At 65.5% G+C, this 48,381-nt stretch carries 42 protein-coding genes; 22 read left to right on the forward strand and 20 right to left on the reverse strand.

Annotated elements, in window-relative coordinates; translation table 11 throughout:
• Nucleotides 1-125: 125 nt before the first annotated feature.
• From V9L21_RS24925 to V9L21_RS24945, 5 genes are all read left to right on the forward strand, one after another.
• Nucleotides 126-1,841, forward strand: coding sequence for a putative 2-aminoethylphosphonate ABC transporter permease subunit (locus V9L21_RS24925; RefSeq protein ID WP_337315473.1), 1,716 nt, complete (start codon nt 126-128; stop codon nt 1,839-1,841).
• The gene (locus V9L21_RS24930; protein WP_337315474.1) at nt 1,841-2,983 is read left to right on the forward strand and encodes a TIGR03364 family FAD-dependent oxidoreductase; all 1,143 of its coding nucleotides are present in this window, start codon (nt 1,841-1,843) and stop codon (nt 2,981-2,983) included. The genes V9L21_RS24925 and V9L21_RS24930 overlap by 1 nt, the downstream gene beginning before the upstream one ends.
• Nucleotides 2,984-2,996: 13 nt before the next feature.
• Nucleotides 2,997-3,824: a phosphonoacetaldehyde hydrolase gene (gene phnX / locus V9L21_RS24935; RefSeq protein WP_337315475.1), complete on the forward strand. Its 828-nt coding sequence runs from the start codon at nt 2,997-2,999 to the stop codon at nt 3,822-3,824.
• A 74-nt stretch (nt 3,825-3,898) separates the two neighbouring features.
• The gene (locus V9L21_RS24940) at nt 3,899-4,033 is read left to right on the forward strand and encodes a hypothetical protein (protein WP_337315476.1); all 135 of its coding nucleotides are present in this window, start codon (nt 3,899-3,901) and stop codon (nt 4,031-4,033) included.
• 102 nt (nt 4,034-4,135) lie between these two features.
• On the forward strand, nt 4,136-5,392 hold the full coding sequence (locus V9L21_RS24945; RefSeq protein WP_337315477.1) for an MFS transporter: 1,257 nt from the start codon (nt 4,136-4,138) through the stop codon (nt 5,390-5,392).
• Nucleotides 5,393-5,426: 34 nt separating this feature from the next.
• Here the strand turns inward: V9L21_RS24945 and V9L21_RS24950 are convergent, their stop codons facing one another.
• From V9L21_RS24950 to gspG, 15 genes are all read right to left on the reverse strand, one after another.
• Nucleotides 5,427-7,670 (reverse strand): phosphocholine-specific phospholipase C, encoded by a 2,244-nt coding sequence (locus tag V9L21_RS24950; RefSeq protein ID WP_337315478.1) that lies wholly within the window; start codon nt 7,668-7,670, stop codon nt 5,427-5,429.
• 13 nt (nt 7,671-7,683) lie between these two features.
• Nucleotides 7,684-9,888, reverse strand: coding sequence for a phosphocholine-specific phospholipase C (locus V9L21_RS24955; RefSeq protein WP_337315479.1), 2,205 nt, complete (start codon nt 9,886-9,888; stop codon nt 7,684-7,686).
• Nucleotides 9,889-9,941: 53 nt separating this feature from the next.
• The gene (locus V9L21_RS24960) at nt 9,942-10,142 is read right to left on the reverse strand and encodes a hypothetical protein (protein ID WP_337315480.1); all 201 of its coding nucleotides are present in this window, start codon (nt 10,140-10,142) and stop codon (nt 9,942-9,944) included.
• A 195-nt stretch (nt 10,143-10,337) separates the two neighbouring features.
• Entirely contained in the window at nt 10,338-11,237 is a 900-nt protein-coding gene (locus V9L21_RS24965; RefSeq protein ID WP_337315481.1) for a 5'-nucleotidase, read from the reverse strand.
• 25 nt (nt 11,238-11,262) lie between these two features.
• Entirely contained in the window at nt 11,263-12,498 is a 1,236-nt protein-coding gene (gene gspF, locus V9L21_RS24970; RefSeq protein WP_337315482.1) for a type II secretion system inner membrane protein GspF, read from the reverse strand.
• 15 nt (nt 12,499-12,513) lie between these two features.
• Nucleotides 12,514-13,905, reverse strand: coding sequence for a GspE/PulE family protein (locus tag V9L21_RS24975; protein ID WP_337315483.1), 1,392 nt, complete (start codon nt 13,903-13,905; stop codon nt 12,514-12,516).
• Between the two features lie 522 nt (nt 13,906-14,427).
• Nucleotides 14,428-16,737, reverse strand: a complete 2,310-nt coding sequence (gene gspD, locus V9L21_RS24980; protein WP_337315484.1) for a type II secretion system secretin GspD — start codon at nt 16,735-16,737, stop codon at nt 14,428-14,430.
• Nucleotides 16,738-16,739: 2 nt separating this feature from the next.
• Nucleotides 16,740-17,540, reverse strand: coding sequence for a type II secretion system protein N (gspN, locus tag V9L21_RS24985; protein WP_337315485.1), 801 nt, complete (start codon nt 17,538-17,540; stop codon nt 16,740-16,742).
• A gap of 16 nt (nt 17,541-17,556) precedes the next feature.
• A complete protein-coding gene (gspM, locus tag V9L21_RS24990; protein ID WP_337315486.1) occupies nt 17,557-18,087 on the reverse strand; it encodes a type II secretion system protein GspM in 531 nt (176 codons plus the stop codon).
• Entirely contained in the window at nt 18,084-19,295 is a 1,212-nt protein-coding gene (gene gspL, locus V9L21_RS24995) for a type II secretion system protein GspL (protein WP_337315487.1), read from the reverse strand. The genes gspM and gspL overlap by 4 nt, the downstream gene beginning before the upstream one ends.
• Nucleotides 19,296-19,431: 136 nt before the next feature.
• Complete coding sequence (gspK, locus tag V9L21_RS25000) at nt 19,432-20,433, reverse strand: type II secretion system minor pseudopilin GspK (protein ID WP_337315488.1); 1,002 nt, start codon at nt 20,431-20,433, stop codon at nt 19,432-19,434.
• The gene (locus V9L21_RS25005) at nt 20,430-21,119 is read right to left on the reverse strand and encodes a PulJ/GspJ family protein (RefSeq protein ID WP_337315489.1); all 690 of its coding nucleotides are present in this window, start codon (nt 21,117-21,119) and stop codon (nt 20,430-20,432) included. The genes gspK and V9L21_RS25005 overlap by 4 nt, the downstream gene beginning before the upstream one ends.
• Complete coding sequence (gspI, locus tag V9L21_RS25010; protein WP_337315490.1) at nt 21,119-21,493, reverse strand: type II secretion system minor pseudopilin GspI; 375 nt, start codon at nt 21,491-21,493, stop codon at nt 21,119-21,121. Before gspI ends, V9L21_RS25005 begins: the two co-directional genes overlap by 1 nt.
• Nucleotides 21,490-21,957 carry a GspH/FimT family pseudopilin gene (locus V9L21_RS25015; protein ID WP_337315491.1) on the reverse strand — a complete coding sequence of 156 codons (468 nt, stop codon included), beginning with the start codon at nt 21,955-21,957 and terminating at the stop codon, nt 21,490-21,492. Before V9L21_RS25015 ends, gspI begins: the two co-directional genes overlap by 4 nt.
• Nucleotides 21,932-22,372 (reverse strand): type II secretion system major pseudopilin GspG, encoded by a 441-nt coding sequence (gspG, locus tag V9L21_RS25020; RefSeq protein WP_258504315.1) that lies wholly within the window; start codon nt 22,370-22,372, stop codon nt 21,932-21,934. Before gspG ends, V9L21_RS25015 begins: the two co-directional genes overlap by 26 nt.
• 49 nt (nt 22,373-22,421) lie before the next feature.
• On the opposite strand from gspG, the gene V9L21_RS25025 reads away from it, so the two are divergent.
• Nucleotides 22,422-23,066: a type II secretion system protein N gene (locus V9L21_RS25025; RefSeq protein ID WP_337315492.1), complete on the forward strand. Its 645-nt coding sequence runs from the start codon at nt 22,422-22,424 to the stop codon at nt 23,064-23,066.
• 12 nt (nt 23,067-23,078) lie between these two features.
• Here V9L21_RS25025 and ilvA read toward each other — a convergent pair whose 3' ends face one another.
• Nucleotides 23,079-24,692 carry a threonine ammonia-lyase, biosynthetic gene (gene ilvA, locus V9L21_RS25030; RefSeq protein ID WP_337315493.1) on the reverse strand — a complete coding sequence of 538 codons (1,614 nt, stop codon included), beginning with the start codon at nt 24,690-24,692 and terminating at the stop codon, nt 23,079-23,081.
• 49 nt (nt 24,693-24,741) lie between these two features.
• On the opposite strand from ilvA, the gene V9L21_RS25035 reads away from it, so the two are divergent.
• Nucleotides 24,742-25,872, forward strand: a complete 1,131-nt coding sequence (locus tag V9L21_RS25035; protein ID WP_337315494.1) for a hypothetical protein — start codon at nt 24,742-24,744, stop codon at nt 25,870-25,872.
• A 96-nt stretch (nt 25,873-25,968) separates the two neighbouring features.
• Here V9L21_RS25035 and V9L21_RS25040 read toward each other — a convergent pair whose 3' ends face one another.
• On the reverse strand, nt 25,969-27,243 hold the full coding sequence (locus V9L21_RS25040) for a porin (protein ID WP_337315509.1): 1,275 nt from the start codon (nt 27,241-27,243) through the stop codon (nt 25,969-25,971).
• Between the two features lie 280 nt (nt 27,244-27,523).
• Here V9L21_RS25040 and V9L21_RS25045 point away from each other — a divergent pair, with 280 nt between their 5' ends.
• Entirely contained in the window at nt 27,524-27,973 is a 450-nt protein-coding gene (locus V9L21_RS25045) for an OsmC family protein (RefSeq protein ID WP_157612369.1), read from the forward strand.
• 11 nt (nt 27,974-27,984) lie between these two features.
• Here the strand turns inward: V9L21_RS25045 and coq7 are convergent, their stop codons facing one another.
• Complete coding sequence (coq7, locus tag V9L21_RS25050; protein WP_337315495.1) at nt 27,985-28,614, reverse strand: 2-polyprenyl-3-methyl-6-methoxy-1,4-benzoquinone monooxygenase; 630 nt, start codon at nt 28,612-28,614, stop codon at nt 27,985-27,987.
• Nucleotides 28,615-28,895: 281 nt separating this feature from the next.
• Between coq7 and V9L21_RS25055 the strand changes: the two genes are divergently transcribed.
• The 8 genes from V9L21_RS25055 to ygiD all read left to right on the forward strand — a co-directional run bounded on the left by V9L21_RS25055 (nt 28,896) and on the right by ygiD (nt 38,231).
• Nucleotides 28,896-30,089 carry a porin gene (locus tag V9L21_RS25055; protein WP_337315496.1) on the forward strand — a complete coding sequence of 398 codons (1,194 nt, stop codon included), beginning with the start codon at nt 28,896-28,898 and terminating at the stop codon, nt 30,087-30,089.
• A gap of 190 nt (nt 30,090-30,279) precedes the next feature.
• On the forward strand, nt 30,280-31,260 hold the full coding sequence (locus V9L21_RS25060) for an ABC transporter permease (protein WP_337315497.1): 981 nt from the start codon (nt 30,280-30,282) through the stop codon (nt 31,258-31,260).
• Nucleotide 31,261: 1 nt separating this feature from the next.
• The gene (locus V9L21_RS25065; protein WP_337315498.1) at nt 31,262-32,527 is read left to right on the forward strand and encodes a M20 aminoacylase family protein; all 1,266 of its coding nucleotides are present in this window, start codon (nt 31,262-31,264) and stop codon (nt 32,525-32,527) included.
• Nucleotides 32,528-32,561: 34 nt separating this feature from the next.
• The gene (locus V9L21_RS25070) at nt 32,562-34,145 is read left to right on the forward strand and encodes an ABC transporter substrate-binding protein (protein WP_337315499.1); all 1,584 of its coding nucleotides are present in this window, start codon (nt 32,562-32,564) and stop codon (nt 34,143-34,145) included.
• A gap of 71 nt (nt 34,146-34,216) precedes the next feature.
• Complete coding sequence (locus V9L21_RS25075) at nt 34,217-35,128, forward strand: ABC transporter permease (RefSeq protein WP_258504323.1); 912 nt, start codon at nt 34,217-34,219, stop codon at nt 35,126-35,128.
• A gap of 20 nt (nt 35,129-35,148) precedes the next feature.
• Entirely contained in the window at nt 35,149-36,219 is a 1,071-nt protein-coding gene (locus V9L21_RS25080; protein ID WP_337315500.1) for an ABC transporter ATP-binding protein, read from the forward strand.
• A complete protein-coding gene (locus V9L21_RS25085; protein WP_337315501.1) occupies nt 36,216-37,241 on the forward strand; it encodes an ABC transporter ATP-binding protein in 1,026 nt (341 codons plus the stop codon). The genes V9L21_RS25080 and V9L21_RS25085 overlap by 4 nt, the downstream gene beginning before the upstream one ends.
• A 57-nt stretch (nt 37,242-37,298) precedes the next feature.
• On the forward strand, nt 37,299-38,231 hold the full coding sequence (gene ygiD, locus V9L21_RS25090) for a 4,5-DOPA dioxygenase extradiol (RefSeq protein WP_337315502.1): 933 nt from the start codon (nt 37,299-37,301) through the stop codon (nt 38,229-38,231).
• 10 nt (nt 38,232-38,241) lie between these two features.
• On the opposite strand, the gene zwf is transcribed toward ygiD, so the two are convergent.
• Complete coding sequence (zwf, locus tag V9L21_RS25095; RefSeq protein ID WP_309949602.1) at nt 38,242-39,708, reverse strand: glucose-6-phosphate dehydrogenase; 1,467 nt, start codon at nt 39,706-39,708, stop codon at nt 38,242-38,244.
• Nucleotides 39,709-39,848: 140 nt separating this feature from the next.
• Here zwf and V9L21_RS25100 point away from each other — a divergent pair, with 140 nt between their 5' ends.
• The 4 genes from V9L21_RS25100 to V9L21_RS25115 are packed head-to-tail and all read left to right on the forward strand — an operon-like array spanning nt 39,849 to nt 44,846.
• Nucleotides 39,849-40,862: an ABC transporter substrate-binding protein gene (locus V9L21_RS25100; protein ID WP_337315503.1), complete on the forward strand. Its 1,014-nt coding sequence runs from the start codon at nt 39,849-39,851 to the stop codon at nt 40,860-40,862.
• Entirely contained in the window at nt 40,863-43,124 is a 2,262-nt protein-coding gene (locus V9L21_RS25105) for an ABC transporter permease (protein ID WP_337315504.1), read from the forward strand.
• 15 nt (nt 43,125-43,139) lie between these two features.
• A complete protein-coding gene (locus V9L21_RS25110; protein WP_337315505.1) occupies nt 43,140-44,192 on the forward strand; it encodes an ABC transporter ATP-binding protein in 1,053 nt (350 codons plus the stop codon).
• Between the two features lie 12 nt (nt 44,193-44,204).
• A complete protein-coding gene (locus V9L21_RS25115) occupies nt 44,205-44,846 on the forward strand; it encodes an HAD family hydrolase (protein WP_337315506.1) in 642 nt (213 codons plus the stop codon).
• Here V9L21_RS25115 and V9L21_RS25120 read toward each other — a convergent pair.
• A complete protein-coding gene (locus V9L21_RS25120) occupies nt 44,833-45,510 on the reverse strand; it encodes a lipocalin family protein (RefSeq protein WP_337315507.1) in 678 nt (225 codons plus the stop codon). The two genes, V9L21_RS25115 and V9L21_RS25120, sit on opposite strands and share 14 nt — an antisense overlap.
• A 242-nt stretch (nt 45,511-45,752) precedes the next feature.
• Between V9L21_RS25120 and tal the strand changes: the two genes are divergently transcribed.
• Both tal and pgi read left to right on the forward strand, forming a co-directional pair.
• The gene (tal, locus tag V9L21_RS25125) at nt 45,753-46,712 is read left to right on the forward strand and encodes a transaldolase (protein WP_258504332.1); all 960 of its coding nucleotides are present in this window, start codon (nt 45,753-45,755) and stop codon (nt 46,710-46,712) included.
• Between the two features lie 2 nt (nt 46,713-46,714).
• Nucleotides 46,715-48,274 carry a glucose-6-phosphate isomerase gene (gene pgi / locus V9L21_RS25130; RefSeq protein WP_337315508.1) on the forward strand — a complete coding sequence of 520 codons (1,560 nt, stop codon included), beginning with the start codon at nt 46,715-46,717 and terminating at the stop codon, nt 48,272-48,274.
• Nucleotides 48,275-48,381: the final 107 nt, after the last annotated feature.

A 48,381-nucleotide genomic window follows, 5' to 3' on the forward strand; every position in this document is an offset into this window, starting at 1 on the left:
TGCTCCCCGCAGCGAAATAAAGGAGGAGCCGAAGGCGGGGGACATTCGCGGAGGGGAGTACCCGGTGGCCTTTGCACCCGCCCCGAACTCAACCACCGCCAATTCGCCAGCGGGGTTCTGCTGACATGAGCAGCTCTACCGAAGCCATCGCCACCATTCCGACGGTGACGCCACGCAGCAGCGCATTCGACCTCGAGCGCTGGCTCACAGGCACCGCCGTGTGGCTCGTCGTATTGCTGCTGGTGGTAATCGTCGCGCTGCCCGTCGGCGCACTGGTCGGCCAGAGCTTCTTCGATCGCACCGGTGTGTTCGTCGGCCTGGCCAACTTTGCGCGGTACCTAGAGAACCCCGCGCTGGTGCAGTCGGCTTTCAACAGCCTGGGGCTCGCGGCGATCAGTGCTGTGATCTGTACGGCCATTGCCTATGTGTACGCCTATGGCCTCACGCTCTCTTGCATGCCGGCCAAGGGCGTGCTGCGCGCCGTGGCGCTCATTCCGCTGCTTGCGCCTTCGCTGTTGCCGGCCATCAGCCTGGTCTATCTGTTCGGCAACCAAGGGATCTTCAAGGGGCTGCTGGGCGATGTGTCCATCTATGGCCCGCTGGGCATTGTGCTGGGGTCGGTGTTCTGGACGCTGCCGCATGCGCTGCTGATTCTGACCACCGCCATGGCCACTTCCGATGGCCGGCTTTACGAAGCGGCGCAAACGCTCGGCGCTTCTCGTTGGCGCATCTTCCGTACGGTAACGCTGCCGTCTTCCCGCTACGGCCTCATCGTGGCCGCAATGGTGGTGTTTGTGCTGGTCATCACCGACTTTGGTGTGCCCAAGGTGGTGGGCGGGCAGACTGGCGTGCTTGCTACCGACATCTACAAGCAGGTGGTCGGGCAGCAGAATTTTCAGATGGGTGCCGTGGTGGGGCTGGTGCTGCTGATTCCAGCGGTGCTCTCGTTTTTTGTCGAGCGTCACGTGCGCAGCAAGCAGGCCGCAGCGCTTTCGGCGCGCGCCACGCCTTACCGGCCAGAGCCCGTCAGGACGCGCGACCGCGCACTGCTCGTGTTCTGCACGATCACGGCCTGCGCCATCCTGGTGATGATCGGCATGGCGGTGTTCGCGTCGCTCGCCACTTATTGGCCCTACAAGCTCGCGCCGTCGCTCAAGAACTACGACTTCAGCAACATGGACGGCGGCGGCTGGGGCAGCTACTTCAACTCGCTGCGGCTTGCGATGTGTGCCGCGGTGGCGGGTGCGTTCGTCACCTTCATCTCGGCGTACCTGGTCGAGAAGCCGCGCCACTTCGGCCTGCCGCGCGAGCTGCTCAACCTGCTGGCCAACCTGCCGCTCGCAGTGCCGGGGCTTGTGCTGGGCGTGGGCTACATCTTCTTCTTCATCTCGCCCTCGAACCCGCTGCGCGCCATCTACGGCAGCATGACCATCCTCGTGGTGTGCACCGTGGCGCATTTCTTCTCGGTGGCGCATCTCACTTCGCTCACCGCGCTGCGGCAGCTCGACCGCGAATACGAGCTGGTGTCCGAGTCGATGGGCGTTCCTTTCTGGCGCACGCTCTGGCGCGTGCACCTGCCGGTGGCGCTGCCCACCGTGCTCAACGTGGGCGGCTATTTCTTCGTCAACGCGATGACGACCGTGTCAGCCGTCGTGTTCTTGTACTCGCCGCAGACCACGCTGGCCGCCATTGCCGTGCTCAACATGGACGATGCCGGCGACGTGGCGCCCGCCGCGGCCATGGCCTCGCTGATCATGCTCACGGCTGCCGTCGGCCGCGGCGTGTTCGCGCTGGCTGGGCACTGGGCGCTCGCGCGCACCCAAACATGGAGAAACCGGTAATGCCCGGAGCTCAAACCAACAACAGCAACGGCAGCTTCGACGTGATCGTCGTCGGTGCCGGCATCGTGGGCATGGCCCATGCGTATACGGCGGCGCTGCGGGGCCTCAAGGTGTGCGTGGTCGAGCGCGATGCGGCCTGCATCGGCGCGTCGATCCGCAACTTCGGCTTCATCACCATCACCGGCCAGGCGCCGGGCGACACCTGGCGCCGCGCGATGCACGCCCGCGAGGTCTGGCAGCACATTGCGCCGCAGGCCGGCATCGACATCGTGCACCGCAACCTCTGGCTCGCGGCCTACCGGAGCGAAGCGCACGACGTGCTCGAAGCCTTCATGCGAACCCCCATGGGCCAAGGCTGCGAACTGCTCGATGCAGCCGACGCGCAGGCCAAGGCGCCGGCACTGAGCCTGGCCGATGCGCGTTCGGTGCTGTTCAGCCCGCACGAGCTGCGCGTGGAATCACGCACCGCCATTGGCCTGCTTGCGAAATGGCTGGCCGAAGCGCACGGCGTGGTGTTCCGCTTCGGTGAAACCGTGCACGAGGTCGAAACGCCGCGCGTGCGCACGTCGCGCGGCACCTTGCGCGGCGAGCGCGTGGTGGTGTGCACCAACACCGACCTGCACGGCCTGTTCGCCGACCGCATTGCCGCGCACGAACTCACGCTGTGCCGCCTGCAGATGCTGCGCGTCAAGCCGGAGGCCGGCTTTCGGCTGCCGGGGTCGGTGATGATGGACCTGAGCCTGGTGCGCTACGAGGGCTACAGCACCTTGCCCGAAGCCGCCGCCTTGCGCGCGCGGCTGCAAGAGGAAGAGGCCGCTTCGCTCGCGCATGGCATTCACCTCATCGTGGTACAGAGCGCAGATGGCTCCCTGGTGGTCGGCGATTCACACCACTACGGCGATGCACCCGAGCCGTTTGCAATGGAAGAAGTCGACCAGCTCATCCTGCGCCACCTGCGCAGCACGCTCAATCTCGAAACAGCGCAGGTCACCGAGCGGTGGACCGGTGTCTATCCCTCGTCGAAAGCCGCGCCCTGCGTGATCGATGCGCCCGACGACGCGACGCGCGTGGTGCTGGTCACCAGCGGTACGGGCGCGAGCACCGGCTTCGGCATTGCGCACGACGTATTCGAGACATGGTGATCAACCCCTTTTTATGAACGCCCACAACCACTCCAAGCTCCAGGCTGTCGTCTTCGACTGGGCTGGCACCATCATCGACTTCGGTTCCTGCGCGCCCATGGGCGCTTTCGTGAAGCTGTTCGAACAGTTCGGCGTGAACATCACCATCGCCGAGGCTCGCGGCCCCATGGGCATGGCCAAGTGGGACCACATCAAGGCGCTGGGCACGCTGCCGCGCATTGCGGCGCAATGGCAAGCCAGTCAGGGCCACGCCTTCAGCGATGCCGATGTCGACCACCTCTACGAAGTATTCACGCCGATGAACGCGGCCAGCGTGCGCGACCATGCGGGCTTCATTCCCGGCGCGCTGGAGGCCGTCGACGCCGCGCGCGAGCGTGGCCTCAAGATAGGCTCGACCACGGGCTACAACCGACCGATCATGGAAGTGGTGGTGCCCATTGCCGCGGCTGGCGGCTACTCGCCCGATAACCTGGTGTGCGCCGGCGACCTTGCCGAAGGCCGCCCGTCGCCGCTCATGATGTACCGCTGCTTTGCCGACCTTGGCGTGTGGCCGCCGCACACGGTGGTCAAGGTCGACGACACCGGCGTGGGCCTGCAGGAAGGCCTCAACGCCGGTACCTGGGCCGTAGGCCTTGCGGTGAGTGGCAACGCGGTCGGACTCACGCTCGCCGAATGGCAGGCACTCGATGCTGCACAGCAGCAGGAACACCGTGAGCGCGCCACCGCACAGCTACAGGCTGCGGGCGCGCACTACGTGATCGACAGCGTGGCCGACCTGCCCAATGTGCTCGAAGATATCGAGCGCCGGCTGCACGGCGGCGAGCGGCCGGCTGCCGCCTGACGGCTTCTCGATGCCGCGCGGCACGGCGCCGCGTCCGACTTGACTTGCAGGGTGGCGGGCATAGCATCCGCCGCATGAGAAGCACAGCCTTCGTTCTTCTGTTCTGCATCGGCCTGTTGACGGCCGGCTGCAACGACAAGCCCAAGCCGGGTGGGCCGATGCCCAAGGCTTCGGCGATTGTCGTAGTGCCGGCACCGTCCGCGGGCTGATTCGCCGCATCGGGCGCCAGGTGGCAGCGCGCCGCCGGGCATTGCGCGCTCGCGTCCATGCGTCTTCGCATCCGGGGGTATTCTCGGTGCGGAGAAAAAACAATGAGAACACCAGAGACAACCACCCATCAAGCCGATTCGCGCTACGCCATGCTGCGGCTCGGCATCACCCTGCTGGTCATGACGGTCGGCAGCAGCGGCATGTACGTGGTGTCGGTGATGCTGCCTGCGGTGCAGGCCGAGTTCGGCGTTGCGCGTGCCGATGCCTCCTTGCCGTACACCCTGCTGATGCTCGGCTTCGGCGTGGGCGGCGTGCTGATGGGGCGGCTGGCCGATCGTTTCGGCGTGATGTGGCCCTTGCTGATTGGTGCGCTGAGCCTCGGTGTCGGCTATGTGGCATGCGGCATGGCCGACAGCATCTTCGCCTTCATCGCGACGCAGGCGGTGCTTGTCGGGCTGCTGGGCAGTGCCGCGGCTTTTGCGCCGCTGGTGGCGGACACGTCGCTGTGGTTCGTCAAGCGGCGCGGCATTGCGGTGGCAGTGTGCGCAAGCGGCAACTACGTGGCCGGCGCCATCTGGCCGCCCATTGCGCAGCACTTCATCGAGACGGTCGGCTGGCGTCAGACCTACATCGGCATGGGCATTTTCTGCGGCTTGGCGATGGCGGCGCTCGCGCTGTTCTTCCGTGCACGGCCGCCAGCATTGGCCGCTGCGCCGACGGGCGCGGCATCCAGCAGCGCTGGGCCGGTGCGCGACATGATGCGGCCCTTCGGCTTCAGCATGGGCACGGCCCAGGGCCTGCTGTGCGTGGCAGGCGTGGCTTGCTGCGTGGCCATGGCGATGCCGCAGGTCCACATCGTGGCCTATTGCGGCGACCTCGGCTACGGCGCCGCGCGGGGTGCGCAGATGCTGTCGCTGATGCTGGGCTTCGGCGTGGTGAGCCGGCTGGTGTCGGGTGCCATCTGCGATCGCATCGGCGGGCTGCGAACGCTGCTGCTGGGCGGCGTGCTGCAGTGCGTGGCGCTGCTGCTCTTCCTGCCGTTCGACGGGCTGGTGCCGCTGTATGTGATCTCGGCGCTGTTCGGCCTCTTCCAGGGCGGGCTCGTGCCGTCTTACGCAATCATCGTGCGCGAGCACTTTCCGCCCGCGGAAGCAGGCGCGCGCGTGGGCACGGTGCTGATGTTCACGCTCTTCGGCATGGCACTGGGCGGCTGGATGTCGGGCAAGATCTTCGACCTGACCGGCAGCTACCACGCGGCGTTCCTGAACGGCATTGGCTGGAACCTGCTGAACGTCAGCATCGCGGCGCTGCTGACGTTCAGGGTTCGCAAGCTGTGGCTTCGCACCGCGGCGGCGTAGCGCGCAACGCCGCGCCGCTGCGATGCAAGGCTCGTCAGAGGTCTGACAGGCCCATTGCCGGATCGCTCACCGTGTGCTTGCCGGTTTCCACGCGGCCTGCAAAGCGGCGCAGGTAGCCGGGGTCGGCATCGCAGGTGACCGCGAAGTCGTACCACTGGCCGCTGGTGGCAAGCTCCCAGTGCTGTTCGGCCGCGGCGCCGCCATCGACCGTTGCAATCCAGGGGCCATCGTTGCGGTAAGCCTTGGCGCTCACAGTGAACTTGCAGCTCTTTGTTCCGCCGTTGCGCATGTCGAGGTACACGTTGCCGTTGGCAATGTCGTAGCACACCCGTACTTCAGGGTTGGCGCCGCTCGTGCGCAGCGCCTCCAGGTTGCCCTTGAAGTGGCGGTGAAAGCCGTTGGGGCCAAGCACCCACAGGTCGTAGAAGCCGCTGTTGTCGACGGCCGCATTCCAGGTGTCGTCGAGCGTCTTGCCGGCTTCCACCGTGTAGCGCCGCGGCAGGCGGCCGAGGTTGAGCTTGTCGTACACGTGGAACACCGCGCCCGCCTTGCCCGTGTTCGAGAACAGCAATTGCACCGTACCGGCCGCTGCGTCGGCGCGTGCGCTGGCATGCAGCTCGTAAGGCAACGCGCGCGAGGGGCGGGTGCCCGTCGGTTGGCGCGGCAGTTGCGGGTCGATCGGCAGCGGCACCTGGCCCAGCGCCTCCTGGCTCAGCCGGAGCTGGTCGGCCTGGTCGCGGGTGCTGCGGCCTGCCAGCGTGGGCAGAGGCTCGTCGTTCGGGTTGGCAAAGTTGAAGGCGCTGGTGAGGTCGCCGCACACCGTGCGCCGGAACGCGCCGATGTGCGGCTCCTTCACGCCGAAGCGCGCTTCGATGAAGCGGATCACCGACGTGTGGTCGAAGGCCTGCGAATTCACCCAGCCGCCACGGCTCCATGGCGAGATCACATACATCGGCACGCGTGGGCCGGGGCCGTACACGCGGCCGTCCGGCGCAGGCTGCTTGGTGCTGCCGGGCGGCGCCGCCTGGGTGAAGTACTCAGGAGCCAGGTCCGCAGCGGGCAGCGTGGTCTTGCCGGCAAAGGTGCCGTCGCCGACCGGCGATGGTGCCGAAGGCGAGGGCACATGGTCGAAGTAGCCGTCGTTCTCGTCGAAGTTGACGAGCAGCACGGTCTTGCTCCACACCTCTGGCACGGCCGTGAGTGCGTCCAGCACCTCCTGCAGGAACCATGCGCCTTGCACCGGGCTCGACGGGCCCGGGTGCTCGCAGTAGATCGACGGCGCATTCATCCAGCACACCTGGGGCAGCTTGCCTTCGCGGATGTCGCGCCTGAACGCGTCGAGGTAGTCCTCGGGCCGGGTGCCCGGCAGCGTGTTGGCCACGCCCTTGTAGAGCGGGCTCTTCGCGTCGTCGGTGGCGCGGTCGTAGGCGCGGTAGGGCAGCGGCTGGCCGGTGTTGGCATAGGGCGTGTTCGGCTTGCCGCCGCTGGACACCGGAAAGCCCGAGTCGAGGTTCGCCTGGCGGAACTGCCGGAAGGCACCCAGCATGTTGTCGCCCCATTCGTCGGGCATGTTCTGGTAGCTGATCCAGCGCACGCCTGCTTCTTCCAGACGCTCGGCATAGGTCTTCCATGTGTAGCCGGTGTTCACCGATTCGGGGCGTCCGTCGATCCAGTCCCACTCGTTGGTGACGAAGGCTGTGCCGGCGGCGGTCGCACCGTTGGTGCCGGTGAGATGGAAGGCCCGGTTCGCATCGGTGCCGGTGTGCATGCTGCAGTGGTACGCGTCGCAGAGCGTGAAGGCGTTGGCCAGCGCAAACTGGAACGGGATCTCCGCCTCCTTGTGATAGCCCATGGCCTTGGTGGTCTTGTAGCGCGGCCACTGGTACATGCGGCCGCCGTCCCAGGCGTTCTGGCTGTCGGCCCAGTCGTGGGGCGTGCCGCCGTCGCGCTGTGCGTTGCCCTTGCGGCTGTCCAGGTGATAGGGCAGCACCAGTTTTCCGCTCGCGTCGGTCTGCTGCCACACGTTCAGGCCCTTGGGCAGCGGAATGGTGAACCGGTCGCCAAAGCCGCGCACGCCCATGAGCGTGCCGAAGTAGTGGTCGAACGAACGGTTCTCCTGCATCAGGATGACGATGTGCTCGACGTCCTGGATGGTGCCGGTCTTGTTGTTGGCGGGAATGGCCAGCGCGCGCCGGATGCTCGGCGGAAAGGCCGAGACCGCGAGCGCCGCAGCGCCCGTGGTGGCTGCGCCTGTGAGAAATCTGCGGCGTGAGTTCATTGCGTGCGCAGCCTCACAGGTCGGCCAGGCCCATGGCGGGGTCGCTCACCGAGTGCTTGCCGGTTTCGACGCGGCCTGCAAAGCGGCGCACGAAGCTCGTGTCGGCATCGCAGGTCACGGCAAAGTCGTACCACGCGCCGCTGCTTGCCAGGTCCCAATGCAGTTCGGCCTTGGCGCCACCCGCTACCGTTGCGGTCCACGGACCGTCGGTGCGGTAGGCCTTGGCGCGCACGGTGAACTTGCAGGCATTCTTGCCGCCGTTGAGCATTTCCAGGTACACGTTGCCGTTGGCAATGTCGTAGCACACGCGCACTTCAGGCGCGGCCGCGTCGCCGCTGCGAAGGGCGTTCAGGTCGCCCTTGAAGTGGCGATGAAAGCCATTCGGCCCGAGCACCCACAGGTCGTAGAAGCCGCTGTTGTCGCTCAGCGAGTCCCAGGCGTCGTCCAGCGTCTTGCCGGGCTCGACCATGTAGCGGCGCGGCAGGCGGTCGAGGTTGAGCTTGTCGTACACATGGAACACCGCGGCGGCCGTGCCGGTGTTGGCAAACAGCAGTTGGGCTTTTCCGCCGGTGGCGTCGATGCGGGCGCTCGTGTGCAGCTCGTAGGGCAGCGCGCGCGAGGGGCGCGTGCCTTTGGCTTGAAGCGGCAGTTGCGGCAGCGCCGGAAACGGCACCTGCGAAAGCGCCTGTTGATCTGTGCGCAGCTGGTCGGCCTGCGCTTTCGTCTTGCGGCCTGCGAGCGTGGGCAGTGCTTCGTTGTTGGGCGACACGAAGTTGAAGGCGCTGGTGAGATCGCCGCACACCGCGCGGCGGAAACCGCTGATGTTGGTTTCCTTCACACCGAAGCGCGCTTCGATGAAGCGGATCACCGAGGTGTGGTCGAAGGCCTGCGAGTTGACCCAGCCGCCACGGCTCCAGGGCGATACCACATACATCGGCACGCGCACGCCCGGGCCGTACACGCGGCCGTCCGGCGGGGGCTGGTCGGTGGTGCCGGGCGGGCTCGGGTGATTGAAGTACTCAGGCGAGAGCGCTTCGAGCGGCAGCGTGGTTTTTCCGGCAGGCGTTCCGTCGGCGTTGATCGACGGTGCGGCAGGTGAAGGCACATGGTCGAAGTAGCCGTCGTTCTCGTCGAAGTTGATGAAGAGCACCGTCTTGCTCCACACCTCGGGCGCCGCGGTGAGCGCGTCTAGCACTTCCTGGGTGTACCAGCCGCCCTGCACCGGGCTCGAAGGCCCGGGGTGCTCGGAATAGGCCGCGGGCGCGACGATCCAAGACACCTGGGGCAGCTTGCCGTTCTTGATGTCCTGGCGGAACTGCTCGAGAAAGCCGCCGTCGGGCATGGTGTTGGCAATGCCCTTGTAGAGCGGATTGCCGGCGTCGTCGCTGGCCGGGTCGTAGGCAGGCGAGATGGCGCTGCCGCTCACTGGCTTGCCGGAGGCTTCGTTGGCCAGCCGGTACTGCTTGAAGCCGGCCAGCGAGTTGTCGGTGAAGTTGTCGGGCATGTTCTGGTAGACGATCCAGCTGACCTTGGCTTCCTGCAGGCGCTCGGGGTAGGTCTTCCAGCTGTAGCCGTTGGCGGAGCTGTCGATGCCGTCCCATTCGTTGTTGACCGTGGCCACGTTCGCGCCGGTGGGCCCGTTGGTGCCGGTCCAGAGGAACATGCGGTTCGAATTGGTGCCGGTGTGCATGCTGCAGTGGTACGCGTCGCAGAGCGTGAACGCGTTGGCCAGCGCGAACTGAAAAGGCAGTTCAGCCTCTTGCAGGTAGCCCATCGATTGGGTGAAAGGCGCCGTCTTGGTTTTCTTGTATTTCACCCATTCATGCATGCGCCCGCCAGCCCATGCATCCTGCCCGTCGCTCCAGCTGTGCGGCGTGCCGGCTACGCGTTGCGCATTGCCCTTCGAGCCGTCGAGGTGGTAGGGCAGCACTTCCTTGCCGGTGTCGTCCAGTTGTTGCCACACGCTGCGCCCGTTGGGCAGCGGAATGGTGAAGCGGTCGCCGAAACCGCGCACGCCCATGAGCGTGCCGAAGTACTGGTCGAACGAACGGTTCTCCTGCATCAGGATGACGATGTGCTCGACGTCTTGAATGGTGCCGGCCTTGTTGTTGGCGGGAATGGCGAGTGCGCGGCGGATGCTGGGCGGAAAGGCGGCGAGTGCGAGCGCGGCGGCACCGGTGGTGGCCGTGCCCTGCAGGAATTTGCGGCGTGAGTTCATGGTCTTGTTGTGTTTGGTCATGAGGAGATGCGGTGGGCGTTGCGTGGATGCGCTCAAGGCGCGCAGCGCATCTCGGGCTTCACGCCCGTGTCGGGTGCGGGCGGGTTGGCCGGCGTTTCAGGCGTGGTGGGCGCGCCGGTGCCGGGCGGAAAACCGGAGAAGCCGCCGCCTCCATCGCCGCCGCCGCAGGCGGAAAGGGCGCAGGCCAGGGCCAGTGCGGAAAAGAGCCGCACGGAGGGGAAGGAGAGTCGCATGGTGGGTTCCTTGGTGTTGTCGTGTATGGACGGTCGGATGCGACAAAAAAAAGGTGCCATGGAGGCACCGCGCACCGGACAGACCGCAAGACTAGGGAAAACCCGTTACACCGCCATGAAGGAGCGATGACAAGGCTGAAGCGCTGGTCGCGCCGGGGGGCGGAGCGCCGCGAAGGCGCCCGCTCCGCGAGAGGCTCAGCCCTCGTTGCTGATGCCGCTGGAGACGTGGCCCGCGGGCACGTGGCGTGCCGCGGCGTCGACGTGGCCGGTCTGGTCGTCGAAGAAGAAGTCGGGCTCGAACTCGCGCAGGAATTCGCCCTTGGGCAGGCCGCCGAGGAACATGGCTTCGTCAACGCGGATGTTCCACTTCATCAGCGTGCGGATCGCGCGCTCGTGCGCGGGCGCACTGCGTGCGGTGACCAGCGCGGTGCGGATGCGCATCTGAGCATTGCCCGCCATCTGCAGGCGATGCAGCGCGGACAGCAGCGGCTTGAACGGGCCTTCGGGCAGCGGCAGGTCGGCCTTGCTGAGCTCGTGCGCCTGGAAAGCGTCCAGGCCCTCGGCCTGGAACACGCGCTCGGCTTCGTCGGAGAACAGCACCGCGTCGCCGTCGAAGGCAATGCGCACTTCGTTGGGCCAGGCATCGCTGGCCTTCACCGATTCGACCAGCACCCGCGCGGCCGGAAAGCCCGCGTTGAGCGCCTCGCGCACGTCTTGCGCGTTGACCGAAAGGAACAGGTGCGCGCGCAGCGGCCGCAGGTAGCCGAAAGGCGGTCGGCCTTGCGTGAACACGCCGCGCTGCAGCTTGATGTCGGCGGCCGCGCTGGAGCGGAAAATGCGCATGCCCGAGACCGGATCGTTGCGCGAAAGAATCACCACCTCGACGCGCTGCACGCCGTCGTCGTTGAAGCGCAGCAGCTTGCGGATCAGCGAGTACGCAATGCCGGGCGCGGCCGGCACGTCGATGCGGTCGAGCTGCAGCTGCATGTAGCCCTCGTTGTCGCCGGCCTCGAAGATCTTGTTTTCTTCTTCGAGGTTGAACAGCGCGCGCGACGATATCGCGACCACGAGCTTGTCTTCGAGCGTGACGGGCATGAGGTTTTAGGATTCCCTGGCGGGGTTACTTGACGAACTGGTTCAGCTGGATGATAGGCAGCATCACCGCCAGCACAATGAGCATCACCACGCCGCCCATGGCCACGATCAGCAGGGGTTCGAGGATGGTGGCCAGGTGCATCGCGCGGCGCTGCACTTCGGCGCCGAGCTGGTTGGCCGCGCGCTGCAGCATCAGCGGCAGCGTGCCGGTCTGCTCGCCCAGGCGGGCGAACATCGACACCAGCCCCGGAAAGCGCTTTTTCTGCGCCAGCGCAGAGGCGAGCGGCGCGCCTTCGCGCACCAGCACCAGCGCGTCGAGCGCGTCCGCGCGCATTGCGCGGTTGCCGAGCGTTTCGGAGGCGGCCTGCAGCGCGCGCAGGATGGGGACGCCCGCGGTTGCGAGCATGGCCAGCGTGCTTGCAAAGCGCGCCGCGTTGTAGCCGCGCGCGAGCTTGCCGACCAGCGGCAGCTTGAGCCATGCGGCGTCGAACTTCAGGCGAAACGCTTCTTGCGCCAACGCAAGGCGGACGGCGATGGCAGCGAACACCACACCGCCCAGCATCCACCAGCCGTAGTTGCGCACGGCCGCGCTCAGCGACAGCATCACCGTGGTGAGAAAAGGCAGCGAGCGCTTGGTGCCCGCGAACACCTGCGCCACCTGCGGCACCACATAGCTCACGAGAAAGATCACGATCACGATGGCCACCAGCGTGACGATGGCCGGATACAGCGCCGCGCCGACGAGCTTCTGCTGCAGCGCCTGCCGCTCCTCGAGGTCGTCGGCCAGGCGGTCGAGCACGAGCCCGAGGTTGCCGCTCTGCTCGCCCGCGCCGATCACGGCCGTGTAGATGGCCGAGAACTCGCGCGGATGGGCCGCGAGTGCACGCGCGAAGGGCGAGCCTGCGTTGACCTCGGCGCGCAGCGACGCGACGAGATTGCGCTGCGGCTCGGTTTCGGCTTCGTCGGTGAGTGCGGTCAGTGCGCGCTCGAGAGGCAGGCCCGACGACACCAGGCCCGCGAGCTGGCGCGTCCACACCGCGAGACCGGTGGAGCTGAAGATTCTTGCGCCGCCGCCCAGCCACCGACGCAGGCCGCCGCTGCCCGTGCCATTGATGTGGCTGCTGCCGACCGGCGTGACCGACAGCGGAATGAGCGCCTGCGCGCGCAGCAGGCTGCGGGCGCTGCGCGCAGTGTCGGCCTCGAGCACGCCTTCGCGCGACTGGCCGCTGGCATCGATGGCTTCGAAGGAATAGGCGGGCATGGCGGGGCGAAGAGATTATTCGCGCGTGACCCGCAACAGCTCGGCACGCGACGTGATGCCGGCCTGCACCAGCCGCTCGCCGTCCTCGCGCATGGACCGCAGGCCGCCGCGCGCGCCGGCCTCGAAGAGCTGGCTCTCCGCGGCCTTGCCGTGGATGAGCGCCTGTACTTCGTCGTCGGCCACCAGCAGCTCGAAGATGCCGGTGCGGCCCTGGTAGCCGGTCTGGCCGCAGACCTCGCAGCCGGCGCCACCGCATGCCGTGCACACCTTGCGCACCAGGCGCTGGGCCAGCACGCCCAGGAGTGACGAGCTCAAAAGGAACGGCTCAACCCCCATGTCGGTAAGGCGCGTGACGGCGCTGACCGAGTCGTTGGTGTGCAGCGTGGCGAGCACGAGGTGGCCGGTGAGCGAAGCCTGGATGGCGATCTGCGCGGTTTCAAAATCGCGGATTTCGCCGATCATGATCACGTCGGGGTCTTGCCGCAGGATGGCGCGCAGCGCCTTCGCGAACGTGAGCTCGATCTTGGCGTTGATCTGCGTCTGGCCCACGCCCGGCAGCTCGTATTCGATCGGGTCTTCCACCGTCATGATGTTGCTGCGGCTCGCGTCGAGCCGGGCCAGTGCGGCGTACAGCGTGGTGGTCTTGCCCGAGCCCGTGGGCCCGGTTACCAGGATGATGCCGTGCGGCTGCGCGATGAGTTTTTCAAAGCGCTCCAGCGTGTCGCCCTGCATGCCGACCGATTCGAGCGTGAGCTTCGATTCGGTCTTGTCCAGGAGGCGCAGCACGGCGCGCTCGCCATGGGCGCTTGGCAGCGTTGAAACGCGCACGTCGACCGCGCGCGTGCCGATGCGAAGGCTGATGCGGCCGTCCTGCGGCAACCGCTTCTCGGAGATGTCGAGGTCGGCCATGATCTTCAGTCGCGAAATCAGCGCGGCGTGCAGCGCACGGTTCGGTTGCACCACCTCGCGCAGCGTGCCGTCGATGCGAAAGCGCACGGACGAGGTGCGCTCGTAGGGCTCGATGTGAATATCGCTTGCGCCGTCGCGCGCGGCCTGCGTGAGCAGCGCGTTCAGCATGCGGATGATGGGCGCATCGCCCGCGCTTTCCAGCAGGTCTTCGACCGCAGGAAGCTCCTGCATCATGCGCGAGAGGTCGGCGTCGCTCTGCACCTCGCTCACCACTGCGGCAGCGCTCGATTCGCCTTGCGCATAGGCCGCGCTGATGCGCTGCGCGAGCGGGCCATCGGCCAGCACTTCGAAAGCCTGCACGCCGTACTTGCGCGTGACTTCGCCGAGCGCGCTGCGCGAGGGATGGCTCGACATCCACAGCGTGTAGCGGCCGTCGTCGGCTGCTTCGAGCAGCAGTTGCTGGCTGCGAGCGAACGCGTAGGGCAGGGGATGGCGCATTAATTTCTAAGCGCCATTGAGCGGCGTTCGGTTCGCCAGATATTGCGCGGCAATCTAATTTCCTCGGTATTCCACTATGTACCTGTATTGGCCGCCTTGGTAGCAAGGCGGGCCGCCACTGTTGTTGGCAATGTAGTGAATGGGCCACCAGTTAGGTAAGTTGTTCAAACTACAAACCTCTACCGTAGCTCCCCGCGACAACCCGTTGAGATTTTGCCAGGTATAGAGAATTCCATAGGGAGTGCCACAAGACCAATTGCCTTCAATTCGTACGAGCGCCCAGCCGACCGGAATTGATCCGTTTGGCCCATACGCCGAACATGATGACACTTGTTCACCAGTTGCGTGTGCTGAGAACGCACAAAAAAGCAACGCAGCTGCGCTGTATTTGAGAATTTTCATTCTTGCTTCCTTTGAGTCGTAGCAAATCTAACATTGATGAGGATCGAGTTATAAATGATGCATCTTTCGTGCTGCTCTCCCTTTGAGGCTGTTGATGGGTTGGTTAAGTAAAAATACCACTTAAGGAAGTTCTAGCTTGCTGGCCGGGTCTGCTGTAGGGGGCAAAGCGCCACGTAAAGAATTTGCATTTAATTCGGATTTGGCAGTAGGCGAGGGCGGAGGAATAAGCGTGGTGCCCTCCATTCGAAGGCTGCCAGATTGGTCGCGCGAGCGTTTGCGTGGATTTTCAGGTAATACAGGTGCGGCATCCACTTTGCGCAGCATTACATTGGCAGGGTCTGGTTGTAGTTGCCGTTGCAGGGTACGAATTTCATCATATCGATCATTGGCGAAAGCCTCTGTGGCCACTCCATCTCGCATCACCACAGGCCGCAAGAACATCATGAGATTCTTCTTGTCGCGCGAACGAACTTCATTCTTAAAAAGATTGCCAACTATCGGGATATCTCCGGCTAACGGGATTTTTTCGGTAGCATTCCCGTACGTATCTGATAACAGGCCGCCAAGCATCACGAGACCACCATCTTCTACTAAGACGCTAGATTCGATTGATCGCTTGTTTGTTGTCGGGCCGTTGGGATTTGAGAGGGTGTTGCGATCAACATCTGAGGTCTCCTGAAAAATGACCATCTTCACAGTGCCGTTTTCGTTGATTTGCGGACGGACTCGTAGCGTTAGACCCACATCTTTGCGTTCGACAGTAGTGAATGGATTAACACCAGGGACACCCGTCGTACTAGCATAGGAACCGGTAGGGAATGGCACATTTTGACCGATCACAATCTTAGCCTCCTCATTGTCAAGAGTGAGAAGATTGGGTGTAGAGAGAATGTTTGCATCGTTATCGCTGCTAAAGAAGTTTGCGATCGCGCCCAGCACATAGTTGCCACCGATCTTACCGGCGATGCCTAAATTTAATCCCGGGGATGGGAGCGAGTTTTGACCAATAACACCAGTGGCGAGTGCCTGGGTTAAGGCTAAAATATTAGTGCTGGCTAGACTGGAATTAGTACCAGCAATAGCATTGTTGCCAAGAGCACTTTGCCATTGAACACCAAAGTTCGCAGCTTTGACTGCGTTAACTTCGACGATCAAAGCTTCGATCATGACTTGCGCACGGCGGCCGTCAAGCCTGTCGATGACGGCTCGCAATTGTCGATATTGAGGCTCGGGTGCTGTGATGATGAGCGAATTAGTAGAGGGATCAGCCTGTATCTGACCCCCGACGGACGGTTGGTTGGCGTTGTTTAGCGGAGCGTTGGCCGCTGACGAACCTCCACCACCTTGTTGGCCAAAATTAGTCGGAAACGGGGACGGCATGCTGGCCTGCTGCTGTGACGGCGCGCCACCGCCTGCGGCGCCGGGCGACCCTGGCGTGCCCGGCAGCTGGTTGGCCGCCATGGCGGCGCGCAGCGTGGCCGCAAGGCGCACGGCATCGGCGTTCTTCAGGTAGACCACATAGATGTTGCCGGCTGCGCCGTTGCTGCTTTCAGCCGGCGCGCGGTCGAGCTTTTCGACCAGCGTGCGCACCAGCGCCGCGCGCGCCGGATTTGCCGCGCGCAGGATCAGCGCATTGCTGCGCGGGTCCGCCAGCAGGGTGGTGCGGAACGATGCGTCGGCCGTGCCCGGTGCGGCGGCGCCGGGAGCGCCCGAGCCGCTGCCGTCGACCAAGCGAGTGATCAGCGGCAGCATGTCGGTGGCAATGGAATGCTTGAGCGGGATCACCTCGATGTCCGACGCGTTGGGCACATCGAGCGCCGCAATGATGCGGCTCAGGCGGCGCATGTTGTCCGCGTAGTCGGTGATCACGAGCGAGTTGTTGCCCGGGTTCACGTTGATGGTGTTGTTGGGCGGAATGAGCGGGCGCAGCACCGGCAGCAGGCTGTTGGCGGACTCGTAGTTGAGCCTGAAGATCTGCGTGACGATCTGGTTGCCGGCCACCGCGCCGGCGCTGGGCGTGGCGGTATTGACCGTTTGTGTCTGCAGCTTGGCGTCGGCCTCGGGCACCACCTTGTAGAGCCCTTCGGACTCCACCACCGCAAAGCCCTGCAGGCGCAGCGCCGAAGCAAACTGGTTGAACGCGGCGGCCGGCGCAATGGCCCGGTCGGTGACGAGGTTCATCGTGCCCTTGACGCGCGGGTCGACCACCACGTCGCGGCCGGTCACCACCGCCATGGTGCGTGCCACAGCCTCGATGTCGGCGTTGGCGAAGTTGAGCGTGATGGGTTCTCCGCGGCGCGGCGCATCGGGGTTGGTGGCTTGCGCGAACGCGGGCGGCACGGCCTGCAGGAAGGTGGCGGCGATCAGCATCTGCGCTGCGAGTGCAACGATGCCGAGGCGGCTGCCGTGCGAAGTCAATGGCTTCATCATGATCAACCCAGGGTGATGATCGAACGCGTGTTGTCACGCCGTCCGATGATGTTCAACAAATTGGAAAGTGCGTCTTCGCGGCCGGGTGCGGCGCTGGCTTCGCCGTTGAAGCGAAAGGCCGTGCCGTTCCAGCTGCCGCTGCCGTTCAGCTGCAGGCTGCCTTCGCGCGTGCTCAGCAGCAGGCTCGGCCGGCTGCCGCCTTCGAGCGTGAGCCGGTAGCTGCCCATCGGCTTCAGCGTCGAAAGGCTCGACGACACATCGGTGGCGTCGAGCGTGGCCTGGCCTGCGATGCGCAGCACGGGGCCGTCCCACTGCATCGACAGGGCCTTGGTGGAAAGATCGAGCGTGCCCTCGAGCTTGAGCGTGTTCCAGGGTGCGCCCAGGCCCGTCAGCAAGGTGGCGGGCCAGCGCGAGCTGCCGTCGCCCCACTGCAGCTGCATGCCGTCCGCGCGCGGGCTGGCCTTGAGCTGCAGCGGCCGGGCCGCGCAGCAGGGCAGGTCGAGCACGGCGAACATGCCGCTCCAGGTGGGCCGCATGCGCCAGTTGAGGGAGCCGGGCAGCGACACCGCCTCGGCGCCGCCCGCACCGCTTGCAAGCACCACCGCCGCCGCACCGTTCCAGACCGTGCCGCGCGGGTTGACGAGCAGCAGCCGGCCCTGGCTCCAGCTGGAAAGCGCCGAGGCCAGCCACCGGGCCGGCGCGAACAGGACGAGCGCGAGCAGTGCGCCGATCACGATGCCCAGCAAGGCCCAGCGCCAGCCGCGGCGCGGCGCGGGTTCGGAAAGGGAAGAGCGCGTCACCATGCGGCGGTGCTCGTGCTCAACGGGCCGCGGGCAGCGCCATCACGAGCGTGCCCTCCCAGCGCACCTTCGGGGGTTGCGGGTCTTTGCTGCCCGCCGCCGGCGGTGCCGCGGCGGCGCGGGTCAGATGGGCTTCGCGCGGCACGGCGTGGGCATTGCCGCGTGCCTGCGAGAGCCACTGGGCCAGGTCGTCCGGCGTGGCGCGCAGCGTGATGGTGGCGGCACCGTCGCCGCTGGCCGTGACGAGCTGGGCATTGGTGCCCAGGCTCTGCCGCACGGAGGTTTCGAGGGCACGCAGTGCGTCGTCGCGGTTCAGCCGGGGCTGGGCCTGCAGCGCCTTTGCGCGGTTCTGCAAGGTGGCCATCTGCTGCAATTGCGCGTCGAGCCGGGCGTGTTCGGCGGGTGCCGCGGCAAGGGTGCGCAAGGCGGGGGCGAGGGCAATCCACCACAGCAGTGCGAGCGCCACGAGCGTCACGGCAATGGCAACCATGCGCCGCTCGCGCAGCTCGAGCGCAGCCCAGCGGGCCCGGAGTTGTTCGGTGACGTTCATCGCGAAGCCTCGGCTTGCACCAGCAGCAGATCGCCTTCGGCGCGCACGCTGTAGCCGCGCGGGCCCATGGCACCGGAGAGCCGCGTGAGCTCGGAAGGCTGCAGGCCCAGGCCGCGCAAACGCAGCTGGCCGGCGCTGTAGTCGACGGCGGTGGGTACGCGGCCCGGCGGGAGATTGGCGGCGAGCGCGCCGATCATCGGTTCGAAGTCGCTGCCTGCAACGTCGCCCACGGCCTGCTGAAGCGCCGTGACCTCGCGGGCCATTTGCACGGGCGCATCGACCACCAGCTTCACGGAGGGAAAGGTCTCGGTCAGCATGGTCTTGACGGCCTGGCGCTTGGCGTCGAGGGCATTGCGTTCCTTCCAGGCCCAGGCGTTGAGGCCGACCAGTTGGGTGAGCAGCAGGGCGATGACGCCCCAGCGCGCGGCGCGCCATTCGGGCGCGAAGCGAAGCGTCTGGACCACCGATGCAAATTTCTTGCCGGCGCGCGCGCGGCCCGTGACGGCGAGGTCGAACTGCGCAAGCTCCCATGGCGAGCGCGTGGCCTGCAGCCACCGCTGTGGCGCCTGCACGATGGGCAACCGGCGCTCGAGCAGTTGCTCGGCGGCTTCGGCGACGGCGGGTTCGGCGGTGATGACCGCGGTGTCGAGCGGCAGGCTGCCGGAGAGCGCCAGTCCGGCACCCGCAAGCGGCAGCGAGACTACGCCGTCGGCGTCGCACACCGTGAGCTGCGGCGCCTCGGCTTCGCCGGTGATCTGCAAGAGCGGCGGACCGTCGGCCGGTTGCGGTGCGAATTCAGGAACGATGCGCACCACGCGCCGCCCCGCCGATTCGAGCCCCTGCACCACGCTGCGCAGCCAGATGCGGTTGCACGCGGCCACCCACACCGGCGCGCCGGCCTTGGCATCGGGTTCGAGCGCAAAGTGCAATGCCTCGGGTTCGTCGAGCAAATGCTCCTCGAGCAGGCCGTCGAGCACGGCGCGCAGCTTGGAAGTGCTGCCCATGCTGCCCTTGGGCAGGGTGACGCGGTGCCACGAGAGCGCTGCGGCTGGAATGCCGAGCGTGACGTCCGCGCTGGCCGGCAGCAGCGCGAGCAGCGCGCGGCCTTGGTTGCGCAAAGCGATGCCGTCGTCGCCTGCCTGGGCCCAGTCGTACTCGCCCGCGGCGTCCGCCGGAGGGAGGGGGGCAATGAGCAACAGCGGTGTCATTTCGATTTCGGAAGGGCGGGTGATTGTAGGGGCGCGGTTATTGCGCGCGCGCTACTTTATTTGTAGCGTGTGACGTAGATGCGACGGGCACTGGGCGATGCTTTTGGGGCAAGAAAACTGATGGAAGAAGCCGCACTCAGGGTTTAGCCGGAGGGGCTGTCATGCCGGCTCCGCGATTGCGCCAGATCGTCTTCACGGTGATGCCGTCGCGCTGCAGCAGCGAGCGCTCTTCCACCCAGGTGCGGTCGAGCCGCAGCCGGCCGTAGACCTCGAAGAACTGGGTGCTCACGCTGTGCTGGGCTGCGTTGAACGGCGCGCCGCCGTTCGGAAGGGTCGCGTTGGCATCGGCAATCTGCTTGAAGAACGAACGGGTGCGCTTCTCGACCAGTTGGCGCGCGTCGCTGATGGTCAGCGACGGCAAGCTGGCGCTGATGGCCTCGGCGCTTGCGGTGTTGATGTTGAGGGGGGTACGGATCGGCAGGACCGTCACGTAGGGCTCGAGGGCGGCCGCGGTCGAGGGCGAAAGGCCGAGCCACACCAGCTGCGACACCTCTTGCGGCATGAGCGGCGCGGCACCGGCATCGCCGCCGCCGGCCGGGTCGGTACTTGTTGCCAATGCGCGCACGAGCGAGCTCGTCATCACGCTGAGCTCCGAGGCCGGCAGGCCCAGAATGTTGAACAGCTTGGTGAAGGTGGCAACGCTCGCCGGCACGGGCTTGTTGCCATCGACCAGCGACAGCACGTTGAGCTTGGACTGCGCATCGACGATGCGGCCCGACAGAAACGCGTCGGGCAGGCCTTCGAGGTTGTCGCTGGCCACGTTTTTCTCGGCCGACAGAAAACTGGTGAGCCTCGCCTCCGCGAGCGGCACGGCCCACGGCTCGGCCAGGTGGTCGGGCCCGCCGGTGAGGGCGTCTTCGCGCAGGATGAGGCGCGACCAGTCGAGCGCGCCGATCAGCACCCATGCGGCCTGCACGCGCCCGCGTTCGGCGGCTTCGACCTCGGACGCACGCCATTGCTGCCAAAGCGCCGCTGCGGAGAAGGTTGCGACCAGCATCACGGTGAGCATTGCCGCAAGCAATGCGGCGCCGCGTTGGCGGCGCGAGCGGCGGCGGCTTGCGAGGAAGGGCACGGTCATGATCGCGGCGCTCCCACCGTGGGCTTGACCCAGTCGCGCGTGAGCGTGCCCGCCAGCCCTTCGCCGGGAGCGAGGCTCAGCACCAGGCGAATGCCGTCGGGCATGTTCACGATGGCGCCTGTCGGGTTGGACGGGTTCGCCGGATTGGGCGCGCCGGTCGGCAACTCGCCTGCGGGCGTCCAGGTGTTTTCGCGAAAGTAGTAGAGCTGCCAGCTGTCCACCGGCATCAGGGCGACGTCTCCGGCGCCGCCTTCTTGTGCCCAGGATGCGGCCATGTTCCAAGCCTGCTGCCATTCGCCGCGCGTGGTGAAGGGTGGCGACTGCCAGCGCCGCCAGCGGGTACCGTCGGCACCGGAGCGCAGCGTCCATGCCACCACGTGCATGGCGGGCGCCGCCGCATCGCTGCCGCGCCGGGTGAGCCGCAGCACGCGGCCGTTCCAGTCGATGGGGCGGGTTTGCGCGAGCGCGGTCACGGCGTCGAGATCGGCGCTCCATTGCGCGAGCGTGGTCTGCAGCGTCAGCACCGCGTCGGCGCGCTGCTGGTTCTGCGTGGTGGCGCGCGACATGCCGTCGAGCCCGCGCCAGCTCACGAGCGCGAGCAACGCCATCACGGCAATGGCCACGAGCAATTCGATCAGGGTGAAGCCCTGCTGGCTTTTTCTTTGCTGGCGTGCGGCGCGGCGCATCAGAAGCGGCCCACCACGGTGGAGATGCGCAGCACCGGTGCGTTGGTTTCATCGCGCACCTGCACGTCCACCCGTCGGAAATTCGGGTTCAGCGTGGCGATGGTGGATGTGGTCACGTTGAACGAGACGCCGGCCTGCACGCAGATCGAACCCGAATCGCCCACGGCCGGCATTTGCCGTGCGAGCCGCGCCTTGGCGAGCTCGTTTTCCGCGCACAGGTCGGCCAGCAAAAGATCAGACTGTCGCTGCGCATTGCGCGTGAGCGACATCGTGGCCTGCGAACCCGCTGCCAGCGCCAGCGCGACGATGCCGAGTGCAATCAGCACTTCGATCAGCGTGAATCCGCCGCATGCCGAACGCTGCCTGCTGCTCATGGAGTCGTGACGGTGAAGGGCCGCAAGCCGTCGGTTGCGATGCGCAGCGAGCGCGCGGGCGGGCCTTCGGAATACAGCACGATCTGTTGCGCGGCAATGATCGGGTCGGGGCCCAACTGCACGGCAGCAACGGGTGCGCCGCTGGCCAGAGCCGCCTGGGCGCTGATGCCGCTCGCGGCCCATCCGCTGGGCAGTGCATCGGGAGGCAGTCCGTCGAAGACGAAGCCGCCGCCTTCCACGAGGCGCCAACGCACCGCCACGCCGCTTGCGCGCGACTGGGCACGGGCCGATTCGAGCAGCGCGGCCAGCCGGTCGGCCTCGCGGTCGAGCGTGGCGGCGCTGCTGTCGCGCAGCGCAAAGCTCACGCCGGCAGTGGCCATCGCGATGATCGCGATCACCACGATCAACTCGAGCAGCGTGAAGCCGCGGGTGCGGTGGCTACTGCCAGCTGCCGATGTCGGCATTCTTGCCCTCGCCGCCGGCCTGGCCATCGGCGCCGAGCGAGAGCACGTCGATTTCGCCCTTGATACCCGGATTCATGTATTGGTACGGATGGCCCCACGGATCGTTCGGCAGCTTCTCGACGTAGGGCTTCCAGTTGGGCGCGGCCGGCCCGGCGGTCGGGCGTGTGAGCAGCGCCTGCAGGCCCTGTTCGGCGGTGGGGTAGCGCTGGTTGTCCAGGCGGTAGAGCTTGAGCGCCTGCATCAGGTTGTTGATGTCGGTCTTGGCGGCGGTCACCCGGGCGTCGTCGGCGCGCTCGATCACGTTCGGCACGATCAACGCGGCAAGCACGCCGATGATGACCAGCACCACCATCAATTCGATCAGCGTGAAGCCGCGCTGGGCGGTGCGGGCTGCGTCGCGAAGGATTTTTTTCATAGCTTGGATGACATGTTTCGGAAAGCGCGCTGCATGATAATCCGCGGCCATGACAAGTCCCTATTCCGCCGCCCGCTGGCACGCCCCCGTTGCAACCACCGGGCTCTGGGCGCTGGCGGCCGGCGCCGCGGTGTTCTGGGGACTGCGCCTCGCGAGCCCGGCCGAACCCGTGGCCGCGGCGGCAACAATGCCGCGAGCGGCGGTTTCGGCCGATGCGGATGCGGTCGCGCGGCTGCTGGGCGCGGTTTCCGCAACGGAAGCGGCCCCCACAGCGCCCGAAGCCGCCAGCCGCTTTGCGCTTTCTGGCGTGGTGGCGGACCCTTTCAACCAGGGCGCTGCGCTGATTTCCATCGACGGCAAGCCTCCGCGACCGTTCCGGGTCGGCTCGCGCGTTGGCGACAACTACGTGCTGCAGTCGGTGGGAGTGCGTGCGGCGACGCTCGGCACCAGCGCGCAGGGGCCGGCGGCATTCACGCTGCAGTTGCCGGTGCGGGCGCCGATCAGCGTCGGCAGTGCGGGTATGCCGACCATGCCGGCTGCACCCTCGCCGGCGGCCCGGCCTACGGGACTTTTCCCAGCCACCGTGCCCCCGGTGATGGCACCGCCGCCGGCCGATGCGGCTGCGCAGCAAGCTCAGCAACCGCAACAACCCCAGCAGATGCCGCCGCCGGCACCTGCGCAACTCGCGCAATAGACGAGCGCTCGGTCAGGCCTGCAGGAACAGGCGATACGCCGGGTTCGCGGTTTCCTCGACGTAGGGATAGCCCAGCGTTTCGAGGAAGGCGTCGAACGCGGCCGCATCGCCGGCCGGCACCTGCAGGCCCACCAGGATGCGGCCGTAGTCGGCCCCTTGGTTGCGGTAGTGGAAGAGGCTGATGTTCCAATTCGGCCGCATCAGGTTCAGGAACTTGAGCAACGCACCCGGGCGCTCGGGAAAGACGAAGCGCAGCAGGCGCTCGTCGTGCGCAAGGCCCGTACGGCCGCCCACCAGATGCCGCAGATGCTCCTTGGCGAGCTCGTCGTGCGTGAGGTCGAGCGCATCGAAGCCGTGGGCGTTGAACGTTTGCGCGATGGTGGTCGATTCGCCGCGCGTCGACGTGGTCAGGCCCACGAACACATGCGCCTTGGCCGCGTCGCTGATGCGGTAGTTGAACTCCGTCACGTTGCGCAGCGCCCCGCCGGTCGAGCCCGTTTCCTGCGATTCGCTGGCCGGCATCTCGCCGACCAGTTCGCAGAAGCGGCGGAAGCTGCCGCGCTCTTCGGGAATGGTTACCGCGAACAGTGCTTCGCGCTCTTCGCCGACCTCGGCGCGTTCAGCCACGAAACGCAGCCGGTCGAAGTTCATGTTGGCGCCGCACAAGATGGCCGCGTAGGTTTCGCCGTGGCGGCCGTGTCCGGCCACGTATTGCTTGATGGCGGCCACCGCGAGCGCACCTGCCGGCTCCACGATGCTGCGGGTATCGACGAAGACGTCCTTGATGGCCGCACACACCGCGTCGGTGTCGACCGCGATGTATTCATCGACCAGGTTGCTGGCAACGCGAAATGTCTCTTCGCCCACGAGCTTGACCGCGGTGCCGTCTGAAAACAGGCCGACATCGGGCAGGCTCACGCGCTGGCGCGCCGCCACCGATTGCATCATTGCGTCGGAGTCGTTCATCTGCACGCCGATCACCTTGATCTCCGGACGCACCGCCTTGATGTAGTTGGCCACGCCCGAGATGAGCCCGCCGCCGCCGATCGCGACGAAGACCGCATCGAGCCGCCCCTGGTGCTGCCGCAGGATCTCCATCGCAATGGTGCCCTGGCCCGCAATCACGTCCGGGTCGTCGAACGGATGCACGAAGGTCAGGCCCTGCTGCGCCTGCAGCTCGAGCGCATGCAGATAAGCATCGGAATAGCTGTCTCCATGCAGCACGACCTCGCCGCCGAAACCGCGCACCGCATCGATCTTGAGCCTGGGTGTCGTCACCGGCATGACCACCACCGCGCGCGTACCCAGCTTGCGTGCGCCCAGTGCCACGCCTTGCGCGTGATTGCCGGCCGATGCGCAGATGACCCCACTTGCCAGCTGCTCGGGCGTGAGATGCGCCATCTTGTTGTACGCGCCGCGCAGCTTGAAGCTGAAGACCGGCTGCTGGTCTTCGCGCTTGAGCAGCACCGTGTTGCCGAGCCGCTGGCTGAGCGCATTTGCTTTCTCAAGTGCGGATTCGACCGCCACGTCGTACACGCGGGCGTTCAGAATTTTTCTGAGATAGTCGGCAGGCGTCAGCGCCGGAACAGGGGCATCGCGCACGATTTTTTCCAAGGGAGTTTTCATTTGATAACTGACGATGATAAGAGGCATCGGGATTGCTTGTGGATATGACATGGACACAAATGTCATAAACCTCATTCAAAGAGCCCCAGCTGCGAACGATTCGGGATTTTTTGCGCGTGCTTATCCCGCGATTCATCCGTCCGCAAGTCAGTTAACAGATGAGCAAAAATTGTTATCAGTTTCTGTCAGCGACCTCTCTAAAGGGTTGATGCAGGCAGAGGCTGCGCGCGTACAGCGCGGTGAAATTGGCCGACCCACTTGGCAGGTGATGGGCAACAGATTGCGAGCTCACATCGTCCCGTTGCTGGGTGCAGTGCAGGCGCAGGCATTTGTCACGTCCGATGCGCAGCGCCTGATCGACCATCTGGGGGAGCAGGGCTTCACCAGCACGACGATTGCGCAGTACCTGGTGCTGCTGCGCAAGGTGATAACGCATGGCGTAAACATCGGCGTGCTTCACAGCGCGCCTGCGTTTCCGAAGGTCAAGGTGCGCAGTCAGCCGCGCGGCAGCTTCAGCGTTGCGGAGTACCGGGCCGTTGTAGCGGCTGCGCGTAAGTTGCGCGGGCAACCGCATCCGGTACTCGATCAGCTCAATGCCGGCGAGCGCTTCTGGATTGCACGCGAGTTGCTCGTCATGCCGGAGGAGCTTCCCTGGTTGATTCGCTGGATGGTGAACACCTTCGTTCGTCCGAGTGACATCAAGCTCATGAAGCACAAGCACATAGAGACCGTGCGCGGAAAGCACGTCTATTTGCGAATGAATTTGCCCGAAACCAAGCGGCACAGCCAGCCCATCGTGAGCTTGCGTCCGGCCGTGCGGGTTTATGAACGCCTGCTGGCTCATCGTCGCGGGCAAGGCTGTGGCGGCGTGGAAGACTACATCTTCATGCCGCAATTGAAGAATCGCGAGCACGCGCTCGCGGTGCTCAATTTTCTTTTTCATTGGGCGCTCGAAGTCACCGCGCTGGAGAAAGGTCCGCTCGGCCAATCGAGAACGCTCTATTGCCTGCGCCACACCGCGATCACATTGCGGCTGTTGTACGGGCAGGGCATCGACATGCTGACTTTGGCGCGCAATGCGCGCACGAGCGTGAACATGGTCGAGCGGTTCTACGCTTCGGTGCTGAACGGGGAGATGAATGTGGGGCTGCTGCAAAGCAGACGCGGCCGCGTGAGTTGAGCAATGACAACGCCAAAAAGCCGCCCGGCTTGCGCTGGGCGGCTTGACACTGAATCGACTCGAACTGGCGGGAGCCAGCATCGGATCAAACGGTGATCAGAAAGCGTGGCGAATGCCGAAGTCGTAGCCGGTCGAGTTCTTCGGGGTGAAGACGCTGTTGCTGATGTAAGGCTGGTTACCCACCGACAGCGAGGCGCCGTTCTTGTTGCTCACGCGAGCCACCGTTGCGTACAGGGCCGTGCGCTTCGAAAGGTTGTGCACGTAGCCAAGAGCCAGCTTGTTGGCCTTCGGATTGTTGCGTTGGTCGTTGAAGAACAAGTCGTTGTTGCTGCTGCCCGTCTTGTACTTCACGGCCGAGTAGGACGCGCGAATCAAGCCAGCGCCGACGGGAACCGTCACACCCAGCAACCAGCCGTTGAGCTTGGTCGACGGTACGGAGCCCGGATCGACGATGAAGTTGCCGTCGATGTCGGTCTTCAGCTTGGCTTGCGACAGTTCACCGAATAGCTTGGCGGGACCGAAGTCGTACGAAGCGCCGAGGTTGAGCGTGTTGACCTTGTTGGTCACGCCGGCGTAGAAGTTGTCGCCAACGGTGCTTTGACCATAGGCCAATGCAACGTCCAACGGGCCGTTGGCATAACCAAAGCGGCCACCGATGTAGCGTCCGGCACGCGAATTGTTCAGCACCGGATTGGCTGCATTGAGCACGCCGGGAGGGGTCGCGTTGCCTGGGCTGTACTTGGTCTGCTCATGGAGCGCGTACATAGCCTGGCCGTAGAAGCCGCCCAGGTTCGGCGGCAGGAAGTAGCCGATCGAATTGCTGGCACGATCGTAGTTCATGTTGCCGCCGAAGCCGCCGGTGCCTGAGGCGCCATTGGTGGCCGCATTGAAACCGTTGGCTGTATTGATCAAGTTGCCGCCGACGCCGTTGGTGCCGAACGGATCGAACACGGTGTCGTTCCAGAAGGTCGGGGTGTAGTCACGGCCAAGACGAACTTCCCCGAAACCGCCCGACAGGCTCACGGTCGAACGGCGCTTGAACGAGGCCGCGCCTGTTGCGCCGTCGTCGTTTGTGATTGGGGCTTCGAGCCAGAAGCTGGCAGCCAGTCCGCCGCCAAGGTCTTCGGTGCCACGGAATCCGAGGCGGCTCGAGTTGTAGCCCGAGCTGCCGAGAACGGTCCTGCTGGTTTTGACGCTGCCTTGGTTAACGTAGTCCGGGTTGTAGATGGGAAAGCCGAAAGCGTTGTACGAGACCCCGTTGTACATGTCACGCGAGGTGGACGAGTAGCCGCTGATCGACGCGTCGACCACACCGAACAGCGTGACGGACGACTGAGCCGAGGCAACACCGGCAACAGCCAGGGCAGCCAGAGCAACTGCCCTTTCTGCGTCAAAACTAGAGTGGGGTGTTGCCGCGGCGCGCGAAGCAACGGGAGCCGCAAAGAAAAAAGCCCCGAGCTTTGCAGCTCGGGGCTAAATCCACCAATTGGAAGGGTGGAGGAGACAACCGGCGCGCACGGCTTCGTGCGCGATGAAATAAAGTATATCGGTTGTTTGCTGCGTTGCAACAAGCGAGTGACGCTTTTCCCACACACAAATTGATGTCTCAGCGAACTTTTTTTCACTGGGCGTCCTGATTGGATCTGACAAGATGGAATGCACAGTAAGTTGGACCGGCGATGCCGGCACCCGCTCGGCCATGGGATTCGTGGCCGAGACAGGCAGCGGCCATGTATTGACGATGGATGGGGCGCCGGATGCGGCAAAGCCCGAAAACGGCGGCCAGAACCTGGCCCCCAGGCCCATGGAGACGGTACTCGCGGGCACGGGCGGCTGCACGGCCTATGACGTGGTGCTGATTCTGAAGCGGGGCCGCCATCGGGTGGAGCGCTGCAGCGTCAAGCTGACCAGCGAACGGGCGGAAAAGGACCCCAAGGTCTTCACCAAGATCCACATGCATTTCACGGTGGCGGGCAAGGGCATTCCCGCCGCTGCCGTGGAACGCGCCATCGCCATGAGCCACGACACCTACTGCTCGGCGAGCATCATGCTTGCGAAGACGGCCGAGATCACCACCAGTTTCGATCTGATCGAAACCTGAGGCAGCAGACCTCAGATTCGGTGCGCCACCGTGGTCATGACGCGGGAGGCGAGCCGCATCAGAGCTTTGGCCGACGCCGGTAGCTCCGAAGCGCCGGCGTCAATGGCCTGAGCGGCGTGGCGAGCTTCATCGACCTTCATCTGTTCGACCACGGCCCGTGAGGCGCTGTCGGCGGGCGGAAGGCGCCCCAGATGGCTCTCCAGATGGGCTTCCACCTGGCGTTCGGTTTCTGCGACGAACCCCAGGCTCAGCGGGTCCCCCAGGCGTCCGGCCAGTAATCCCAAGCCGAATGCGCCCGCATACCAGAGCGGGTTCAGAACCGAAGGCCGGGCACCAAGCTCTTCAAGGCGCTGCTGCGTCCACGCCAGATGATCTGTTTCTTCATGGGAGGCTTCGAGCAATCGGGTGCGGAGGACGGGATCGCGTGCCACTGCGGCTTGCGCGGTGTAAAGCGCTTGTGCGCAAACTTCTCCGACGTGGTTCACCCGCATCAGCGCGCCGGCCTCGCGGCGTTCCGAGTCAGTCAGTTCACCGGGGGCTTGAGCGGGATGGGGCATGGCCCTGGTTGCATGAGGCCGGGCAAAAAGAGTACGTAAGGCCGCATCCGCTGCGGCCAGGGCGGGATCGAGCGAAAAGGTCATGCGGCTATTTGAACCGAAGCAAAAAGAGGGCGGGCGGAACCTTGTTTCATTTCACATTGTGGTTCGGGAGGGCGCTCAAGGCCTTTGTTGCACGACTGCAACGAAACGCGGGGGGCACCTGAGTTTTCGGGCGAATTGTTTTGCCCTGCCGCAGCGGCTCTGGTGCAATAGCATCAACTTCCCAAAAGGAGGTTGGCCCGGGGTCCGGTGGGAGCACAAAGTGCCAGTCACGGTGAGCCCTTCGCACCGGAGCCCTATGTTTAACCTTGGAGAAACTTGCAATGAAAAAATCTCTAGTTGCTCTGGCTGCCCTGGCTGTTGCCGGTGTTGCCTCGGCTCAGTCGTCCGTCACGCTGTTCGGTGTGGTCGACGCTTCGATCAGCAGCTACTCGTCTACCTCGCGTGACCTGAACGGTGCCACGATCCTGGACCCGTTCTACCTGAACCAAGGCAGCGTCAAGGTCAGCCAACGCGGCCTGACCAACTCGGGCTACAACTCCAGCCGTCTGGGCTTCCGTGGTACGGAAGACCTCGGTGGTGGCCTGGCAGCCAGCTTCTGGCTCGAAGCCCCGATCACCAATGACGACGGCGCAACCGGTGTTTCGACGTTCGCTCGTCGTTCGACCGTGAGCCTGTCGGGTGGTTTCGGTGAAGTCCGCCTCGGCCGTGACTACACCCCGACCTTCTGGAACCACACCGTGTTCGATCCGTTCGGCACCAACGGCGTTGGCACCAACCTGGTTCACACGGCTGCTGCTGACTTCGGTCACCCCACCCGCGCCAGCAACACCATCGGCTACTTCCTGCCGCCGAACCTGGGTGGTTTCTACGGTCAACTGCAGTACGGCTTCCACGAGAAGGTCAAGTACAGCCCTGGCCTGGCTACGCCTGATGTCGCGAACAACTCGCGCACCGGCCGTTACGTCGGCGGTCGCTTCGGCTACGCCAATGGCCCGCTGGACGTTGCAATTGCTTATGGCAGCGCAACCGTTGGCGACGAGTTCTACGTCGGCACGACCACCAAGGTCAACACGCTGAACCTCGGCGCTTCGTATGACTTCGGTCCCGTGAAGCTGTTCGGTGAAGTGTCGCGCCTGAAGAACAAGGTTGACTACGAAGTCACCCCCCTGTTCACCGGCGGCCGTGCTGATGAAGACCTGACCGGCTACCTGCTCGGCGTGACCGTGCCGGTTGGCGCTGGCCTGATCCGCGCTTCCTATTCGCGCGTCAAGTACGACAATAACGCATTCCAGAGCCCGTTCCTGCCGGCAGTGGCAGATCCGAAGGCCAGCAAGCTGGCGCTCGGCTACGTGCACAACCTGTCGAAGCGCACGGCTCTGTACGCAACGATCGCTCGCGTGAGCAACAAGAACGGTGCAGACCTGACCGTTGGCGGCCCGGCTTTCATCAGCAACACTGTCTTCACCCCGAAGAACTCGACCGGCTACGACTTCGGTATCCGTCACGCTTTCTAATTTGAGGCTGGCTTAGGCCAGCTTTGAATCGAAAGACAAAAGCCACTCGACGAAAGTCGAGTGGCTTTTTTTATTGGGATTTTGCTGGTCGCTGGCCCAGGTAAACGCACCATCGGCGTGCACCCCCGGGGAATCACCGTGCGGGCACGCACCTTGCACTGCTAGCATGCCTGCTCACTCTGTTTGCTGAATGATTGCCTTCGTCTTGCGCCGCCTGATCCAGGCCGTGATCGTCATGATCGCGGTTGCGTTCATTGCCTTTCTTCTCTTTCAATATGTGGGCGACCCCGTCGTCTTTCTGCTGGGCCAGGATGCAAAGCCCGAGCAGATTCGCGAGCTGCGCGCCGCATTGGGGCTCGACCAACCCTTCTTCGTGCAGTTCTGGCACTTTCTCGTCAATGCCGCGCAAGGCGAGTTCGGCTTAAGCCTTCGCCAGGGCGCGAAAGTGTCGCGCCTCATCGGCGAGCGCTTTCCCGCCACGCTCGAGTTGGCGCTTGTTGCCGCCGTGCTGGCGTTGTTCATCGGCATTCCGATGGGCGTGTACACGGCGCTGCGCCGCGGCACTTTCCTGAGCCAGGTCTTCATGACCGTGTCGCTGCTCGGCGTGTCGCTGCCTACCTTCCTGATCGGGATCTTGCTGATCCTCGTCTTCGCCGTCACGCTGGGGTGGTTTCCGAGCTTTGGGCGCGGTGAAACCGTGCAGTTCGGCTGGTGGAGCACCGGCCTCCTGCGCGCCGACGGCTGGCACCACATCGTCCTGCCCGCGGTAACGCTCGCCATCTTCCAACTCACGCTGATCATGCGGCTGGTCCGCGCCGAGATGCTCGAGGTCTTGCGCACGGACTACATCAAGTTTGCGCGGGCCCGCGGGCTGACGAACCGCGCCATTCACTTCGGCCATGCGCTCAAGAACACGCTGGTGCCGGTCATGACGATCACCGGCCTGCAACTTGGCGGCCTGATTGCCTTCGCCATCATCACCGAGTCGGTGTTCCAGTGGCCCGGTATGGGGTTGCTGTTCATCCAGGCCGTCACCTTTGCCGACGTTCCGGTGATGGCGGCATACCTGTGTCTCATTGCGCTGATCTTCGTGGCGATCAACCTGGTGGTCGACCTGCTGTATTTCGTGGTCGATCCGCGGCTGCGCGTTGGCAAGGCGGGAGGACATTGAGATGACGGCTGTCGCAGCACCGCGACTGCAAGCTTCCGGAAGGGCGTTTGCGCATATCGCGAGCTTCTATCCGGAGATCACGGCCTTTCGCCGCGACCTGCATGCGCACCCTGAGCTCGGCTTCGAAGAGGTCTACACGGCCGGCCGCGTGCGCGAGGCGCTGCGTGCCTGTGGGGTGGACGAGATCCACGAGGGCATCGGCAAGACCGGCGTGGTGGGCGTCATCCGCGGCAAGTCCACGGCCAGCAGGCGAATGATCGGCCTGCGCGCCGACATGGATGCGCTTCCCATGCGCGAAGACAACGACTTCGGCTGGCGCTCCGCCAACGACGGCCTGATGCACGGCTGCGGGCATGACGGGCACACGGCCATGCTGGTCGGCGCGGCGCGCTACCTGGCCGAAACCCGCAACTTCGACGGCACCGCGGTGCTGATCTTCCAGCCCGGCGAAGAAGGTTTTGCCGGTGCGCGAGTGATGATCGAAGACGGCCTGTTCGACCGCTTTCCGGTGCAGTCGGTCTATGCCATGCACAACTGGCCCGGCATGCCGGCCGGCACCGTGGGCATCAACCGCGGCGCCATGATGGCCGCGGCCGACCGCATCACCATCGAGATCAAGGGCAAGGGCGGGCACGGCGCGCATGCCTACCAGACCATCGACCCCGTGGTGGTTGCCGCGCACATCATCACGGCCGCGCAAACCATCGTCTCGCGCAACGTGCGTCCCATCGATGCGGCGGTCGTCAGCATCTGCGCCGTGCAGGCGGGCGACCTGGGTGCGATGAGCGTCATTCCTGGCGAAGCCACGCTCGTCGGCACCGTGCGCACCTTCAGCGCGCGTGTGCAGGCGCAGGTCGAGCAGCGGCTGACCGAACTCTGCACGGCAGTGGCTGCGGGCTTTGGCGCCACGGCCACCATCAAGTACGAGCGCATCTACCCGGCCACCATCAACACGGCACCCGAGGCAATGTTCGCCGCCGACGTGGCCGAGTCGCTGGTGGGCGCTTCCAATGTCGACCGCAGCATGGAGCCCAGCATGGGCGCCGAAGACTTCTCCTTCATGCTGCAGAAAAAGGCGGGCGCCTACCTGCGCATTGGCCAGGACGTGAAGAACGGCGCCTTCCTGCACAACAGCCGCTACGACTTCAATGACGAGATCCTGCCGCTCGGCGCCGCATTGCATGCGGGGCTGATCGAGCAGGGCATGCCGCTGGCTGCTATCCGCAGCGAGCAGCCCGTGAAAGACGCCGCTACCGCGACGCCTTGATGTATTTCCGATTCCAACCCGAGGAGTGTTCCCAATGAGTTTCAAGAAGAAAGTGGCCGCGGCCACCGTTCTGTGCGCCCTGGGCGCCATCAGCCTGGTCGCGAGCGCGCAGACCATCCGCATCGCCAATCAGGGCGACGCGCTGTCGCTCGACCCGCACTCGCTCAACGAGTCGCTGCAGTTGAGTGTGACCGCCAACGTCTATGAAACCCTGGTGGGCCGCAACAAGGACCTGAGCCTGGCGCCGCTCCTCGCTACCAGCTGGAAGCAGACCTCGCCGAACATCTGGCGCTTCGAGCTGCGCAAGGGCGTGGTGTTCCACGACGGCACGCCGTTCAGCGCCGACGACGTCGTGTTCAGCTTTGCGCGTGCGCAAGGCGACGGTTCCGACCTTCGCGCCACGCTGAGCGACATCAAGGCTGTGCGCAAGGTCGGCGATCTCGCCGTCGAAATCGAAACCAACGGCCCGTTCCCCATCTTGCCCGACGTGATCTCGCTCACCATGATCATGAGCAAGAAGTGGTGCGAGGAAAACCAGGCTACCAAGCCCGTCGACCGCCGCAAGGGCATCGAGAACACCGCCTCGTTCAAGGCCAACGGCACCGGCCCGTTCCGCGTGCGCGAGCGCCAGCCGAACGTGCGCACCGTGTTCTCGCGCAACGGCACCTACTGGGGCAAGATCGACGGCAACGCGCAAGAGATCGTCTTCACCCCCATCGCCAACCCGGCCACGCGCGTGGCCGCACTGGTCTCGGGCGAAGTCGACGTGATGGAGCCGGTGCCCGTGCAAGACATCGCGCGCATCAATGCGGCGCCCACCGCCCGCGTCATCACCGGCCCCGAGCTGCGCACCATCTTCCTGGGCATGGACCAGAAGCGCGACGAGCTGCTGTACTCCAACATCAAGGGCAAGAATCCGTTCAAGGACAAGCGCGTGCGGCAGGCCGTCTACCAGGCCATCGACATCGCCGGCATCCAGCGCACCGTGATGCGCGGCGCCTCGCGGCCCACCGGCCTCCTGGTCGGCCCCGGAATCAACGGCTGGACTGCCGAACTCGACAAGCGCCTGCCCTTCGATGTCGAAGCTGCCAAGAAGCTCATGACTGAAGCCGGCTACCCGAACGGCTTTGAAGTGACGATGAACTGCCCGAACGACCGCTACGTGAACGACGGCCAGATCTGCCAGAGCGTGGCCGCCAACCTCGCGAAGATCAACGTCAAGATCAACCTGGCTGCCGAGACCAAGGGCACCTACTTCCCCAAGATCCTGCGCCGCGACACCAGCTTCTACATGCTGGGCTGGACCCCGACCACCTACGACTCGCACAACGCGCTGAGCTCGCTCACCGCCTGTCCGGACGACAAGGGAACGGGCCAGTTCAACCTGGGTGCGTATTGCAATCCCAAGCTCGACGAGCTGACGAAGAAGATCCAGTCCGAAAGCGACAAGACCAAGCGCAACGAGCTGATCAAGGAAGCCTTCAAGATCCATGCGGACGACATCGGCACCCTGCCGCTGCACCAGCAGTCGCTGGCGTGGGGCGTGAGCAAGAAGGTCGAGCTGGTGCAACTGGCCGACAACTTCATGTACTTCAAGTGGATGAGCATCAAGCCGTGATTCCACTGGCCGCCCGCAGGGTGGCCTGACCATGGGCCCGCTTCTTGCGGGCCCATTCCTTTTGCTTCACGATGAAAAAAACACTCGCCCGCTGGCTCGACAGCGACGTCGGCTACAGCTTCCGCACTTCGCCCGTGGCAATCGGTGCGGCACTCATCGCGCTGGCCTGCGTGTTCTGCGCGGTCTTTGCCGGATGGGTCTCTCCCCACAACCCTTTTGACCTTGCAACGCTCGAACTCGGCGATGCGCGCCTGCCGCCCGCGTGGAGCGCCGAAGGCTCTTCCAAGTACCTGCTAGGCACCGATGACCAGGGCCGCGACATCCTCTCGGCTGTGATCTACGGCGCGCGCATTTCGCTGATTGTCGGCGTCGTGTCGGTATTGCTGTCGATCACGGTCGGCGTCGTGTTCGGCCTGCTCGCAGGCTTTCTCGGCGGCTGGCTCGATTCCTTCCTGATGCGCGTGTGCGACGTGATGCTGTCGTTTCCGCCCATCTTGGTGGCGCTGCTCATTGCAGGCGTAGGCCGCGCGCTGTTCCCGGGCGCCCATGAGTCGCTGGCCTTCGGCGTGCTCATCATCTCCATCTCTTTGACGGGCTGGGTGCAATATGCGCGCACGGTGCGCGGCTCCACGCTGGTGGAGCGCAACAAGGAATACGTGCAGGCCGCCCGCGTGACCGGCGTGGCGCCGCTGCGCATCATGCTGCGCCACGTGCTGCCCAACGTGATGGGACCGGTGATGGTGCTGGCCACCATTCAGGTGGCCACGGCCATCATCACCGAGGCGACGCTGTCGTTCCTCGGCGTCGGCGTGCCGCCGACATCTCCTTCGCTCGGAACGCTGATCAGCATCGGCAACCAGTATCTGTTCTCGGGCGAGTGGTGGATCACCGTGTTCCCCGGCCTGATGCTGGTGCTGATCGCACTCAGCGTGAACCTGCTCGGCGACTGGCTGCGGGACGCGCTCAACCCGCGCCTGCGCTAAACAAAAAGGACAACGCCATCATGACGCTGCTCCAGGTCAAAAACCTCGTCGTCGAGTTTCCGCACCGTCGCGGTACGCTGCGTGCGCTCGACGGCATTTCTTTCGACATCGCACCTGGCGAAATCCTCGGCGTGGTGGGCGAGTCGGGTGCCGGCAAGTCGCTCACGGGCGCCGCGATCATCGGGTTGCTCGAGCCGCCGGGCCGCGTGGCCAGCGGAGAAATCGTGCTCGAAGGCCAGCGCATCGACAACCTGGGTTTCGATGCGATGCGCCCGATCCGGGGCCGCAAGATCGGCGCGATCTTCCAAGACCCGCTGACCTCGCTGAACCCGCTCTACACCGTGGGCCGGCAATTGGTGGAAACCATTCGCGCCCATCTTCCGGTCACCGAAGCCGAAGCGCGGCGCCGCGCCATCGGCCTGCTGCAGGACACCGGCATTCCCGCCGCCGAACAGCGCATCGACCACTTTCCGCATCAGTTTTCGGGCGGCATGCGCCAGCGCGTGGTGATTGCACTCGCGCTCGCGGCCGAGCCCAAGCTCATCGTGGCGGACGAGCCGACCACGGCGCTCGACGTGTCGATCCAGGCGCAGATCATCCAGTTGCTCAAGCGGGTCTGCAAGGAGCGCGGCGCCGCCGTGATGCTGATCACGCACGACATGGGCGTGATTGCCGAAACCTGCGACCGCGTGGCCGTGATGTACGCGGGCCGTGTCGCCGAGATCGGCCCGGTGCACGAAGTGATCCACCAGCCGGCGCACCCCTACACCTCCGGCCTGATGGCGTCGATTCCCGACATGGCCAGCGACCGCGAGCGGTTGAACCAGATCGACGGCGCCATGCCCCGGCTCAACGCCATTCCGAAGGGCTGTGCCTACAACCCGCGCTGCCCGCGCACATTTGCACGCTGCCTGACCGAGCGGCCCGAGCTCATGCACGCGGGTGCCACGCGCGCCGCCTGCTGGCTGCACGACGCCGCCGATCCGCACAAGGGCCAGGCCGAACTCGCGGCCCGGCATCACGATGCGCAGCTTGCCGGTGAACGCGCCGTTCCCGATGCGGCCGCACCTATTGCAGAGGTCACCCGATGAGCGCAGTACTCGCACCCAAGGCAGAAGGCGGCGAGCCGCTCGTGGTCGCCCACGACCTGGCCCGCACTTTCGACGTGTCGCCGCCCTGGCTCAACCGCGTGCTCGAACGCAAGCCGCGCGTGCTGCTGCATGCGGTCGACGGCGTGAGCTTTTCCATCGAACGCGGCAAGACGCTGGCGCTGGTCGGCGAATCGGGCTGCGGCAAGAGCACCGTCGCGCGCCTCTTGGTCGGCTTGTATGCACCGACCCGCGGCGGCTTGCAGTTCGACGGCCAGGATGCGCACGCCGCGTTCAAGACGCCCGAAGGCCGCAAGCTGCGCCGCCGCATCCAGATGATCTTCCAGGACCCGTACGCGAGCCTGAACCCGCGCTGGATCGTCGAAGACATCATCGGCGAGCCGCTGCGCGAGCACGGCATCCTGAGCGGCAAGGCCGAGCTGCGCGAACGCGTGGGCGAACTGCTCAAGTCCGTCGGCCTCTCGCCGTTGGATATGAGCAAGTACCCGCACCAGTTCTCCGGCGGCCAGCGCCAGCGCATTTCGATTGCGCGCGCGCTCGCCACGCAGCCCGAGTTTCTGGTGTGCGACGAGCCCACCTCCGCGCTCGACGTGAGCGTGCAGGCGCAGGTGCTCAACATCATGAAGGACCTGCAGCGCCAGCAGGGGCTCACCTATCTATTCATCTCGCACAACCTTGCGGTGGTGCGGCATGTGGCCGACCAGGTTGGGGTGATGTACCTGGGCCGGCTGGTCGAGGTGGCCGACAAGCAAAAGCTCTTCGCCGAGCCCCAGCATCCGTACACGCGCATGCTGCTCGATGCGATTCCACAGATGAAGCACACCGGTCGTGCACGCACGCCGGTCCGGGGCGAAGTGCCGAACCCGCTCAATCCGCCGGCGGGCTGTGCGTTTCATCCGCGCTGCCCGCATGCGAATGCGCGCTGCTCGGCCGAGCGGCCGAAGCTCTTGAGCATCAAGGGCGTGCAGGTGGCTTGCCATGCGGCGGAAGAAGGCCGCATCTAGCCAAAAGGTGTGCGCAAACGCACTGACCCGCCCGGCACGCCGGCGCAGAGTGCGGCCATGACAATGAAGAAGCACCCGAGCGAAGACAGCAGCCGAGCGATTCAGGCGGAACTTGGCCGCCGCGGCTTTCTCATGAGCTCCGCGCTCGGTGCGACCGCCACGCTCGCATCTCTCTGCTCGCTATCGAATGCCGCAGCGGGTACGCCCGCGCGGCGCCTGCCGGTCATCTTCATCGGCCACGGCTCGCCCATGAACGCGCTGGCCGACAACGCCTTCACGCGCCGCTTGGCCGCGTGGGGCAAGGAGCTTCCGCGGCCTTCGGCCATTCTGAGTGTGTCTGCCCACTGGTTGAGCCGCGGCGCTACCGGCGTCGGAATGCAGGAGCGGCCAAAGACGATTCACGACTTCGGCGGCTTTCCCCAGGCGCTCTTCGACATCGACTATCCCGCGCCGGGCCATCCCGCGCTGGCACGCGAAGCCATCGGCGCAGTCAAGCAGACTCCGGTGGTGGCCGCACAGCAATGGGGCCTGGACCATGGCACGTGGACGGTGCTGAAGCACCTGTACCCGAAGGCCGACATTCCTGTGTTCCAGCTCAGCATCGACTACGACAAGCCGGCGGCGTTTCACTACGCCGTCGGCCGCGACCTTGCGGCGCTGCGCGACAAGGGCGTGCTGGTGATGGGAAGCGGCAACGTGGTGCATAACCTGCGGGCCACCGACCGCGGCACGCCCGACGGGCCCGCGGCCAGCCGGCCGTGGGCGCAAGGCTTCGACGACGCGGTGAAGGCCGCGCTGGCAGGCCGGGACGACCGCGCATTGGTCGCCTACGAAAAGCTGGAGGGCGCCGCGACCGCTGTCGCAACGCCGGACCACTACTTTCCTTTTCTCTACGCCCTCGGTGCCGCAGGATCGGGCGAGCGCGCGAAGACGATCTACGAAGGTTTCCAGTCAGGCACGCTGAGCATGCGCTGCCTCCAGTTCGGCTGAGCGCGCGGGCCTACTGCTCCTCGCCCCACGAGAAGCCGTCGCGCGCAATCATTGCGCTCGAGGCGCTCGGGCCCCAGGTGCCGGCCGCGTAGGGGCGCGGTCCGCCGTCCGATGCCCAGCTGTCGATCAGCGGCTCGACCCAGCGCCATGCCTCTTCCTGCTCGTCGCTGCGCACGAACAGGTTCAGGCGCCCGTCGATCACGTCGAGCAGCAGCCGTTCGTAGGCACCCACGCGCTCGGCGCCAAAGCGCTTGTCGAAGTCCAGGTCGAGCTGCACCGGCGCCAGCTGCGCGGCGCTCTGGTGGCCGTTGCTGCGGCGGTTGTCCTGTGCCTGCGCAAGCATGTGCAGCTCCAGGCCGTCCTTGGGCTGCAGGTTGATCACCAGCTTGTTGACGGCGCCCGAGGGCGCGCGGTAGATGGCGTGCGGCGTCGGCCGAAAGTTGACCTCGATGCGCGCATCGCGCGAGGCCAGCCGCTTGCCGGTGCGAATGTAGAGCGGCACGCCGGCCCAGCGCCAGTTGGCAATTTCGGTGCGTAGCGCCACGAAGGTCTCGGTACGGCTGTCGGGGTCCACGCCGGGCTCGTCGCGGTAGCCCGGCACGCGCTCGCCGTAGGCGGTGCCGGCCGTGTACTGCCCGCGAATGGCATGCAGGCCCAGCGTTTCGGGCGTCCACGGCTTGAGCGCGCGCAGCACCTTGAGCTTTTCGTCGCGAATGGCATCGGCATGCGAGTTGATCGGCGGCTCCATGCCAATGGCGCAGACCAGCTGCAGCGCATGGTTCTGCACCATGTCGCGCAAGGCGCCGGTCTGGTCGTAGAAGGCGCCGCGCTTTTCAACGCCCAGGTCTTCGGCAATGGTGATCTGGATGTTGGCAATGTGCTCGCGGCGCCAGATCGGTTCGAACAGCGCGTTGCCGAAGCGCATGGCGAACAGGTTCTGCACCGAGGGCTTGCCGAGGTAGTGGTCGATACGGAAAACCTGCTTTTCCTCGAGCACCTTGCACACGGCGGCGTTGATCGCGCGGTTGGACGCCAGGTCGTGGCCCAGCGGCTTCTCGAGCACCATGCGGGTGGTCGGTCCGTTCAGGCCCGCCGCGGCGATCTGCTCCACCACCTGGGTGAAGAGCGCCGGTGCCGTGGCCACGTACATCACCACGGTGTCTGCGTTGCGCTGCTTAAGCAGGTCGGCAAGCCGCGTGTAGTCGGCCGGCTTGGACAAGTCCATGCGCAGGTAATGCAGCAGCGAGGCGAACTTTTCGAACTCTTCGGCCGAGGGGCGCTTGGCGCCTTCCACGGCGTTGAAGCGCGACTGGATCAGCTCGCGGTACTGGTCGTCCGAGAGGTCGTCCCGCGCTACGCCGACGATGCGTCCGTCTTTCGGCAGGCTGCCGTGCCTGAAGGCCTGGAACAGCGCGGGCATCAGCTTGCGCCATGCAAGATCGCCAGTACCGCCGAACAGAACGAGATCGAAGCTCATGTGTCGAATTTCCTTTTGTCTTGGTGCCGAGTGGGCTGTTTCAACCGAATGGTACTTGTACCAATTCATGAAACCTGTACGAAAGCTACGCTCAACCCCGGCCGGGAGGCCTATTTTTGTTTTCGAGGCGGGGTTTTCACATGAAGAAGCTTTTTACTGCAGCGGCCTTGCTGGGTTTGTCGGCCGCCGCATCGGCACAGGGCACGGTCAACGTGATCTGCTCGGTCCAGGCCGAATGGTGCAACGTGATTGCCACTGTGTATGCACGCACCACCGGTACCCGCATCAACATGTCGCTCAAGGGCTCGGGCGAGGCTTTGGCCCAGCTCATCGCCGAAAAGGACAACCCCAAGACCGACGTATGGTTCGGCGGCACCGGCGATCCGCACCTGCAGGCGGCCGAGCAGGGCCTCACGCTCGAATACAAGTCGCCCACCCTGGCGCAACTGCACCCCTGGGCCCAGCAGCAGGCCAAGCAGTCGGGCTACAAGACGGTCGGCATCTATTCGGGGCCGCTGGGCTTCGGCTACAACCCCGAGCTGCTCGCCAAGAAGAAGCTGCCCGTGCCCAAGACCTGGTCCGACCTGCTCAAGCCCGAATACAAGGGCGACGTCCAGGTGGCCAATCCCGCCTCCAGCGGCACGGCCTACACCATGATCGCCACGCTGGTGCAGCTCATGGGCGAAGACAAGGCTTTCGATTACCTCAAGGCGCTGCACAAGAACGTGGGCCAGTACACCCGCTCGGGCACGGGCCCCATCAAGGCCGTGGCGCGCGGCGAAACGGCGGTGTCCATCAGCTTCGTGCATGACGGCCCGGGCGAGAAGATGCAGGGCTTTCCGGTCGAGACCATCACGCCCAGCGACGGCACGGGCGCTGAGATCGGCTCCATGAGCATCATCAAGGGCGCGCGCAACCTGGAGGCCGCGAAGAAGTTCTACGAATGGGCGCTGACGCCCGGCGCGCAGGAGCTTGGTGCCGCCAACAAGCAGTTCCAGCTGCCGAGCAACAGCGCTGCCAAGCTCGACTCGCGCATTCCGGACTTCAAGAAGATCAAGTTCATCAACTACGACTACGCCAAGTACGGCGCCAGTGCCGAGCGTCGGCGCCTGATCGCGCGCTGGGAAAAAGACGTCAACTCGCTCCCGCGCTAAGTGGGCACCGTTGCCGCCGGCGCCGCGCCGGCCAATCCGGCGGCCGCCGCTTCGGCCCGGCGCTCGCAGCGCTGGATCTGGGCCTGGGTGGCACTGGGCTTTGCGGCCTACCTCGTGCTGCCTTGGTATGCAATCCAGGATTCGACGTGGTACGAGGCCGTTCCGCAAGTGTTCGGCCAGGCCGAAGGCGCCAATGGACTGATGCAGGCGGCCACGCAGGGCCGCAGCTGGCTCTTCATCGGCCTTGCGGGCCTGGCAATGTGCGCCATCGGCGCGTGGCTGCCGCCCGGCCGCTCCCAAGGGCGGTGGCTTCTGGCTGGTGGCGCCTTGGGTGCCATCGGCCTAGCGGTCGCGGGCTTCACCATCGGTGCGCGCGGCTGGAGCCTTGCGGCGCTCAACACGCAGTTCGGCGAACTGGCGGTCAACCAGTTCGGCATTGGCGCGGGCGGCTTCGTGGCGCTCACCGCGCTCACGCTGCTGGCGGCGTTCGGCATTGCGCGGCTGGGGCTTTTCAAGGGCGACCTGTTCGTGGCGGCCGCGGTCATCGGCTGCGGTGTGCTGATGGCGCTGTTCATTGCCTATCCGGTCAGCAAGGCGCTGGCCGGTGCGTTCTTCAATGAAGAGGGGCAGTGGTCGATCACCGCGTTCATCGCGCGCGTGTTCACTGAACGCATCTGGGGACTGGGCTGCGTAGCAGGCGGCGTACGCTGCGGCGTCGCCTGGAACACGCTGGTGCTCGCCTTGCTCACCGCCGCTGGCACCACGTTTCTCGGCACGCTGATGGCGCTGATGGCCGAGCGCGGCAGCAAGCGCGGGCAGGGCGCACTGCGGGTGCTGGCGCTGCTGCCGATCATCACGCCGCCGTTCGTGGTGGGTCTGGGGCTCATCCTGCTGTTCGGCCGCGCGGGCATCGTCAACCAGCTGCTCGAAAACCTGTTCGGCATCGAGCCGACGCGCTGGTTCTACGGCATGCCGGGCGTGCTGGTGGCGCAGCTCTTCGCCTTCACGCCCATCGCCTTCATGATCATGCGTGGTGTGGTGCAAGGCATTGCGCCCAGCCTCGAAGAAGCCGCGCAAATGCTGCGTGCCGACCGGCGCCGCACCTTCTTCACGATCACGCTGCCGCTGTTGAAGCCCGGGCTGGCCAACGCCTTCCTGGTCGGCTTCATCGAGAGCATTGCGGACTTCGGCAACCCGGTCGTCGTGGGTGGCCAGTTCTCGGTGCTGTCGACCGACATCTTCTTTGCCATTGTCGGCGCGCAGTACGACCAGGGCCGTGCGGCTTCGCTCGCCTGGGTGCTCACGCTCTTCGCATTGGGCGTGTTCGCGCTGCAGCGCGGCGTGCTCGGCAAGCAGAACTACACCACCGTGAGCGGCAAGGGCGATGCGGGCATTGCCATGGCGCTGCCCGACGGCGTGCGCCGCACCATCTACTGCATCGCACTGCCGTGGATCGCGTTCACGGCCGTGGTCTACCTGTTCGCCTTTGCGGGCGGCTTCGTGCAGACCTGGGGCCGCGACTACAGCTTCACGCTCAATCACTTCAAGAATGCATTCGCGCTCGAGTGGGGGCAGTTCGGGCTGGTGTGGGCCGGCACGGCATGGAACTCGCTGATCACCACGCTCAAGCTTGCGGGCATCTCTGCGCCGATCACCGCGGCTCTGGGTTTGCTGATTGCGTGGCTGCTGGCTCGCAACGAGTTCAAGGGACAGGGCGTGTTCGAATTCGGCGCGCTGCTGGCCTTTGCCATCCCAGGCACGGTGCTCGGCGTGAGCTACATCCTGGCCTTCAACGTGCCGCCGTTCGAGCTCACGGGCACCGGGCTCATCATCGTGCTGTGCTTCATGTTCCGCAACCTGCCGGTCGGCGTGCGGGCCGGCACGGCGGCCTTCAAGCAACTGGACCGCTCGCTCGACGAAGCCTCGCTGATGCTGCGCGCCTCCACGTCGCAGACGCTCTTCAAGGTGGTGCTGCCGCTATTGAAACCCGCGCTGGTGGCGGCGCTGGTCTACAGCTTCGTGCGCGCCATGACGACGGTGAGCGCGGTGATCTTCCTGGTCACGGCCGAGAACGAGCTTGCCACCACCTACATCATCGGCCGCGTGGGCAACGGCGACTACGGCATTGCGCTGGCCTACTGCACGGTGCTCATGATCCTGATGTCGCTGGCCATTGCGCTGGTGCAGTGGGTGGTTGGCGAGCGCAAGCTGGGGCGTCGCAAGGCGGGCGTGCCGATGGTGGCCGCGCCCGTGGTGCATTGACCGGGAGAAGAACACATGAGCAACGGCATCGAATTCCGCAACGTCACCAAGCGCTACGGCACCGACAAGAGCGGCCCGCTGGCGGTCAAGGGCATCAGCTTCGAGGTGCCGGTCGGCACACTCACCACCATCCTCGGCCCCTCCGGCTGCGGCAAGACGACCACGCTGCGCATGATCGCGGGGCTCGAATCGCCGACCTCGGGCTCGATCCTGATGGGCGGACGCGACGTCACCACGCTCGGCCCGGCCGAGCGCAACGTGAGCATGATGTTCCAGAGCTACGCGCTCTTCCCGCACATGAACGTGATCGAGAACGTGGGCTATGGCCTGCGCATGAGCGGCCTGAAGAAGGACGAAGCCGTCGTCCGCGCGCGCGATGCGCTCAAGGGCGTGGGGCTGGTCGGCTTCGACGAGCGGCTGCCCAGCGAACTCTCGGGTGGCCAGCAGCAGCGCGTGGCCTTGGCACGCGCCCTTGTGCTGGAGCCTGCGGTATTGCTGTTCGATGAGCCGTTGTCCAACCTCGATGCCCGCCTGCGCCGCGAAATGCGCGAAGAGATTCGCGCGCTGCAGCAGCGCCTGAAACTCACTGTGGCTTATGTGACGCACGACCAGAGCGAGGCGCTGGCCGTGAGCGACCAGATCATCGTGATGGACCACGGCGTCATCGCCCAGCGCGGCACGCCCGAGCAGCTCTACGGCCGGCCCGAAAGCGAATTTGTCGCGGGCTTCATGGGCGAGGCGATGGTTTTTCCGGCCATGGCGCAAGCCGACGGCAGCGTCACCTTCGGCCCGCTGCGCCTGCAGCCGCGCCATGCGGTGGCGCCCGGCGCCGTGAAGGTGGCGGTGCGCCCCGAAGCCTGGAACATCGGCGCTGCCGAGGCGGCCCAGGGGCTGCCTGCCACCTTGCGAAAGGCTGCCTACCTGGGCAGCTTCTATGAATACGGCTTCGACACCCCGATCGGGCCCGTCTTCGTGGTGTCGACCGATCTTTCGCGCCCCCTGGCCGCGGGCGCGCAGGCCACGCTGTCGCTGGCGGCGCACGGCGTCAGCGTGGTGCCCGGCGCATGAAACAATGGCGCCATGAACGTGGTTTTCGATCTTGGCGCCGTGCTGCTGGCATGGGAGCCCACCCGGCTGGTGCAAACCCATCTTCCCGAACACGCCTCCACTGAGCTTGCCGCCGCGGCGCTCGGCCGGGCGCTGTTCCACCATGACGACTGGCTGTGCTTCGACTGCGGCACGCGCTCGCTCGAAGACGCCATTGCGCGCATGGCCCAGCGCCTGTCGCTTCCCGCCGCACGGCTCGACGAGATGCTCGGCACGCTGGGCGAGCGCCTGGAGCCGATCCCGGTCACGGTCGAGCTGCTCGAAGGGCTGTTCGCTCGCCGCGACGCCGGCGAGGCACTGCGCCTTTACTACCTCTCGAACATGCCTGCGCCCTATGCGCGCGCCATTGAGCGCCGGCACGGCTTCATCCGGCGTTTCGACGGCGGGGTCTTTTCTGGCGACGTGAAGTTCATCAAGCCGAATCGCGAAATCTACGAGCTGCTGGCGGTGCGCCATGCGCTCGATCCGCAGCAGACGGTTTTCATCGACGATTCAGCGGCCAATGTGGAAGCGGCGCGCGCCTTCGGATGGCACGCCATTCACTGCACCCACCCCGCCGCGCTGGCGGCGCAGCTCGGGCGCTATCTGCCGTCCGTCTCGACTACCGGGCGGTAAGCACTACCTTGGTGGTGTCGAAGCCCAGGCTGGCAGCGTAGTCCAGCTCGGCCTGCAACGCGTCGTCTTCCAGCCGGGGAGCGCGCGAAAGCACCCAGAGGTACTGGCGATCAGGCGTGCCGACCAGCGCCACCTGGTAGTCGCGGTCGAGCTTCAGGATCCAGTAGTCGCCCCACACCATCGGCAGCCAGCTCAGCCAGGAAGGTGCAAAGCGCACTTCGAGCCGGCCCGCGCCGGGCTGGCCCGCCACCGGCACCACGCGCGCCGTGCCTATGGCCTCGTCGAAGTTGCCGTCGGGCCGCACGCAGCGGTTGATGACCTGCAGCGTTCCGTCGGGCTGGGGTGTGTACTCGGCGGTCACCGGGCCGGCGCACTGCTTCTGGAAGCGGTTCGGCAGCCGGGCCTGTTCATGCCAGACGCCGGCATAGCGCTGGATATCGACCGGCGCCACCACCTGCAGCGGAGCGCGCATGAGTGGTGCGCCGTCGGCGGGGCCGGGCAGTTGCGCCCGCGCGGTGCGGCCTGCGCCAAGGGCGAGCCAGGTAGCCACGCCGCCCACCACGAAGGCAGTGGCCAGGGTGCCGATGGCCGAACTGGTGCGGCGGTCGTCGAAAGGAGCGCGGTTCGCCGCTGCGGAAGCTGCGGTGCGATGGCGGAAGGACATGGGGGGCACTCCTCTGTAGTCGAAAGCATCAAGGCGGGAAGCCGCAGGCTAGCCCCTGAACGCAAGCGCTGCCGTCAGCGGCGGACCACAGCCCATGTAGGGCAGGGCAGCCGGCGTACAACCCTGTCGGCCGAAGGCCGATGCGGCGCGGTGAAAAGCCGTGCTACGGTGCGCATGAAAACATCGGCCCCAGCGCAATAGCGTGCAGGACTTGTCATCACCCGCACAGGATAATCTTCGACATGAATCAACTCGATGCTCTCCGTCAATGGACCACCGTGGTCGCCGACACCGGCGACTTCAAGCAACTCAGCATTTCCAAGCCGCAGGACGCGACCACCAATCCGTCGCTCATCCTCAAGGCGGTGCAAAAGCCCGAGTACCGGCCGCTGCTCGACGAAGCCGTCAAGAGCCACGCAGGCAAGCCGCTCGACGAAGTGATCGACCGCCTGCTGGTGCGTTTCGGCGCCGAGATTCTCTCGATCATTCCCGGACGCGTATCGACTGAAGTCGACGCCCGCCTGTCGTTCGACACGGCCGCCACCATTGCGCGCGGCGAGCGCATCGTGGCGCTCTACAAGGCCGAAGGCATCGACACCGAGAAGCGCCTGCTGATCAAGGTGGCCTCCACGTGGGAGGGCATCCAGGCGGCGCGCGCGCTCGAGCAGAAGGGCATTCGAACCAACCTCACACTGCTGTTCTCGTTCGCGCAGGCAGTGGCCTGCGCCGAGGCCGGCGTGCAGCTCATTTCGCCGTTTGTGGGCCGCATCTACGACTGGTACAAGAAGTCGGCAGGCGCCAAATGGGACGAGGCGGCGAGCGCGGGCGCCAACGATCCGGGCGTCAAGTCGGTGCGCGAGATCTACAACTACTACAAGCAGCACGGCATCAAGACCGAGGTAATGGGTGCGAGCTTCCGCAATGTGGGGCAGATCCAGGCCCTGGCCGGCTGCGACCTGCTGACCATCAGCCCCGAGCTTCTGGCCGAGCTGGCCGCCAGCAATGAGCCGCTCGAGCACGCGCTTGACGCCAAGAAGGCTGCCGCAACGGCCAGCGTGGAGAAGCTGAGCTACGACGAGCCGAGCTTCCGCTTCGCGTTGAACGAAGACGCCATGGCCACCGAGAAGCTCGCCGAAGGCATCCGCGCCTTTGCGGCCGACGCCGTGAAGCTGGAAAAACTCATGCAGGAAAGCGGCAAGTAAACATGGCCATGACCCTTCGCTGCGACCGCGCGCCCGCTTGGGCGCAACTGCAAAGCTACTTCGAGACCGCGGGCCGCCAGTTCGACGTGCGCCACGCCTTCGTGGACGACGCCGGGCGCTTCGAGCGCTTCAGCCAGGAGGCGCCTTACGTTTTTGCCGACCTGTCGAAGAACCTGATCGACGCGCGCACCGAGGAAATGCTGCTCACGCTGGCCCGCGAATGCGGCCTCGAGGCGCATCGCGATGCGATGTTTGCCGGCGAGCACATCAACAACACCGAAGACCGCGCGGTGCTGCACACGCTGTTGCGCGCGCCGGCCAATGCCGCGGTGGGCAACAAGACCGCCGCCGAGCTGCGTCAAGTGCACGCCACGCTCGACGCGATGCTGGCCTATGCCGAGAAGGTGCGCGGCGACCACACGATCACCGACGTGGTCAACATCGGCATTGGCGGCTCCGACCTCGGCCCGCAAATGGCAGTGCTGGCGCTCGCCGAATTCGCCGCGCCGGGCAAGCGCTTTCATTTCGTTTCGAACGTCGATGGCCACGAGCTCGACGGCGTGCTGCGCGACCTGGCACCCGAACACACGCTGTTCCTGATTGCGTCCAAGACCTTCACCACGACCGAGACGATGACCAATGCGCTCTCGGCCAAGCGCTGGTACGAGCAGTCGGGCGGCACGGACATCGCCGGCCACTTTGCCGCGCTCACCACCAACGTGGAGGCCGCGAAGCAATTCGGCATCGACACGACCTTCGGCTTCTGGGACTGGGTGGGTGGCCGCTATTCGCTGTGGTCGGCCATCGGGTTGCCGATTGCGCTGGCAATCGGCGCCGACGGATTCCGCCGGCTGCTGGCGGGCGCGCATGCAATGGACGAGCACTTCCGCACCGCGCCGCTCGAAAAGAACCTGCCGGTGCGCCTGGGCCTGCTCGACATCTGGTATCGCAACTTCCACAAGTTCACGAGCCGCGGCATCGCGCCGTATCACAGCGCCTTGAAGCGTCTGCCGGCCTACCTGCAGCAGCTCGAGATGGAAAGCAACGGAAAGCAGGTCGATGCAAGCGGCGAGCCGCTGCCGAATGGCTTGGGCACTTCGCCCGTGCTCTGGGGCGAGCCCGGCACCAATGGCCAACATGCCTACTTCCAGATGCTGCACCAGGGCACGGACGTGATTCCGCTCGAGTTCGTGGCGGTGCGCGATGCAGCGCACACGCTCGAAGGTCACCACCCCAAGCTGCTGGCCAATGCGCTCGCGCAGGCGCAGGCACTGATGGTCGGCAAGCTCGATGCCGGCGGCCACAAGAACTTTCCGGGCAACCGGCCGAGCACCTTCTTCGTGTTCGAGAAGCTCACGCCCGAGTCACTCGGCGCCTTTCTCGCAATGTACGAGCACCGTGTGTTCACCAGCGGCGCGCTGTGGGGCATCAACAGCTTCGACCAGTGGGGTGTGGAACTCGGCAAGGTGCTCGCGAAAGACATCGAACCGCGTCTTGCTTCGGGCGACATCATGGGGCTTGACGCCTCGACGGCCGGGTTGCTGAAGCGGCTGGGTTCCTGAACTGCTTCGGTTTCTAAGGCCGCAGGGGATATTCAGGGCGGCGCACCCGCCGACGGGGTACCTTTCTCCGCGAATGTCCCCCGGCCTGCGGCCTCCTCCTTTATTTC

This window comes from Variovorax sp. CCNWLW235 (genome assembly GCF_037204085.1).
Taxonomy (GTDB): domain Bacteria; phylum Pseudomonadota; class Gammaproteobacteria; order Burkholderiales; family Burkholderiaceae_C; genus Variovorax.

What these genes read in the sequence shown, in the direction of transcription:
- gspK (WP_337315488.1), bottom strand. Translation starts at nt 20,433, where the DNA reads ATGACCGTGCCCTTCCTCGCAAGCCGCCGCCGCTCGCGCCGCCAACGC.
- V9L21_RS25025 (WP_337315492.1), top strand. Translation starts at nt 22,422, where the DNA reads ATGACAAGTCCCTATTCCGCCGCCCGCTGGCACGCCCCCGTTGCAACC.
- V9L21_RS25060 (WP_337315497.1), top strand. Translation starts at nt 30,280, where the DNA reads ATGATTGCCTTCGTCTTGCGCCGCCTGATCCAGGCCGTGATCGTCATG.
- ilvA (WP_337315493.1), bottom strand. Translation starts at nt 24,692, where the DNA reads ATGAAAACTCCCTTGGAAAAAATCGTGCGCGATGCCCCTGTTCCGGCG.
- V9L21_RS24955 (WP_337315479.1), bottom strand. Translation starts at nt 9,888, where the DNA reads ATGAACTCACGCCGCAAATTCCTGCAGGGCACGGCCACCACCGGTGCC.
- gspF (WP_337315482.1), bottom strand. Translation starts at nt 12,498, where the DNA reads ATGCCCGCCTATTCCTTCGAAGCCATCGATGCCAGCGGCCAGTCGCGC.
- V9L21_RS25015 (WP_337315491.1), bottom strand. Translation starts at nt 21,957, where the DNA reads ATGCCGACATCGGCAGCTGGCAGTAGCCACCGCACCCGCGGCTTCACG.
- gspI (WP_337315490.1), bottom strand. Translation starts at nt 21,493, where the DNA reads ATGAGCAGCAGGCAGCGTTCGGCATGCGGCGGATTCACGCTGATCGAA.
- V9L21_RS24960 (WP_337315480.1), bottom strand. Translation starts at nt 10,142, where the DNA reads ATGCGACTCTCCTTCCCCTCCGTGCGGCTCTTTTCCGCACTGGCCCTG.
- V9L21_RS25070 (WP_337315499.1), top strand. Translation starts at nt 32,562, where the DNA reads ATGAGTTTCAAGAAGAAAGTGGCCGCGGCCACCGTTCTGTGCGCCCTG.
- V9L21_RS25085 (WP_337315501.1), top strand. Translation starts at nt 36,216, where the DNA reads ATGAGCGCAGTACTCGCACCCAAGGCAGAAGGCGGCGAGCCGCTCGTG.
- V9L21_RS24975 (WP_337315483.1), bottom strand. Translation starts at nt 13,905, where the DNA reads ATGCGCCATCCCCTGCCCTACGCGTTCGCTCGCAGCCAGCAACTGCTG.
- V9L21_RS25075 (WP_258504323.1), top strand. Translation starts at nt 34,217, where the DNA reads ATGAAAAAAACACTCGCCCGCTGGCTCGACAGCGACGTCGGCTACAGC.
- pgi (WP_337315508.1), top strand. Translation starts at nt 46,715, where the DNA reads ATGGCCATGACCCTTCGCTGCGACCGCGCGCCCGCTTGGGCGCAACTG.
- V9L21_RS25065 (WP_337315498.1), top strand. Translation starts at nt 31,262, where the DNA reads ATGACGGCTGTCGCAGCACCGCGACTGCAAGCTTCCGGAAGGGCGTTT.
- V9L21_RS25035 (WP_337315494.1), top strand. Translation starts at nt 24,742, where the DNA reads ATGGACACAAATGTCATAAACCTCATTCAAAGAGCCCCAGCTGCGAAC.
- phnX (WP_337315475.1), top strand. Translation starts at nt 2,997, where the DNA reads ATGAACGCCCACAACCACTCCAAGCTCCAGGCTGTCGTCTTCGACTGG.
- zwf (WP_309949602.1), bottom strand. Translation starts at nt 39,708, where the DNA reads ATGAGCTTCGATCTCGTTCTGTTCGGCGGTACTGGCGATCTTGCATGG.
- V9L21_RS24940 (WP_337315476.1), top strand. Translation starts at nt 3,899, where the DNA reads ATGAGAAGCACAGCCTTCGTTCTTCTGTTCTGCATCGGCCTGTTGACG.
- coq7 (WP_337315495.1), bottom strand. Translation starts at nt 28,614, where the DNA reads ATGACCTTTTCGCTCGATCCCGCCCTGGCCGCAGCGGATGCGGCCTTA.
- V9L21_RS25045 (WP_157612369.1), top strand. Translation starts at nt 27,524, where the DNA reads ATGGAATGCACAGTAAGTTGGACCGGCGATGCCGGCACCCGCTCGGCC.
- V9L21_RS25110 (WP_337315505.1), top strand. Translation starts at nt 43,140, where the DNA reads ATGAGCAACGGCATCGAATTCCGCAACGTCACCAAGCGCTACGGCACC.
- gspD (WP_337315484.1), bottom strand. Translation starts at nt 16,737, where the DNA reads ATGATGAAGCCATTGACTTCGCACGGCAGCCGCCTCGGCATCGTTGCA.
- V9L21_RS24945 (WP_337315477.1), top strand. Translation starts at nt 4,136, where the DNA reads ATGAGAACACCAGAGACAACCACCCATCAAGCCGATTCGCGCTACGCC.
- V9L21_RS25120 (WP_337315507.1), bottom strand. Translation starts at nt 45,510, where the DNA reads ATGTCCTTCCGCCATCGCACCGCAGCTTCCGCAGCGGCGAACCGCGCT.
- V9L21_RS25055 (WP_337315496.1), top strand. Translation starts at nt 28,896, where the DNA reads ATGAAAAAATCTCTAGTTGCTCTGGCTGCCCTGGCTGTTGCCGGTGTT.
- V9L21_RS25115 (WP_337315506.1), top strand. Translation starts at nt 44,205, where the DNA reads ATGAACGTGGTTTTCGATCTTGGCGCCGTGCTGCTGGCATGGGAGCCC.
- V9L21_RS24950 (WP_337315478.1), bottom strand. Translation starts at nt 7,670, where the DNA reads ATGAACTCACGCCGCAGATTTCTCACAGGCGCAGCCACCACGGGCGCT.
- gspN (WP_337315485.1), bottom strand. Translation starts at nt 17,540, where the DNA reads ATGGTGACGCGCTCTTCCCTTTCCGAACCCGCGCCGCGCCGCGGCTGG.
- gspM (WP_337315486.1), bottom strand. Translation starts at nt 18,087, where the DNA reads ATGAACGTCACCGAACAACTCCGGGCCCGCTGGGCTGCGCTCGAGCTG.
- ygiD (WP_337315502.1), top strand. Translation starts at nt 37,299, where the DNA reads ATGACAATGAAGAAGCACCCGAGCGAAGACAGCAGCCGAGCGATTCAG.
- gspL (WP_337315487.1), bottom strand. Translation starts at nt 19,295, where the DNA reads ATGACACCGCTGTTGCTCATTGCCCCCCTCCCTCCGGCGGACGCCGCG.
- V9L21_RS24930 (WP_337315474.1), top strand. Translation starts at nt 1,841, where the DNA reads ATGCCCGGAGCTCAAACCAACAACAGCAACGGCAGCTTCGACGTGATC.
- V9L21_RS25080 (WP_337315500.1), top strand. Translation starts at nt 35,149, where the DNA reads ATGACGCTGCTCCAGGTCAAAAACCTCGTCGTCGAGTTTCCGCACCGT.
- gspG (WP_258504315.1), bottom strand. Translation starts at nt 22,372, where the DNA reads ATGAAAAAAATCCTTCGCGACGCAGCCCGCACCGCCCAGCGCGGCTTC.
- V9L21_RS25100 (WP_337315503.1), top strand. Translation starts at nt 39,849, where the DNA reads ATGAAGAAGCTTTTTACTGCAGCGGCCTTGCTGGGTTTGTCGGCCGCC.
- tal (WP_258504332.1), top strand. Translation starts at nt 45,753, where the DNA reads ATGAATCAACTCGATGCTCTCCGTCAATGGACCACCGTGGTCGCCGAC.
- V9L21_RS24965 (WP_337315481.1), bottom strand. Translation starts at nt 11,237, where the DNA reads ATGCCCGTCACGCTCGAAGACAAGCTCGTGGTCGCGATATCGTCGCGC.
- V9L21_RS25005 (WP_337315489.1), bottom strand. Translation starts at nt 21,119, where the DNA reads ATGCGCCGCGCCGCACGCCAGCAAAGAAAAAGCCAGCAGGGCTTCACC.
- V9L21_RS24925 (WP_337315473.1), top strand. Translation starts at nt 126, where the DNA reads ATGAGCAGCTCTACCGAAGCCATCGCCACCATTCCGACGGTGACGCCA.